General features: G+C 52.8%; 37 protein-coding genes. 27 read left to right on the top strand and 10 right to left on the bottom strand.

All coding sequences use genetic code 11. The annotated features are described in order from the left end of the window. Positions 1-442: 442 nt before the first annotated feature. Positions 443-2,494, top strand: coding sequence for a putative bifunctional diguanylate cyclase/phosphodiesterase (locus tag GO984_RS21835; protein WP_157024670.1), 2,052 nt, complete (start codon positions 443-445; stop codon positions 2,492-2,494). 443 nt (positions 2,495-2,937) lie between these two features. Then, complete coding sequence (locus tag GO984_RS21830; RefSeq protein WP_157024669.1) at positions 2,938-3,552, top strand: hypothetical protein; 615 nt, start codon at positions 2,938-2,940, stop codon at positions 3,550-3,552. A gap of 67 nt (positions 3,553-3,619) precedes the next feature. Here GO984_RS21830 and GO984_RS21825 read toward each other — a convergent pair whose 3' ends face one another. Continuing rightward, a complete protein-coding gene (locus tag GO984_RS21825; protein ID WP_157024668.1) occupies positions 3,620-4,645 on the bottom strand; it encodes a LacI family DNA-binding transcriptional regulator in 1,026 nt (341 codons plus the stop codon). A 202-nt stretch (positions 4,646-4,847) separates the two neighbouring features. On the opposite strand from GO984_RS21825, the gene GO984_RS21820 reads away from it, so the two are divergent. The 6 genes from GO984_RS21820 (at position 4,848) to GO984_RS21795 (ending at position 12,353) form a co-directional block, all read left to right on the top strand. Beyond that, the gene (locus GO984_RS21820) at positions 4,848-6,371 is read left to right on the top strand and encodes a sugar ABC transporter ATP-binding protein (RefSeq protein ID WP_157024667.1); all 1,524 of its coding nucleotides are present in this window, start codon (positions 4,848-4,850) and stop codon (positions 6,369-6,371) included. Between the two features lie 38 nt (positions 6,372-6,409). Further along, positions 6,410-7,387: an ABC transporter permease gene (locus tag GO984_RS21815; RefSeq protein WP_245227297.1), complete on the top strand. Its 978-nt coding sequence runs from the start codon at positions 6,410-6,412 to the stop codon at positions 7,385-7,387. Between the two features lie 101 nt (positions 7,388-7,488). After that, positions 7,489-8,445: a substrate-binding domain-containing protein gene (locus tag GO984_RS21810; RefSeq protein ID WP_157024666.1), complete on the top strand. Its 957-nt coding sequence runs from the start codon at positions 7,489-7,491 to the stop codon at positions 8,443-8,445. A gap of 64 nt (positions 8,446-8,509) precedes the next feature. Beyond that, positions 8,510-9,568 (top strand): sugar phosphate isomerase/epimerase family protein, encoded by a 1,059-nt coding sequence (locus tag GO984_RS21805; RefSeq protein WP_157024665.1) that lies wholly within the window; start codon positions 8,510-8,512, stop codon positions 9,566-9,568. Between the two features lies 1 nt (position 9,569). Then, a complete protein-coding gene (locus tag GO984_RS21800; protein WP_425339667.1) occupies positions 9,570-10,718 on the top strand; it encodes a Gfo/Idh/MocA family protein in 1,149 nt (382 codons plus the stop codon). A gap of 405 nt (positions 10,719-11,123) precedes the next feature. Continuing rightward, entirely contained in the window at positions 11,124-12,353 is a 1,230-nt protein-coding gene (locus GO984_RS21795) for a cation:proton antiporter (RefSeq protein WP_157024664.1), read from the top strand. A 61-nt stretch (positions 12,354-12,414) separates the two neighbouring features. On the opposite strand, the gene GO984_RS21790 is transcribed toward GO984_RS21795, so the two are convergent. Then, the gene (locus tag GO984_RS21790) at positions 12,415-13,116 is read right to left on the bottom strand and encodes a GntR family transcriptional regulator (protein WP_157024663.1); all 702 of its coding nucleotides are present in this window, start codon (positions 13,114-13,116) and stop codon (positions 12,415-12,417) included. Positions 13,117-13,515: 399 nt separating this feature from the next. Here GO984_RS21790 and GO984_RS21785 point away from each other — a divergent pair, with 399 nt between their 5' ends. The 12 genes from GO984_RS21785 (at position 13,516) to GO984_RS21730 (ending at position 29,003) form a co-directional block, all read left to right on the top strand. Beyond that, positions 13,516-14,601 carry a TRAP transporter substrate-binding protein gene (locus GO984_RS21785; RefSeq protein ID WP_157024662.1) on the top strand — a complete coding sequence of 362 codons (1,086 nt, stop codon included), beginning with the start codon at positions 13,516-13,518 and terminating at the stop codon, positions 14,599-14,601. An 82-nt stretch (positions 14,602-14,683) separates the two neighbouring features. Continuing rightward, positions 14,684-15,163: a TRAP transporter small permease subunit gene (locus tag GO984_RS21780; RefSeq protein ID WP_157024673.1), complete on the top strand. Its 480-nt coding sequence runs from the start codon at positions 14,684-14,686 to the stop codon at positions 15,161-15,163. Then, a complete protein-coding gene (locus tag GO984_RS21775) occupies positions 15,160-16,710 on the top strand; it encodes a TRAP transporter large permease (RefSeq protein ID WP_342448122.1) in 1,551 nt (516 codons plus the stop codon). The genes GO984_RS21780 and GO984_RS21775 overlap by 4 nt, the downstream gene beginning before the upstream one ends. A 448-nt stretch (positions 16,711-17,158) precedes the next feature. Continuing rightward, positions 17,159-17,386, top strand: a complete 228-nt coding sequence (locus GO984_RS21770) for a hypothetical protein (protein WP_157024661.1) — start codon at positions 17,159-17,161, stop codon at positions 17,384-17,386. 728 nt (positions 17,387-18,114) lie between these two features. Further along, positions 18,115-19,410, top strand: coding sequence for an ABC transporter substrate-binding protein (locus tag GO984_RS21765; protein ID WP_167740467.1), 1,296 nt, complete (start codon positions 18,115-18,117; stop codon positions 19,408-19,410). Continuing rightward, positions 19,407-21,413 (top strand): ATP-binding protein, encoded by a 2,007-nt coding sequence (locus tag GO984_RS21760; RefSeq protein ID WP_157024659.1) that lies wholly within the window; start codon positions 19,407-19,409, stop codon positions 21,411-21,413. Before GO984_RS21765 ends, GO984_RS21760 begins: the two co-directional genes overlap by 4 nt. Next, positions 21,410-22,669, top strand: a complete 1,260-nt coding sequence (locus GO984_RS21755) for a sigma 54-interacting transcriptional regulator (RefSeq protein WP_167740466.1) — start codon at positions 21,410-21,412, stop codon at positions 22,667-22,669. Before GO984_RS21760 ends, GO984_RS21755 begins: the two co-directional genes overlap by 4 nt. Positions 22,670-22,828: 159 nt before the next feature. Next, positions 22,829-24,160, top strand: coding sequence for an ABC transporter substrate-binding protein (locus GO984_RS21750; RefSeq protein ID WP_157024658.1), 1,332 nt, complete (start codon positions 22,829-22,831; stop codon positions 24,158-24,160). Between the two features lie 114 nt (positions 24,161-24,274). Next, positions 24,275-26,014: an ABC transporter permease gene (locus tag GO984_RS21745; RefSeq protein WP_157024657.1), complete on the top strand. Its 1,740-nt coding sequence runs from the start codon at positions 24,275-24,277 to the stop codon at positions 26,012-26,014. A gap of 46 nt (positions 26,015-26,060) precedes the next feature. Continuing rightward, a complete protein-coding gene (locus tag GO984_RS21740) occupies positions 26,061-27,128 on the top strand; it encodes an ABC transporter ATP-binding protein (protein WP_157024656.1) in 1,068 nt (355 codons plus the stop codon). A 222-nt stretch (positions 27,129-27,350) separates the two neighbouring features. Next, the gene (locus GO984_RS21735; protein WP_157024655.1) at positions 27,351-28,148 is read left to right on the top strand and encodes a TIGR03084 family metal-binding protein; all 798 of its coding nucleotides are present in this window, start codon (positions 27,351-27,353) and stop codon (positions 28,146-28,148) included. A 189-nt stretch (positions 28,149-28,337) separates the two neighbouring features. Next, on the top strand, positions 28,338-29,003 hold the full coding sequence (locus GO984_RS21730; RefSeq protein WP_167740465.1) for an OmpA family protein: 666 nt from the start codon (positions 28,338-28,340) through the stop codon (positions 29,001-29,003). A 452-nt stretch (positions 29,004-29,455) separates the two neighbouring features. Here the strand turns inward: GO984_RS21730 and GO984_RS21725 are convergent, their stop codons facing one another. The 8 genes from GO984_RS21725 to GO984_RS21690 form a co-directional block, all read right to left on the bottom strand. Then, on the bottom strand, positions 29,456-30,682 hold the full coding sequence (locus GO984_RS21725; protein WP_157024653.1) for a caspase family protein: 1,227 nt from the start codon (positions 30,680-30,682) through the stop codon (positions 29,456-29,458). A gap of 134 nt (positions 30,683-30,816) precedes the next feature. Beyond that, positions 30,817-32,466, bottom strand: coding sequence for a PAN domain-containing protein (locus GO984_RS21720; RefSeq protein WP_245231209.1), 1,650 nt, complete (start codon positions 32,464-32,466; stop codon positions 30,817-30,819). Between the two features lie 282 nt (positions 32,467-32,748). Beyond that, a complete protein-coding gene (locus GO984_RS21715) occupies positions 32,749-34,329 on the bottom strand; it encodes a hypothetical protein (protein WP_157024651.1) in 1,581 nt (526 codons plus the stop codon). Between the two features lie 212 nt (positions 34,330-34,541). Beyond that, positions 34,542-36,056 (bottom strand): caspase family protein, encoded by a 1,515-nt coding sequence (locus GO984_RS21710; RefSeq protein WP_157024650.1) that lies wholly within the window; start codon positions 36,054-36,056, stop codon positions 34,542-34,544. Positions 36,057-36,130: 74 nt separating this feature from the next. After that, positions 36,131-39,574, bottom strand: a complete 3,444-nt coding sequence (locus tag GO984_RS21705; protein WP_157024649.1) for a c-type cytochrome — start codon at positions 39,572-39,574, stop codon at positions 36,131-36,133. Beyond that, the gene (locus GO984_RS21700; protein ID WP_342448123.1) at positions 39,571-40,716 is read right to left on the bottom strand and encodes a ferredoxin reductase family protein; all 1,146 of its coding nucleotides are present in this window, start codon (positions 40,714-40,716) and stop codon (positions 39,571-39,573) included. Before GO984_RS21700 ends, GO984_RS21705 begins: the two co-directional genes overlap by 4 nt. 469 nt (positions 40,717-41,185) lie before the next feature. Continuing rightward, complete coding sequence (locus GO984_RS21695) at positions 41,186-42,631, bottom strand: COG3904 family protein (protein WP_157024647.1); 1,446 nt, start codon at positions 42,629-42,631, stop codon at positions 41,186-41,188. Between the two features lie 301 nt (positions 42,632-42,932). Next, the gene (locus GO984_RS21690) at positions 42,933-43,775 is read right to left on the bottom strand and encodes a LysR family transcriptional regulator (RefSeq protein ID WP_157024646.1); all 843 of its coding nucleotides are present in this window, start codon (positions 43,773-43,775) and stop codon (positions 42,933-42,935) included. A gap of 108 nt (positions 43,776-43,883) precedes the next feature. Here GO984_RS21690 and GO984_RS21685 point away from each other — a divergent pair, with 108 nt between their 5' ends. From GO984_RS21685 to GO984_RS21650, 7 genes are all read left to right on the top strand, one after another. After that, entirely contained in the window at positions 43,884-44,483 is a 600-nt protein-coding gene (locus tag GO984_RS21685) for an amino acid synthesis family protein (protein WP_157024645.1), read from the top strand. Continuing rightward, positions 44,455-45,234: an alpha/beta fold hydrolase gene (locus GO984_RS21680; protein ID WP_157024644.1), complete on the top strand. Its 780-nt coding sequence runs from the start codon at positions 44,455-44,457 to the stop codon at positions 45,232-45,234. Before GO984_RS21685 ends, GO984_RS21680 begins: the two co-directional genes overlap by 29 nt. Next, positions 45,231-46,154, top strand: a complete 924-nt coding sequence (locus tag GO984_RS21675) for a flavin reductase family protein (protein ID WP_157024643.1) — start codon at positions 45,231-45,233, stop codon at positions 46,152-46,154. The genes GO984_RS21680 and GO984_RS21675 overlap by 4 nt, the downstream gene beginning before the upstream one ends. A gap of 3 nt (positions 46,155-46,157) precedes the next feature. Then, positions 46,158-47,192, top strand: coding sequence for an LLM class flavin-dependent oxidoreductase (locus tag GO984_RS21670; RefSeq protein ID WP_157024642.1), 1,035 nt, complete (start codon positions 46,158-46,160; stop codon positions 47,190-47,192). Between the two features lie 8 nt (positions 47,193-47,200). Further along, positions 47,201-48,679 (top strand): aldehyde dehydrogenase, encoded by a 1,479-nt coding sequence (locus GO984_RS21665; RefSeq protein ID WP_157024641.1) that lies wholly within the window; start codon positions 47,201-47,203, stop codon positions 48,677-48,679. A 611-nt stretch (positions 48,680-49,290) separates the two neighbouring features. Next, positions 49,291-49,947: a hypothetical protein gene (locus GO984_RS21655; protein WP_157024640.1), complete on the top strand. Its 657-nt coding sequence runs from the start codon at positions 49,291-49,293 to the stop codon at positions 49,945-49,947. Then, on the top strand, positions 49,932-53,828 hold the full coding sequence (locus GO984_RS21650) for an autotransporter outer membrane beta-barrel domain-containing protein (protein WP_157024639.1): 3,897 nt from the start codon (positions 49,932-49,934) through the stop codon (positions 53,826-53,828). The genes GO984_RS21655 and GO984_RS21650 overlap by 16 nt, the downstream gene beginning before the upstream one ends. The last annotated feature ends 240 nt before the right edge of the window (positions 53,829-54,068 follow it).

Below are 54,068 nucleotides of genomic sequence, written 5' to 3'. Positions count from 1 at the left end.
CTTCAGTCCCATAGTCAGTCTCCTTTGTTGCAGTAAATGCTATCAAAGGAGCGGCATCAAACCGCGACAGGTCCAAAGGTTGTAAACATCTATACGTCGCTATGTAGGTTTTATTGTATAGATGCTTTTAGATACTCAGCTCTTGATCAAAGGTTGTTCGCGCAGACGTTTCTTGCTGGTCTAGGTTGCTCACCAGCATGGTTGGAGATGGACAGCGGGCTTAGACACTCATTTTTCGAAAATTTGAAACATAATTGCTGACTGCGTTCCGAATTTGTCTTTGGGGCAATATTTTTAACTCCAGCCAGAGAACAGCCCAATCGCGAGGGGTTCGAACGAGAACCAGCCACGTCTCCCGCGGCAGGTGGAACTGGAAATTTACGTTATTTTTATCCCCGAATGCCATCAGTGCTCACCTATCTGTGCGAGGAGCAACTTAGTCATGGTGAAGCTGAAGGTCGCAATATTTTGTTTCATTGGTTTAGCCGCTGCGGTTAGCGCAGCATATGTACTTCGCATGAGCAAAATCGCAATTTTACAAGATCAAGCTTGGCATACCGGGGCGGAATTTGCTGGTTTCATTGAGCGAGATATGCCTCAAATTGAGCAGATCCTTAGCGGCAACGCTGACGCTGAAGATGCAGAAGCCGAGCTGCATCGCCTGGCAATGATTGGGGATGTTTTCCGGTTCGAGTTCCACGGCGCGCATGGAAAACAAGTATTTGCGACCGGTTCGTTTCATGGGGCCTCTGATAGTACACCAGCGAGCCATCACGCGCATTCGCACTCGCATGAACCGCAGGCTGAGACACAATTGCAAGGCAAGCAGTTATTGCCTCTAAACACACTCATCACGGCCCTTCAACCGCAAGATCAGCATGATCATGGTTCCGCTGATGGGCATTCTTCCAGTGCTACAGCGGTAGATGAGATTCAAATATTTACAGGGGACGGGCAGTTCCGGCCAACATCTTATGCTGTGATATTTCATCCCATTACAGGTGTCGATGGGGCCGTTATGGGATCAGTTACTTTTTATCTGGATCTTACAGAACAGGATACTCTGCTTCAAAAAGTCCTGATTGTAGCAATCAGTTCAATTGTCTTGCTCATCATTTTAAGTATGTCGGGACCGTCTATTTCCTATGCTCGAGCCCTACGGGCCAAAAGGAATGCAGATGAGCGGATCCACTATCTTGCCGCTCATGACGTTCTTACAGGTCAAATGAATAGGGCAACGTTTACCAAATCAGTCGAGCACTGCTTAGCGGAAGAATCCAATATTGCTGTCCACTTTTTGGATATTGATAATTTCAAGACCTTCAATGACTCTTTCGGGCATGAGCTTGGCGACATAGTCTTAAGGACATGCGCTGAACGTATATGTGCTCTGTCAGAGGAAAACTTGTTTGTTGCGCGTCTTGGCGGCGACGAATTTGCCGTACTTCAAAAGAACGTTAGCAACGTAACGGCCGTAGAAGAGGTGTCACAAAAAATCGTCGAAGCCATGCGCGAGCCAATTTTGGCAAATGGTCACTCGGTTGTAGCGACAGTAAGTGTTGGCAGTGCTTGCGGTCCTGAGGATGGTAAAAATGTGGCCCGGCTACTCAAGAGTGCGGACATTGCAATGTACTATGCAAAGACCGAGGGACGTAACCGGGCTTGTAAATTTGTTAGTCAGATGGACGAAAAGTTGCAGCTGCGCCGTGAGATTGAGCAGAGGTTGAATTGGGCTCTAGCCAATGACGGGTTTGAGATTAACTACCAACCACTCTATTCCACATTAACGAACGAACTTCTGGGGTTTGAGGCTTTGCTCCGGCTTAAACGGGAGAATGGTACATCTGTCAGCCCTGCGGATTTCATTCCAATTGCAGAAGAAATGGGGCTGATTGAAGACATTGGCACTTGGGTATTGTATTCGGCTTGCCGGTTTGCCTCTGATTGGCCAAGGCATTTAAAGCTAGCTGTCAACTTATCTGTTGGCCAGTTTAAGAGCGGTAATCTACCTGGGATTGTTGAACATGCCATTTGGGAAGCCAAGCTCTTGTCAACGCAGCTAGAGCTGGAAATAACTGAAAGCTTCCTGCTCGATGACACAACCAACACCTTTACCCAGCTCAAAGAACTAAAAAAGCTCGGAGTTTCAATCGCTATGGATGATTTTGGTACTGGGTATTCCAGCCTTGCCTATCTGTGGCAGTTCCCTTTTGATAAGGTCAAAGTTGACCAATCGTTCTTAACTGGATTTCAGGAACAGGCACCTCTGGTTACCAAGATTATTGAGACCATCGTCGGCTTGGGTCACACGTTAGGTATGAAGGTTACTGTGGAAGGTGTCGAAACGCAGGAACAGTTCGAAATGCTACAGAACTCGAGGTGTGATCAGCTCCAAGGGTACCTGTTGGGCAGGCCGTTGGCTGAAGCCGCAGCGCTATCGTGTATCAACGATAATGAAAACCAAATTCACCCTAGATCTGCTACTGCAGTGTAAGCTGCGATGGCACCAGAAGATAATGTAACATTAAGAGTAGGTGGCATTATCGTCCTCCAAGGCGAAGGCTGACTTACCGGTTTTCGCTAGATGCGTTCTGTGATCGAGAGAGGTAAAATTCTCAAACCGACTGACGTACCTAGGGGTGTCTATCAGTACGTGTATGTCCAAATTTGCACAACTACGGTAGGTGGTTTCCTTTAACAGACCCACATCCAGCGCCTCTGGATCCCGGCAACGGCACCAGTTCCAGTTCAGGATCCACAAGTCCTCCCCGTAGGTCTCGCCCTAGGTTCCTGGCAAAAGGTCCCCAGTAATGCCCTATTTTCGAGTTCACACCAGCTAAACTGAAGAAAAGGATCATCCCGCTGGGTTTCCTACCACCCAGCCAGTACTTACTAGCATGATCTAGCAGCCCGATTACTGACCTTATGTAGCCCAGAATGCCTCCAGTAGTGTCGCTGAGACTGGATGACCTAAACAGTCAGGCTCTTCACCGCCAATCGAACATATGCGTGGAGCGGTGGGCCCTGAGCATCAGGCTTCTGCTCAAAGCAAATGCCTTTATTCCGCTGCAAAATATCGAAAAATACCCGAGTCAGGTGCACTATCTGACCTCGGAAGAGATCATTGAAACCACCTGCACCAGGTTTTCTGGTCTCGTGTATGTCAAATTGCATCCCCTTCACAAAGAACTGGAAAAGCGACGGCTCCGCGAGGTTTGCGCGCGCTATCCAAATGCAAGGCTCACGGAGGCAAGTATTCATGATTTAATCGCTGCATCTGACATTATCCTGTCACAAAATTCGGCAGTAGGCTTTGAAGCCCTGATGCAAAAGAAACCAGTTCTGACCTGTGCGAAATGCGATTACCATCATGCCTCACTTGTAAGTCGGACGACAGTTGAGCTCCAACAAAACCTTTTGTATGCACCAGAATATTTCAGAAACTTCCCCTTTGAAAAATTCTTTTACTGGTTTCTGGGTCAACAAATGTTGGAACCGCAAAAAGAAGAGTTTTCCAAGCGCGCTTGGGCACGTTTGCTGCAACGCGTTTGAAAGATATGCGCCTCGTCAGACTGAAAGGGTGGACGCATTGGCGGAACGTTAGATCTTGCTCCACGATCTAGGTCAGCTTGGGGCCGCAGCTTTCTCGCACAACTAGATCGCCATGGAGAAGTGTCTGGTTGGGAATCGTCGCTTCTCCAGACAGTCCATCCAAGAGATATCCCATCGCTATTTCCCCGATTTGTTTGCGCGGCTGACGTACTGTGGTCAACGCCGGCGTAATGTTGTTGGAAAAGGGAATGTCGTCAAAGCCAATGACGGAAAAATCTTCGGGCACGCGGTAGCCACGTATTTGTAGCGCACTAATGACCCCAATTGCGGTGTCGTCATTGTAACAGAAAAAGGCTGTCGGCAGGGTGTCCTTGATAAACAACCGTTCAATCGCAGCACGACCACCCTCACTGGAGCCATCGCCTTCGATCCTCCATTCTGTGATGGGTTCTGCGGCTTCAGCAAGCCCTTTGACATAGCCCTCTTGCCGCAGATCCGAAATAGGGTTGCTGCTGCCGGACGATACATACGCGATTTTCCGATGACCTAACGATATCAGGTATTCGGTTGCCATTTTGGATGATCCGACATCGTCAACTCCGACATAGGATACATCTTTATGGCTTACGGGGCAGGTTGCTGCGATGATCGGTGGCAAAGTGGAAATTGGGTTTTTAGGATGTCCTACCACTGGCAGGTGGCCGGTAAGCAGGATTAAGCCGTCTACCATTCCGGAAGATAAAAACCGCATGTGGTTTTCTTCAAAAGATACGGTGCCTTCAGTGTTTCCAATGAGGACGCCGTAGCCCAACTCATTAGCGGCTTTTTCTAAGCCTATTAGTATTCCGGGAAAATTTGGATCAGCAATCGATTGGGTTAACACCATAACCATACGAGAACGTTGCATTCGAAGATTTTGCGCCATGGCATTGGCGGTGTAGCCCGTACGAGCAATGGCAGCGGTTACCTTTTTGCGAGTACTTTCAGCAACTTTCCTGGGCGTTCGAATCGCACGGCTAACAGTGGCAATTGATACGCCCGCCAGCTTGGCAACGTCCTCGATTGTAGCTGGCCGGTCTGCTGATCTATTCAAAATCTTTATCCTTGGTCCGGTGATTTGTTGGGCCGGATTCCGCATTTCTTTCCAGACTCTTAGGGCGGTCTATATCGTGAAACGGATCGGTTGAGAAGACTTGGCCTTCCATATGTAAAGGTTTACATCGCCTATGAAAAGGTTTACATTGGTCAAAATGGCACAGCATTTCGAAATGTGAATTTGTGTTGGGAAGGGTAACATGCTTGACGGACAATCCAGTACGACATTGGTTCTTGAGGCGGATCGGATCAGTAAGTCATTTGGGGCTGTTCCGGTGCTGTTTAGTGTCAGTATGGGTATTCGGGCAGGTGAAGTTCATGCCTTGATCGGAGAGAATGGCGCAGGAAAATCCACGCTGATGAAGGTTCTCTCTGGTTTTCACACGCCTACGTCAGGTCGCATTCTTTTTGATGGTGAGGAAACCGTTTTGCCTCCAGACGGTGGAGCGGAGCGGCTTGGCATTGTCCTGATCCACCAGGAACTGAACTTAGCCGAACAGATGACGGTGGAAGAAAATATATACTTGGGCCGTGAACTGACCCGAAATGGCGTCCTGGACCGCGAAACAATGCGAAACAAAGTTCGCGGCTATCTGGATGAAATTGGACTGGATATTTCGACGTCTGCGCGGATAGCGGATTTGTCCATTGCAGAAAAGCAGATGGTTGAAATCGTCAAAGCAATCAGCCGAAACGCGCGGGTTCTAATCATGGACGAACCAACTGCAGTCCTGACTGAGGCTGAAACAGCGCTATTCTTCCGTCAGGTCGAAAAGCTCAAGAAAACCGGTGTTGCCGTTGTTTTTGTTTCGCACAAATTGTCCGAAGTTAAGCTGATTGCAGACAGGATCACGATTTTACGTGATGGGCAATGGATTGGCACCAAGGATGCGGATGCCTTGTCGCCGGATGCAATGGCACAAATGATGGTTGGCCGTGAATTGTCGGATCTCTATCCTCCCATGCATGAAGTCGATGTAGATGCTGAGTTAGTACTTGAAGTTCGAAATCTATACTCTAGCGGCGTTAGTGATGTGAGTTTTGACCTCCGCAAGGGTGAAATCCTGGGCTTTTCTGGCTTGATTGGTGCCGGTCGTACCGCTGTGTTTGAGGCTGTTTGTGGATTGGCTCCCATTGAGAGTGGGCAAGTATTCTTTGAGGGTCGTGAAACCCGCTTTGCATCGGTCGCAGCGGCGCGGGATGCTGGTGTCGCCTATCTTACCAAAGATCGCAAAGCCAAGGGCTTGTTGTTGGACAAGCAAATGCGCCCCAACCTGACCTTGTTTGCGTTGCCCAAGTTCGTGAGGCGTTTTGGTATCGACACCAAGGCAGAGGATAAAGCAATGGCCCGCGCGATCCGTCGGTTTGATATTCGGGCTCGTGATCCTAAGATCAATGTCGGCGATATGTCGGGCGGCAACCAGCAAAAGCTGTTGTTGGCCAAAATTATAGAAACCGACCCGCAGGTTGTCATTATCGACGAACCGACCCGTGGTATCGACGTTGGTACCAAGCAACAGGTTTATCACTTCATTGCTGCCTTGGCGGCTGAAGGGGTTTCGGTGGTCGTGATATCATCTGAAATGCCCGAGGTAATTGGGATCAGCCACCGTGTTGTGGTGATGCGCGACGGTCAGGTCATGGGCGTTCTCACAGGGGACGACATCAACGAAAACGAAATCGTGCGCTACGCCGCCGGTCTGAAACGGGAGGGCAGGGGATGACTGTCTTGGCAAACAGTAGCCTTGGAAAAGGAAAACGGATGAGTTTTGACATCAAAACGGCTGGTCCGGCAATTGCCCTGATCCTGCTTTGCATCATTGGTTTCCTACTTAACCCTGCTTTCTTGAGTGAGGGCAACCTGACAAACCTGCTAACCCGGTCTGCGTTTATCGGGATTATCGCGGTTGGAGCCACATTCGTCATCACAGCGGGGGGCATCGACCTTTCTGTTGGGTCAATGGCAGCTGCAATTGCTGGTGTTATGATTATCATCATGAACAGCGCTGTGGAAACTTTGGGCCCTGGGCTCGCCACTGTTTTGCTGGGGTGTGGGTGTTCAATTGTTTTGGGTATTGGCGCGGGGTGGATCAACGGAATGCTGACCACCAAAGGCAAGATCGAGGCCTTTATTGTGACGCTTGGCACTATGGGCATTTACCGCTCTCTGGTGACATACTTCGCTGACGGCGGCACCTTGTCGTTGGATTTCGCGATCCGTGGCACATATCGGCCTGTCTACTACGGCAGCTTCCTAGGTCTTCCGATCCCGGTTTGGGTCTTCATTGTGGTTGCGGTTCTTGGGTGGTTCCTTTTAAACCGCACCGCCTTTGGCCGCTATTGTACGGCAATTGGGTCGAACGAAGCTGTCGCGAAGTATTCAGCCATCAAAGTCGACCGGGTCAAAACAATGACCTATGTCATTCAAGGACTTTGTGTATCGCTGGCCACCATCATCTATGTGCCACGCCTAGGGTCGGCATCTTCATCGACCGGTGTGTTATGGGAGCTGGAGGCCATTGCCGCGGTGATCATCGGGGGGACTGTTCTCAAAGGGGGATATGGTCGGATTGGAGGTACGATCCTTGGTGCGCTGATCCTGACCACTATCGGCAATATTCTGAACTTTACCGATCTGATTTCCAACTATCTGAACGGAACCATGCAAGGCCTTATCATCATCATAGCTGTCTGGTTGCAGCGCGGTGACTGGGGCAAAGCAAAGGCCAAAACTAACTAAGACTACCAATTCCTAACCGGGGTCCTGTCCCCATGTTGAAAAAACGAACCGGGCGCCACCGGACAGGAAAGGTGCGTCCAAAATCTCGGGAGGAGATTACGATGAAACGCTTGAATGCAATTGGTGCGATGGCCCTGACAGGCGCGTTAGCGATTACCGCGTCACTAGCCAGCGCAGAAAACATCAAAATCGGTGTCAGCTATCCAACGCCGACCCACGCTTGGGCCGCTGGTATGAACTGGCATGCTGAACAGGCTGAAAAGCGCCTTGAAGCCTTGTACCCTGACGTGGATCTTATCCTCGTGAACTCCCCAGACCCAAGCGCACAGGCGAGTGCCCTAGAGGATCTTGTTTCGGTTCATAAGATCGATGCGCTTGTTGTTCTGCCTTTTGAATCCGAACCGCTGACCGATCCGGTGTTGAACGTCAAAAATTCCGGCGCACGGATTACAGTTGTTGATCGCGGCCTGAGCCAGCCCGGGATCGAAGACATCTATGTTGCTGGCAACAACCCGGAAATGGGCCGTGTTTCGGCAGTTTATATGAAAACCCGCCTGGAATCTGGTGACAACATCGTAATCCTGCGTGGCATCCCTACGCTGATCGATAATGAGCGCTTTGACGCCTTCATGGCTGAAATGGAAGGTTCAGGCGTCAACGTGCTGGATCACAAACATGCCAACTGGAACCGGGATGACGGGTTTGAGGTGATGCAGGATTTCCTGAGCCGTTTCCCCGATATCGATGCGGTTTGGGCGCAGGATGACGACATTGCGATTGGTGTTGTGGCAGCGCTGAAGCAAGCGGGCCGTGATGGCGATGGTATGTTTGTAGTTGGCGGCGCTGGCATGAAAGAAACCATCAAATCCATCATGGATGGTGAAACCTTGGTGCCAGTTGACGTTCTGTATCCGCCTTCGATGATCGCTACAGCTATGGATGTCACCGTTGCGTCGTTCAAATCGAATGGCCCTGTTGCTGGTCGCTACATTTTGGGTGCGACACTCATCACCCCTGAAAATGCGGCTTCGTTCTACTTCCCCGATTCTCCGTTCTGAGATCTGAACACTCAACACAGAAAGGGGCATTTGTGCCCCTTTCTCGCAACCGGAGGATAGGACGATGAAGACGCTAAAAGGCCCCGCATTATTTTTGGCGCAATTTGCAGGCGATGATGCGCCGTTTAACAGTTGGGACAGCATTACCAAATGGGCGGCAGATTGTGGCTACAAGGGGGTCCAAGTTCCCAGTTGGGATGGTCGTATTTTTGATCTTCTCAAAGCTGCAAGTTCACGCTCCTACTGTGAGGAACTGGTTGGTGTTGCCCGTGAAAACGGCGTGGAAATCACCGAGCTGTCGACGCACTTGCAGGGTCAGCTGGTGGCGGTTCATCCCGCATATGACACCGCATTTGATGGCTTTGCGGTCCCCGAAGTGCGCGGAAATCCTAAGGCGCGGCAATCCTGGGCGGTAGAGCAGGTGAAGCTGGCTATCACCGCAAGTCACAACCTGGGGATTTCGGAGCACGCAACTTTTTCTGGGGCTTTGGCATGGCCCTATATCTATCCATGGCCGCAGCGACCTGCGGGTTTAGTGGAGACCGCATTTGATGAATTGGCCCGCCGTTGGAAGCCAATACTGGACCATGCAGAAACAATGGGTGTGGATGTTTGCTATGAAATTCATCCGGGCGAGGATCTGCATGATGGTGTGACGTTTGAGATGTTTCTGGACCGTGTTGGCAACCATGCTCGCGCCAATATGCTGTACGACCCGTCCCATTATGTTCTGCAGTGTCTCGACTATCTGGACAATATCGACATCTACAAGGACCGGATCAAAATGTTCCACGTCAAGGATGCCGAATTCAATCCCACCGGACGCCAGGGTGTCTACTCTGGCTATCAAAGCTGGACCAACCGCGCCGGACGTTTTCGTTCGCTGGGCGACGGACAAGTGGATTTCGGCGCCGTATTTTCCAAGATGGCTGCCAACAATTTCAACGGGTGGGCTGTAGTGGAATGGGAATGCTGTCTGAAACATCCTGAGGACGGTGCACGAGAAGGTGCGCAGTTCGTCAAAGATCACATCATTCGTGTTACTGAGAAAGCTTTTGATGATTTTGCCGATGGCGGAACAGACGAAGCAGCAAACCGGCGTATGCTGGGGTTGGGTGATTGAAATGATGAGCAAAAAACCAATTCGTCTGGGGATGGTTGGCGGGGGCAATGATGCCTTTATCGGTGCTGTTCATCGGGTTGCGGCGCGTGTCGATGGCGAATATGAGCTCATCGCTGGGGCCCTGTCATCCACACCTGAAAAAGCACGGGCCTCGGGTGCCGCGCTTGGGTTGGCAGCAGACCGAACCTATGATGACTTCAAATCCATGGCAATCCGCGAAGCAAAGCTGAAAGAGGGGATTGAGGCGGTTGCCATCGTCACCCCAAACCATATGCACGCGCCGGTCGCACGAGAGTTTTTACGTCGCGGTATTCATGTGATCTGTGATAAGCCACTGACCTCAACTCTTGCAGATGCGCGTAAGCTGGTGAAGGTTGCCGAAGCATCGGACGCACTGTTTGTTCTGACCCACAATTACACGGGTTACCCAATGATACGGCAAGCGCGTGACATGATCGCCTCTGCTACGTTGGGTGACATCCGCGTGGTTCAGGCAGAGTATCCACAGGATTGGCTGACCGAGGCGGAGGAAGTCAACGCCAACAAGCAGGCCGAATGGCGCACTGATCCGGCGCGATCTGGCGCTGGCGGGTGTATTGGCGATATAGGTACCCATGCGTTCAATTTATTGAGCTTTGTCACTGGGCTGGATGCAGAAAGCCTGTCGGCAGATCTGCAAAGCTTTGTTTCGGGTCGTCAACTCGATGACAATGCCCATGTAATGCTGCGGTTTAAGGGCGGCGCGCGCGGCATGCTATGGTCCAGTCAGGTTGCGCCAGGCAACGAAAATGCCTTGAAAATTCGTGTCTATGGATCGAAGGGCGGTCTTGAGTGGGCACAAGAGGATCCAAACTATCTGTGGTACACCCCATTTGGTGAACCAAAGCGCCTGTTGACCAGAGGTGGCACCGGGGCGACTCCTTCGGCTAACCGAATGACGCGAACGCCGGGCGGACATCCAGAGGGGTACCTGGAGGCATTTGCCAATATTTACACCGAAGCCGCTGCAGCTATCCGTTCTTACGTTGCAGGAGAACCAATTCCGTCAGGTGTTCAGTTTCCAACTATCCACGATGGCCTTAGAGGGGTTCAGTTCATTGATGCCTGTGTGAAGTCATCTGAGAGAAATGCCGCTTGGGTTGTTGTCTGACACGATATCGCGGAACGCATATCGGCATTGATTTTGGCTTTTTGGCGTTAAGGCACTCCTGATGGGAGCAGAGCAATGGTGCTGGGGGAAGTCAGCGCTGGGTTACAAATATCGCTCCTACATGACGTTGGGGCCTAAAGGACCCGGCTGACTAGGTTGCGGACCTGTCTGAAGCTGCAGGTCTCGGTTGGTTCGGTGCCGACTGGACAGTGTGGAGTATTTAGTTGTTGTCCGCCACAGATCTGATAGTGATACCCATATCAGAGAACGGGCCTGGCTTTCTTGTTGTGCGCTTCACGCGAGATCTGGATACTTTGGTGCGAAGGCGCCAAGCTTCCTTCTCAGAGCCATGGTTTAGCGGGAAGGGGAACCAGCCGTAATCGGCTAACTCAAGATGGAAAGCCGATGGACCTGCTACAGATCGCATCAATACTGATCGTCCTCGCGGCACTATTTGGGGTTCTCAATTATCATTTTTTGAAACTCCCTCAGGCCATCGGGATCCTTGTTGTTGCTCTCTTGGCTTCGCTTGGCATCCTGGGGTTCGACACATTGTTTCCTGCGCTGCAAATTGGCGATGAAGTGCGCAAAATTGTGGGCGAGTTTGAATTTTCCGAAGCACTCCTTGAAGGCATGCTGGGGTTATTACTTTTCGCCGGAGCGCTTCATGTGTCTATCAGCGAGCTGCGCAGCCAGGCAGGCGTTGTTTTTCTTATGGCAACTCTCGGCGTCGCTCTCTCTACCGCTATTGTTGGATTTGGGTTTTCATGGATCACTGGCATGCCCCTGTTGGTTGCAATGGTCTTTGGCGCCTTGATTTCGCCCACCGATCCGGTTGCGGTGTTGGGTGTTCTGCGCGAGGCGAACCTGCGTAAATCACTTGAAACAAAAATTGCTGGCGAAAGCCTCTTCAACGACGGTGTTGCCTACGTGATCTACCTGGTTTTGGTCGCGATGGCATTCCCGGTTGTTGGCAGCCATGTCACGGAAGTTTCTGATGGTGCCATTCTGTTTGTTCAGGAAGCTCTCGGTGGTGCTGCAATGGGGGCTGCCCTTGGTTGGGGCACCTTCCAGATCATGAAGCGCATTGACGACTACGCTCTGGAAGTGCTGATCACTTTGGCGCTGGCCTTTGGTGGATACATCTTGTCGATATACCTGCATATCTCAGCCCCGATCATGGCGGTCGTGGCTGGCCTGTTCATTGGCCATGTTGGCATGCGCGACGGAATGAGCGAGGAAACGCGCGGTTACGTAGATGCATTTTGGAAGTTGGTCGACGAAATTCTCAACGCAATCCTTTTTGTAATGATTGGTTTCGAGATCTTTGTGATTACCGATGACTATTTGCTGCAGGGTATCTATGCGATCGCACTGGCGCTGTTCGGGCGCCTGGCGGCGGTCGCTGTTCCCAGCGTCATGATGAGTGGCCCAGGCGTCATCAAAGGCGATATCATCCCGTTGATGACCTGGGGTGGGCTCAAGGGCGGTATCTCGATCGCGCTGGCACTGGCGCTGCCCGACAGCGAATGGAAGCCAATGATCTTGAGCGTCACCTATATGGTGGTGATCTTCTCGATTCTTATCCAAGGTCTTACAATTGCGCCAATGGCGCGCAAGATGGCGCGCGGTTAACTGTGGTCTACAGCATCGACGGCTTCCGGAGGGGGAGTGTTTTGATCGTGCCTGTTGGTGGTCAGATTTGCGTAAGTAACTGATAACCCGGCGTTGTTATTGCGCGCACGGTCGTAATTGGGGAAAGATTGATCCAGGTCGTCCGCTCCATCACAAAAAGCGCTGACCCTAAGGGCGCGTCAAGCTGTCGGGCCGTGTACTCATCAGCCTGCACTGCGTAGAACCTTAGATCGCAATGGCTGTAAGGCTTGTTGTGAACCAGCCATTCATTGGCGCTCTGTTCGACTAAGTCTACGTTCATGACTTCCGGCACTGTTTCGGTGCAGATCCAACGATCTTCGAGAATATAGGGCCGCTGGTCAGCGAGATGTAGCGCCTCGACATGCAACATCTGTTTGGATTGACGCAAAGAAAACTTCGACATCACGGCCAGTGGAATCTCATCAATAACCCGGGTCAATAGCTGATACCCATATACGCTGCCGCGTTGTTCTACTTCGTTGCGGGTAACTGGTATGTCGAGTGTGGCGCGCGTGACCGGGTGGGCACGAACCTGTGTTCCGCCTTTGCGCTTGCGTTCGACAATGCCTGCGTCGGACAAATCACGCATCGCCCGTTGCACAGTGCTGCGTGCACATCCAAGTTCATTTGCTATATCTTCGTCTCTGGGTAGCTTGTCGCCGGGCCTGTAGGTTCTGTCCAGAATCCGCGCGTGAACCCAATTTCTGATATCTACCCAGGAGTGTCGAACTTCAGCGCTCAAAACCCAGCTCCAGTTTCTCAATGTTTAATTGGAATATGCCGACTATACGATCTCGAACAAAATGACGACCATCATTTGTGACTGAAGTTTTCATTCCTGTCTTCCTTCCCAAAACTACGGCTACATGAATGGCATTGCTTATCTGTCGCACACAACTCCGTTGACATTATTATGTAGGCGCTTATTCATAATAAGCACGAACTTTTAAATGGAGCAACCCATGTCGAAGGTGGTGAACTTGCCAAAGTCTCGACACCTGCTGTTCAGTCGGGGCAGATTGGAAATATCATCTCTGCAAGATGCAGTGAAAGAGCCCGACAGGGTCAGGCGAAGTTAATTGACGTGGGTCGAACGCGACCGGAACAGTTGGAATACAAGATCAACATGGAGGAAAGACCAATGGAAAGACGCAAGTTTTTGAAAGCTGGCGCATTGGGCGTCGCAACCACGGCTCTGGCCAGCCCGGCCGTTGCACAGGGCAAACGCCAGTGGAAAATGGTAACAGCATGGCCAAAGAACCTGCCTGGTCCGGGTGTAGCTGCTCAGAATCTGGCTGATCGGATCGGTACGCTGTCCGGCGGTCGCATCGAGGTGAAACTGTATGCGGCTGGTGAGATTGTACCGGGGCGCGGTGTGTTTGATGCGGTCAGTGAAGGCACAGCAGAGATGTACCATGCGGTGCCTGCTTATTGGGGGTCAAAATCCAAGGGTATTTTACTGTTCGGTTCGCAGCCTTTTGGCCTGCGTGCGGATGAACAGTTTGGATGGCTGTACCATGGTGGCGGTCAGGCGCTGTATGACGAGATGTATGGCCGGTTTGGCATCAAGCCGTTCTTGTGTGGCAACTCGGGCCCGCAGTGGGGCGGTTGGTTCCGCAACGACATCAACTCGGCCGAAGATCTGAAAGGTCTGAAGTTCCGGACCACCGGGCTTGCCTCGGAGATGGCGACTAAGCTCGGAATGGCAGCTGAAGCGATGAGCGGCCCGGCAATGTTCCAGGCACTGCAAACCGGTGCATTGGATGCGGGTGAATTTATCGGTCCGTGGACTGACAGCGCACTCGGGTATTATCAGGTCGCCAAGAACTACTATTGGCCAGGTGTGGGCGAGCCATCGTCGGCTGAAGAATGTGGTGTAAACGGCGATGTTTACAACGAACTGCCAGATGACCTGAAGCAGGCGGTCAGCTTTGCTTGTGAAAGCCTCTACAACCCGGTCTGGACCGAATACACAACCAAACACGCACTTTCGTTGAAGAAGCTGGTCGAAGAGCATGGTGTGATGGTCAAGATGTTCCCCGAGGATGTCATCAAGGCGATGGGTAAAGCCGCTGGTGAAGTGATTGACGAACTGCGTCAGGATGATGACGAGTTGGTCAAGCGGATCACCGAGAGCTTTGTCGCTTATCGTGACTCGGTTGGTGGGTATATGACCTATGCTGACAACGGTCAGATGAATGCCCGCGCGGGCATTATGGGATACTAACCTTTATCTATCGGGCGCGCGCGGTACCGCGCGCGCCCATCAGTTCCAAGCCGGGGAGAAGTCATTGGAACGCATTGCGATTATGATCGACAGGATCAACACAACCACCGCAAATCTAGTGCGCTGGCTGGCGTTGTTCATGGTGCTGATCCAGTTTGCCATCGTGATGGGGCGCTACGTGTTTGGCGTGAACTCGATCGCTGCTCAGGAAAGCGTGCTCTATCTGCATGCAACTCTGTTCATGCTGGGGGCGGGGTACACGCTGTTGGTCGATAAACACGTTCGCGTTGATGTGTTTTATGCCAAGGCAAGTCCGGCTACCCGACGCCGCATCGATATTTTTGGCCACCTCTTCCTGTTGCTGCCGTCAATGGCCGCGCTGCTCTACTGGTCATGGCCCTCGGTGCGCAATTCCTGGAAAATTCTTGAAGGCCCGCTGTCCGTCGGCGGGATCGAGGCTGTCTTTCTGATGAAAACACTCATCCCCGCATTCTGTATCCTTGTTATGCTGCAATCGGTCTCGGTGCTGATCCGGCTCTTGTCCCAAAGGGCACCCTCGTGACCGAATATCTTGATCTAATTATGTTTGCAGCCCTGATGGTTGCGATCCTCAGTGGCTTTCCTGTGTCGTTCAGCATCGCTGGTGTTGGCATCCTGTTTGCCTATCTTGGCTGGATGCTTGGCGTGATGGATATCACGCTACTTGGCGCCATGGGACAAAGGGTCTTTGGGCTGCTCAGCAACCAGGTGCTGATTGCCATTCCGCTTTTTGTGCTCATGGGCGCCGTGCTAGAGAAAAGCCGCATCGCAGAGGACTTGCTCGACACCATGGGGCGGTTGTTTGGTCAACTGCGCGGTGGACTTGGAATCTCTGTGGTTCTGGTTGGCGCACTTTTGGCGGCGTCCACAGGGATTGTTGGGGCCACAGTTGTTGCCATGGGTATGATCGCTCTGCCAACCATGCTGCGCTCGGGCTATGATCCAAGGGTCGCCAGTGGCATTGTTTGTACGGCCGGCACACTGGGCCAGATCATTCCACCCTCAACCCTGCTGATCATTCTGGCTGATGTGATGTCCAATTCCTATCAGCAGGCGCAGTACGAACAGGGCAAATTCTCGGTTGAGGCTTTGTCAGTCGGCCAGTTCTTTGCGGCTGCAATTATCCCCGGATTGTTGCTCGTTGGTCTGTATCTGATCTACATTCTGGTACTTGGGGTCATCCGCCCGCACTATATGCCACCAGCGCCCTCAGATTTGGCAAAACCAGGCCGCGGCGAAGTGATCCGTGCGATTGTACCGCCAGTTCTACTGATCTTCGCCGTACTTGGCGCAATTCTTGGCGGTATCGCCACCCCAACTGAGGCCGCATCTGTTGGGGCCATCGGAGCCATTTTGATGGCTGGAATTAGGCTGGGCATTAACCCACGCTTGATCCTGATCGGAACCGCAGCCTTGGTGGCCGTCGGAATTCTTGCAGGTCTGTTTCCGGTTCGTCTGCAACGCAATGATCTGGGGTTTGGATCCTATGTAGGCGGCGCGGCTTATGCGGTAATGACTTTGGTGGGCATTATCTCGATCGCATATGCGTTGAACGCCGCCCTGCGCCAAAAGGTTCTGCATGAAGCGGTGAATTCAACTCTGACGATGACCTCCATGATCTTTGCCACCATTCTAGCGGCAGGGATCTTTTCGCTGGTCTTCATCGGTCTTGGCGGTGAGGAACGGGTGGCAGAGCTATTGTCGAACATGCCGGGCGGTGCCAATGGTGCGCTGCTGTTCTGCATGATATTCATCTTCTTTTTGGGGTTCTTTCTCGATTTCGTTGAAATCTCAGTCATTGTCCTGCCTTTGGTAACTCCGACACTTATCCTAATGGGGCACGACCCGATTTGGCTGGGTGTTCTGATTGCCATCAACCTGCAAACCAGCTTCCTTACGCCTCCGTTTGGGTTCTCACTGTTCTATCTGCGTGGCGCGGCCCCCAAGGAAGTGACTACGGGCCATATCTACGCGGGTGTTGCGCCCTTCATTGGCCTGCAGGCCATTGGCGTACTGCTGGTCTGGGCCTTGCCCTCGCTCGCAACCTGGCTTCCCGCGGCAATTTTCTGAGCACAATGAAACTGGATTTGCCCGACCATATTGCATGCGTATTCGCGCAAATGTCGCAAAAAATATGAGATCACAGACGGCGTTCTGATGATCCGCCCCCTTGGCATGGTTTTGCCAAGGGGGCGAATTTTACAGGCGCGGATCTGCGTTTTTCTGAGCGAAAATTTTGGAGCGCTTCAACAGACGATGCTCCGATGCATAGATGGCCCTCGAACCTGGTTAGGGAGGCGCGGAGACATACTGGTAGCCCACTCCGAGAGGAAGCTTTCCGTCGCTGCGGGTTCTCACTGACCGCGTCTTGATTTTATCTATCGGTAAAAGAGGACGTTCTTAAGGGATCGTTATTTTTGACCCGCGATACTGGCGCTGAAACGCGGCGTGGATCCTTGACCCCGCTGCACTAGACATAATCGAACCACATATCGAAACAGTAAGGACCGAGAGTGACATGGCGCAGAGCAAATTTAATCGCCCCCTAGGCTTCGAAGGTGTGCAGACCGATCCAGAGGAAAGCTATCGTGCTGGTTATCAGCACGGAACACGAGAAATGTTGCGCTTCTTAGAAGCCAGCAACACGCCAGGATTGGATCGTGTGAAGTCCTGGATTAACAACGATTTGGCCGCTTGGCGTCATGACGTTCAGGCCGAACCGATTCCTCCAAAACTATCAAGCTAAGAGCGGCTTATCCTAGGGGCACAAAAAGGCATACGCGATCATTGTGAACCGTAACGAGGTAAACGCAAAGAATTGGTTTCGGTCACACGCATGGTAGACTTGTACTTGGTTCGGCGTCTTCGGAGAGACGAATCTTGTTTGAACTGGCTGCTTGGAAACGCAGAGCTGCCGGTTCAATCAAGCGGGGGGCTGGGGGCAGGTCCAAGGGACCAATGACATCACTGATTGGTGCGGCATTCGCATATAGATTTATGCATTTTGAAGCAGTTTCTCGCCTGCACACAGAATGCTTCTGAAATCACCTTATCCGTGCAGCTCTGCCAAGGTCAGAGTTGACGAAAACTGCGTTACAGCTTGTCAATTCAAAGAGCAACGACCTTAAACTCGGGATGTTGAAGTGAGCCGATTGCGGTCTCGGTTCATCGGCTCAAGACCTGAGTGTCTCATTGGGCCGACGTGCAACTCTTGCTGCGCAGCCAGTCGAGATCACCGCTATGAACCTTTGGCTAGGTTCTGTTTTGCCCGGCTAGGAGCAGGGCAGTCCAATATCTCAAGCTTTGTGAAGCGTGGTATATTGTGCTGCATACCCATCACCGATGGTATCTGCATCCAACAGGCGAGTTCTGTACCGGAATACGGATCTTACGGGAAGATACCTTTTGCCAGCCACTTTTGCTATTAGTGCCAAGAATTGTGAGACACCCGTGGGGAAATTCAGGCGTATGTTAATGGCAGAGCTCCGACGTTGTATTATAATCCAGGCTTGCTACCTGTTTGCATTAATCATTGCAGCGGTAAGCCCGGCAGACGCTCGTGAGCTGCGGGTTTTGACGTCCATGCCCTCCAGCCTGTTCAAGCCATTTGCTGAGTTGTTTGAACACCGCAACCCCGGCGTTGCGGTGAATGTGTTGAACAAAAATACAAATGCGGGTGTCGAAGAAATTGTGCGTGGTAATCCGCGCAACTTCGACCTCTTTTGGGTGTCATCGGCGGAGGCATTTGCAGTGTTGAATGCCCATGGTGCGTTTCGCCCCGATGCAGAAGCAATGACCGATTGGCAGGCGAACCAAACGGGCAATGCTGCATTCTATCCGTTTGCGTTTTCCTCCATTGGTTGGGCGCAAAACCGCAACTCATCTCTGCCGCGGCCCAACGAATGGGATGATATGTTGCGCCCCGAATATGTTGGGGAAATTGCGATGACGCGCCCGTCGCGATCCGGCACAGCGCATATGTTCGTTGAGCGATTTCTTCAGGTTCGCGGTTGGGACGGAGGGTGGGCCTATTTACTGGCTTTGTCAGGTAATCTCTCAACGCTCACGTCGCGCAGCTTCGGGGTCATCGATGGTATTGAGAAACAACGTTTCGAGATAGGTATCAGCATCGATTTTCTCACTCTATCAAGGTCAGAAAATGGACTGATGTTTCGGTATGGGCGACCAGTTATGGTGATGCCAGCGCAGATCGGAATTCTTCGAGGTGGACAATCGCCGGATTTGGCAACCGAATTTGTTGACATGCTTTTGTCAGTTGAGGGACAGGAGCTATTATTGCGTCCCGATATTAGACGAGTACCGATAAACGCTGAAATACGCGCCCGAGCCGGACTTGCAGCCCAGGAAATTGAGGCCGCTCTTCGGGTCAACTGGTTGCCTTATGATGCACTTTTAGCCCGCGACAGGTATTGGGCCGTGAATACCTTGTTTGACGAATTTGTGACGTTCCAACTTTCGGAGCGACAAGAGGCTTGGCGACGAATGCGCCGTTTGGAGCAGGTTACGGATGCGGAAATTTTAGCGCAATTGCCCGAAGTGGAAAGACTGTTGGTTCAGATGCCAGTGACAGAAGCAGAGGCGATGACCCAGGATGTTAACGCTGTGCCAACTCGCTTAACTGCCTTCTCAGCACCGACGACTTTGCAGCAAGATGTGCTTGAGCACTGGCGTAGGCGTGCGACGACGACAATTGGCAGTGCATTGTCTCTATTGGACGAACTGGAACGGTTGGCGGGCTCTCCAGAATGATCCTGAATTTTGCCAACCGCTGGATGCCAAGTATTTGGGCCAGACTGATGGTCGTGGTGCTAGCCGTAGTTACAATTGTTTGGGCAGTGCTGGCAGTCGCGATCTGGTTCTTCAATCAAGTCAACGAAGATTATGCGACGCTGGCCGGCGAGCATATTCCCCGAATCGCGTTGGCCAGTGAACTGGCGGAAAACTCTGCCAAGCTGGCATACATCACTGCCGCGATTGTCGGGCGGCAAGATGGTGAACAGGCTATGCAGTTTCAGGCGTCTCTTGAGGAGGTCGTGCTTGCAATCTCGGCTCAGGTTGATCGTGCGGGCCCGGCACGCGGTAAACCTCTCGGAGGCGGTTTGCGGGCTATGCTGGAACAAGTTCTGGAAGTGCTGGATGAACGCCACAATCTGGCGCGTCGCATCACAGCGCGAGTCGGCGATCTGCGCTGGTTGAACGTCGACATACAGGACGAAGTGGATCCCCTATTAAGTGACTTCACCTTTAATATTGCGGTGGCGACCGACAGCCTGGCTAAGAGTGCTGATCGGGCTTTTCGCACAGGTCTTGCAGAACGGATAACCGCTGAACGGGACGCCCGCGATCTGGTTCAGGAGCTCGGCGGTGAGGCAGCCACGTTGGTTACGCTGATTGTGCAAAGTTCAGTAGCAACAGAACCTACGCAGCTTATCCAGTTTCGCAACCTAGCCGAGGATTCCATGACTAGGCTCAGCATTATGGCGGCGGCTCTGCCAAATGCATCTGAATACCTGACATTGCGTCAGTCGGTTCAAGCGCTCGGACCTTTAGCGCAAGGGAGCAATGGAATGTTTGCGTTGCGTGGCAGGTGGTTCGACAGTCAGCTGCAACTTTTGGACCTGCTGAACTCCGTGCAAACACGTTTGGCGGGGCTTCAGTCAGAACTCGCCGGAATTGGAGCCATACAACGAGTTCAGGTCCTGGCAGTGACCCAGGCCTCGGCTGCTAGATCGCAGTTGGCCATACGTGTTCTCATCGGGTTAACGATATTGGCTGGACTGATTGGGGTGTTGGCGCTGTTTGGTTACGTTCGGCAAGGTATCATCCGGCCCTTAGGTGAAATGTCGACTGCAATGATGGCTATCGCCCGTGGCGAGCCACCGGAGAAACTGCCGCCGATTGGTGATGACGAGATTGGGCAGATGGCGCATGCCGTTGGCGTGTTTCAGCAGTCGGTACAAGCGCGTGACGAGGCCAACAGTCGTCTGATGACCGAAGTGGCTGAACGGCGCCGCGCTGTGGAAACACTAAAGCGCACCCAGGAAGACTTGGTCCAAGCCGGTAAGTTGGCTGCGCTGGGCCAAATGTCATCTGGAATCAGCCATGAACTGAACCAACCGCTGGCGGCGATGAAGCATCGCATTCATCTGTTGAAGGAAGGCCACGACAAAGGGGCGGAAGAGATGGTCCAACGTCAGATTGAGCGGATGGATGGGCTCACAAACCGGATGGAAGCGACCATCACTCATCTGAAACGCTTCGCCCGCCGATCCACATATCGTTCAGACGTTTTGTCGCTTGGCCCACTGATCCGCGAGAGCGCGTTGCTGCTGAAGGGGCGGATTGACGCGCCGGGCATTGAACTTGAGGTTTGCCAGGATCTTGAACAGGCCCAAGTCCAGGGTGATCAGATCCTGATTGAGCAGGTACTGGTCAACCTGTTGTCCAACGCATTGGATGCGATCAATTCGACTGGTAGAGGGACTGGAAAGATAGGCCTGAGCGGAATTTCTGAGGATGGTCAGTTTTCTCTAGTCGTGGCTGATGACGGAATTGGGCTTGGTGATCTGTCGCCGGAATCAGTTTTTGATCCTTTTGTTACGACAAAGGAAGTGGGGAAGGGTCTCGGGCTGGGTTTGTCAATTTCCTACAACATTGTTAAGGGAATGGGAGGGGATCTGAAGTTGGTCGATAATGCGCCTCACGGTACCTGTGCTGTTCTGATCCTTCCCGCTGGAGATCCTAACTCGTGACCGAACCGCTAGTCTATATCGTCGACGATGATGATGACCTTCGTGAAGCGGTTCTCGATACATTGGAAGATGCAGGCCTTCCTGCAACAGGTTTTTGTTCCGCCAACCTGGCTCTGCCCCAGCTCAACCCTGAATGGCCCGGCGTGGTGGTTTCAGATATTCGTATGCCCGGCATGGGTGGGATGGAGTTTCTTCGTGCCGCACAAGATCAATACCCTGAAGTGCCATTTGTCATGATCACCGGCCATGGCGATGTGCAAACTGCAATTAGTGCGATGAAGGCGGGTGCGTTTGATTTTCTGGAGAAGCCGACTAGACCAGAATATTTGGTCGATGTTGTGCGCCGGGCGCTGGAGATGCGCCGCCTTCAGATAGAAAACTCTAACCTCAAAAATATTGTTGCCGGTGGCGGGGCATTGAAAACTCGGCTCATCGGTCGGTCAAAAGTCATGCGGGCCTTACGCAAAGAAATTCTTGCTGTGGCTCCTCTCAAGGTCGATATACTGCTGTTGGGTGAAACCGGCACTGGAAAAGAATTGGCGGCCCAGTGCATTCATGATCTGTCGCCGGGCGCAGAAACGCAGTTTCAAACCCTAAATTGTGGAACGCTGACAGAAGACAAGTGGCTAACCGAAATAGAGGCTCGGCTCGGTGGCGCAGATGGCGGTGTCTTGTTTCTTGATGAACTGGAAGCTTTGCCTGAACCTCTACAGCTTCGTCTTCTGGCATTGATTGAAGTACGAGGTATAGATGGTCCGCGTATCATTGCTTCGCTACAAACCGATCCATCGCAATTGATTGCGGATGGTCGTCTGCGCGCCGATCTTTTCTACCGCATTAATGTTGCTCAGATTTCTCTTCCACCACTAACCGAACGCGAGAATGATCTTTTTGTCTTGCTAGAGTTTTTTATTCGCGATGCAGTGGCACGTCACCGGCTAAAACTGCCAGAAATAACGCAGGAAATGCTAAAGCCATTGAGGGCTCACACTTGGCCGGGGAATGTCCGGGAGTTGCGTAATGTCGCTGAAAAAATGGTGATTGGTCTACCACTGTCTTTGTCCGCTGGAACATCGGATGCAAAGGCCCCGTTTGGAACCGAAGATAGCTACGACGATGCCATGGCCCGGTTCGAAAAGGCCATGCTACGGTATGCTCTCATGCAGGCTGGTGGACGCAAGGGTATTGCCGCCGAGTCGTTGGGCATCCCAAGAAAACGACTGTACCTCAGACTGAAGGCACTTGGGCTTGACTGAAATGGGTGAACATCGACCCAATTCATGGGCCAAAAGTGACCCATTTTTTTAAAAAAATTCAATTATATCAATAATTTGACACAACGCCTCTGGTCGTCATGATTTCCTCCACCCGGCTGATGTTCTTTGCCTGCCGGGTTTCATTCTGGGAGGAATACAATGAAATCTTATGTACGTGGCACGCTTGCTGCCGCACTTCTTGCAACCACATCATCCATGGCCATGGCTGCGGACAAAGTGGTGGTTATCACTTCGTTCCCGAACTCCATGACTGGCCCGATTGAAGCTGCGTTTGAAGCAGCCAACCCTGGCGTGGACCTCGAGATCCTGAACAAGAAAACATCGGCTGGTGTGAAATACATCCAGGAACTTGCAGGCGCCAATACCGCAGACATTTTCTGGGCGTCTGCTCCTGACGCATTCGAAGTTCTGAAGGGCGACGGCCTGCTGGCAACCGCCAACGTCACCTCGGCTGGGATCCCTGACACCATCGGTTCTTATCCGATCAACGATCCCGACGGTAACTACATCGGTTTTGCAGCTGCTGGTTACGGCATCATGTGGAACGAGCGTTACCTGAAGGGCAACGATCTTGAGCCAGCCAAAGAATGGTCGGACCTGAAAAACGCCGAATACCACGGCCACGTTGGCATGTCTGCGCCATCGCGTTCGGGCACCACGCACCTGACTGTTGAAACCCTGCTGCAGGGCGAAGGCTGGGACAAAGGCTGGGCTGAATGGAAATGGATCGCTGGTAACTTTGCCACCGTCACCGAGCGCAGCTTTGGTGTGCCTGATGGCGTCAACACGGGTAACTTTGGCCTCGGCATCGTGATCGACTTCTTTGGTTTCTCATCCAAAGCCTCCGGCTTCCCTGTTGATTTTGCATATCCAACAGTCACCGCTCTGGTTCCGGCCAACATCGCTGTAGTCAACGAAGCACCTAACGGTGACGGCGCACACGCGTTCATCGAATACCTGCTGACCCCAGCGGGCCAAGAGGTTCTGCTGGATCCTGCCATCATGCGTCTGCCTGTGAACCCGGCGACCTATGAAGCTGCTCCAGAAGGCTTCCCGAATCCGTTTGCCGAAGGCTCGACCATTGGTGCAGCCGTTGCATTTGACGTGTTCAAATCCAAGGCGCGTTACAACCTCGTGAACTCGATGTTCGACGTGATGATCACCTATCGTCTGGACGACCTGCGTTCTGCCGTACGTGCGGTTCAGCTGGCCGAAGCCAAGCACGCGACAGGTGACAACGCCGAAGCCAAGGCCTTGATCGCCGAAGCCCGTGCATTGATCGAAGCCAACCCAATCGACGAAGCCCAGAGCTTGGACGCTGATTTCGCAGCTACCTTTACCAAGAAGCGCAAGAAAGCGACTGACACTGTAGGTGAACGTCAGGCTCAGGTTGAGCAGGGCTGGGATGCCATGGTTGTAGAAAACTACCGCCGTGCCCAGGAACTCGCTGAGAAAGCCGCCGCAATGTAAGGCGCACCTGGCGCGGGCCCCTGTGGCCCGTGCCAACACCAATCCCTGCAAGCGGCCTCTCCCCCAGCTTGCAGGGACCACGTATTCGTCAGTTTTGACAACGGAAGAACCCCAATGTCCGACACTTCTCGCCCCGGCTCTATAGCCGACAAATTACCCTCGGCCTTATTTCCGCGCCTCAGCGGATTGGGCATGGTCGCTGCGTTGATCGCCATGCTCCTGATCGGCCTGCTCATCATCCCAGTTCTGCTGGTTATCTATGTCGCGTTTCTGGACCCAAATACCGGGGCACTCACGCTCAACAACTTCCAGGATTTCTTTGGCTCCTCACTGTTCCGAGAAAGCTTCTGGAACTCCTTCTACGTCTCGGCCATGTCTGTTGTCGTGGCCACAATCATCGCCTTGCCGCTGGCCTATATCACCACCCGATTTAACTTTGCCGGGTCGATGATCATCCAGTCTCTGGGCTTCATCCCGCTGATCATGCCGCCCTTTGTCGGCGCGGTTGCCATGCAGCTAATCTTTGGCCGCAACGGCACCATCAACTTGCTTTTAAAGGAAAAGTTCGGCGTCTCGATCCCCTTCATGGACGGATTGAACGGTGTAATCCTGGTGCAAAGTATCCACTACTTCCCGTTCATCCTGATCAACCTGTCGACCTCGCTGCGCAACATTGACCGCTCAATGGAAGAAGCCGCGCAGAACCTCGGTTCCTACGGCATGCGGCTGTTCCGCCGGGTTGTGTTCCCGCTGGCCATGCCTGGCTATATCGCTGGTGCGGCGCTGGTCTTCATCAAGGTGTTTGACGATCTGGGCACCCCGCTGCTGTTGAACGTCAACAACATGCTGGCACCCCAGGCTTTCTTGCGGATCTCTTCGATCGGCATCAGTGACCCAATGGGCTATGTGATCTCCTTCATCCTTGTGGCGTTCTCGATCTTCTCGCTCTGGGCTTCGTTCTTGTTCATGCGTGGCAAGGATTACTCCACCGTTCAAAAAGGTGGCGGCGGTCTGAGCAAACGTGACCTGCGCACCCATGAAAAGATTATGGCCTACGGCGTTGTTGCGCTGATCCTACTGGCTGTGCTGTCACCCCACATAGGTCTGACCCTGCTGTCCTTTGCCACCATCTGGTCCTATGCGCCATTGCCTGACGGCTACACGATGCAGAACTTTGTCACCATGTGGAACTCATCGGGCGAGTACATCACCAATACCGTGATCTACGCTGGTCTGGCCGCCGTGGCCGATATCATCATCGGTACAGCCATTGCCTATATCGTAATGCGCACCAACATCTTTGGCCGAAAGGCGCTGGACTATCTGGCAACCGCCGCACTGGCTGTTCCGGGTGTTGTGTTGGGAATTGGCTATCTGCGTCTGTTCCACGGCATGGAGGTGCCATTCAGCGGCGAGCCTATGGCAAGCTGGTGGATAATCATTGCTTTGGCCCTGATGATCCGTCGTCTGCCATATGCCCTGCGTGCCTGTACCGCTGCCCTGCAGCAGGTCAGCGTCTCGCTTGAGGAAGCGGCTGAAAACCTCGGAGCAAGCAAGGCCCGAACCGTCAAGAAGATCGTGATCCCACTGATGACCGGCGGCATTCTGGCTGGCTTTGTCACCAGCTTTGCCACCGCCGCGGTGGAACTGTCGGCAACCATCATGTTGGTGTCCTCGGACAGTGACGCGCCACTTGCCTATGGCATCTACCTCTTCATGCAGACGCCTTCGGGTCGTGGTGCAGGGGCAGCCTTGGGTCTGGTTGCAGTGCTGATCGTTGGCCTGGGAACCTTCCTTTCGCAAATGGTCGTCGAGCGCGACAAGAAATACCGCATGAGCGGACAAGAACAGTGATGTTCACATCATTCAAAAAGACCCCCATGCGGGCAGGAGATCGAACATGAAACAGCAAATGGTCGGTATTGAAATTGAGAACGTCCACCTCTCCTTTGGCGACACAGAGGTTCTGACAGGGGTAAACCTGACAATCGAACCGGGTGAGTTCTTTGCGTTCCTCGGCCCTTCGGGGTCTGGCAAATCCACCCTGCTGCGGGCGATTGCGGGCTTTGGCCCACGCCCCAGTGGTGCCATCAAGATCGGCGGCAAGGATATCGTTGATCTGCCACCGTGGAAGCGCAACGTCGGCATGGTGTTCCAAAGCTACGCCCTGTGGCCTCACCTGAGCGTGCGTGACAACGTGGCCTTTGGTCTGCGCGAGCGGAAAATGCCGCGCAACGAGATCGGTCCACGGGTGGATGCGGCACTGGATCTGGTTGGCCTGAGCCATCTGGCAGACCGGATGCCTAACCAGCTGTCCGGTGGCCAACAGCAGCGGATCGCCCTGGCGCGTACGGTCGTTGTTGAACCGCAGGTTCTGCTGCTAGATGAGCCGCTGTCCAACCTGGATGCCAACCTGCGGGTCCAGATGCGGCGTGAACTGTTGTCCCTACAGCGCAAGCTGGGCTTGACCACCATCTTTGTGACCCACGATCAGGAAGAGGCCAACACCACATCCGATCGCATGGCGGTGCTGGATGGCGGCGTAATCCAGCAGGTTGGCTCACCTCAGGTGCTGTATGACAACCCGCAGAACCTGTTTGTGGCCAATTTCCTTGGCACCGCTAACGTGCTGAACGGCAAGGTTGAAAAATTCGGTGACCAGATGCGTTTCGTGACCAGCACCGGTGACGCACTGCCAATTGGATCAACCGACGTCACCTCTGGCTCGATTGTACTGCGCCCGCAGAACATCACCATCTCGGCAAGCGGCAACGGAGACACGATCAAAGGCAAGGTTTTGCACCGCGAGTTCCTAGGCAGTCAAATCCGCTACATAGTCGAGGCCGCAGGGTCTGAAATCATCGTCGATCAAAGCCACGCCGTAGGTGCAGACTGGCAGGAAATCGGTGGGAATGTGGCCCTGCAGATAAATGCTCAGACCGCAGTCGTAATCGCTGATCCCCATTGATGCCAGCTTTAATGTTTGGCGGTTCCGAAAGTAACTTAGCATTCTAAGTCCTTTCGGGGCTGCCTTTGGATCTCACTGACTTCTGGTCGCGAACGAGGCGATCTCCTGAACTGCCCAGTCACACGATTTGAAAAACTGCGCTTGGTGCAAGGGCGCGAGCCTGTACCTTTGCCTTCTGGCACTCTATTTAGGGAGTGTCAGACTAATGCAAAAGGTACGCAAATGCAGCAGGCAGGGGATTTTCGAGCAGAGAGCGTGGCTCTGGCTGGTATTCTAGAGAGCCTGCCCGAAGCTGAGTTCTTCCGGCCCACTTTGTTTAAAAGCTGGACCATCGATCACATTCTGGGTCATTTGCACTTGTTCAACATGGCTGCTGAAGCGTCGCTGAAAGGAGACGAGGCTTTTGCGGAGTTTATAGATCCCGTAGTTACAGACATGAAAATGGGGAAATCCATTTTGGAATGTCAATTTCCCTGGCTAAAGGGGATGTCAGGGAGACCGCTGTTTGAGGCCTGGCGTGAAGGTGCGGAAAACTGCGCTGACTCTTTCGCTCAGGTTGATCCGAAACTACGCGTGAAGTGGATTGGGCCGGATATGAGTGCGCTTAGCTCAATCACTGCCCGTCAAATGGAGACTTGGGCGCACGGACAAGCGGTGTTCGACCTGCTGGGTTTGGAGCGAAAAGAACAAGACAGCATCCGCAACATTGCCCATCTCGGCGTTGCGACATTTGGCTGGACGTTCCGCAATCGGAAAGAAGAGATACCAAATCCAGCACCCTATGTGGAGTTGACGGGGCCGTCCGGTGCGGTTTGGCAATGGAATGAGCCGCAAAAGGACAATGCGGTCCACGGCCAAGCTACCGAATTTGCACAGGTGGTCACCCAGACCCGAAGTCTTGCCGATACGTCATTGCAAGTAACCGGCAGTATCGCGTGCAACTGGATGGAGCAGGCCCAGTGCTTTGCAGGCCCACCCGAAACGCCCCCTACCATCGGACAACGCTACAAGATGGAATGACCCGCCGCCCCTACGGTAAAGCCGACGAAATGGTTCCCTTTCAATGGGGCGCAAAAAAATGAAGGTTTTCGCCAGTTTCAACCTTGGCGAATGAAGCAGAGCCAGTCATGCGGTTACAAATTATGTTGTTACTTTGACTTGTCGCAGTCTAAGCTAACCCAACTCCGCAGCAGCCATGTGATTATTGCTATGAAAACGAATCTTCTCTCGATTGTGATTTCTCTTTTTGCCTCGCAGGCATTTGCCCAATCAACGATTACGTTGGAAAGTTTTTCTCTGGAACCGCAAACACCGGCCACTGAGGCACAGCCAGTGGCGAACGTAGGTGCTGTAGCCTCAGAGTTGGAAACCTGCCTAACTGACCCTACCAACTGCAGCAGTGCAGACTATCAATCGGGTTCTACTTTCTCGTTGGAAGATGTTGTCAACCTCGCGATTGTCGATCACGAGGAGGTTGCGCAACAAGTATCTTCTGCCGGTGCTCGGGCTGGGATCTCCACAACAGAGCCGCTGCCGTCTGTGGATATGGAAATCCTGTTCGACTACAATTCAGATCGCGTACGCGACGACCAGCTGCCGCAATTGGTGGACCTTGCAAAATTGTTGCAGTCTGAACGTTTCAACGACTACCGTTTTTTGTTCCTTGGACACACTGATGCCAAAGGGTCTGCATCCTACAATGAAAACCTTTCAGCCCGCCGGGCCGAAAGCGTTGCATCATTGGTGCGCAATATGGGGGGGTTACCCGTTGACCGTACATTGGCCTCTGGCATGGGGTTCACACGGTTGAAGACACCGAGTGATCCGCTAAACGGACAGAACCGCCGGGTGCAACTGGTGCTGGTTCCTCGCTAATGTGCGGCTAACGTAGTTGCTCCAGTAAGGCTGTGGTTTGTGTAGGCTGCATCAGCAAGTATTTGTTCCGTAATCCCTCATGGACATCATGAGGGATACAAATCTTGGCTAGGTTGGAATTCGAATTGCTGCAAGTGATGGTACCTCGCCCGGTCGATAGATATCCAAGCATAGAACCGGCCGCACGAAGCGGAATTCACACATAAAGTGTGTGACGGTTTCGGCTCGGCCTTTTCGATTTTGCCCTGCAATGGATATCTGTTGCCCATTGCATTGGGGCCCAACCGTTCAAGTGCTGGAAGCAGAAGTTGGGTATACTAATAAGGGCCATGGCCTGAGTTGCGGTGGCTCAAAAGTTGCAGACCCTGCGGCGTAAATGGTACCCAGACGTCTTGAAATGTGACATCCCTGTTGCGCCCTTTTGTATTTTGATCTGGGTTTGCTGAGAAGCGCTATCTAACGGTGAAACTTTCGAAGCTGTATTCGATCGGGTCGTGGCTCCCGGCGCTTACAAATCCAGTAAGCTCCCCGGCGTTCACGCGTTCAGCAACTGCTGCGATTACAGTTCGTACAGCGTTTTGATCGTTTCCAACGCCCGCGGGTTCGCACAAAAGGCCCAATTTATGGGTGCCGTGAGGGTCCTCTTCCTGAATGGCTAATCCAAAACGTGACCCGGGCGAGATTTCGTATCGGATCTGCCCATTTGAAAGCGGAATTGAATTGAAAAATTTCAGTGGGATTGGAGTCAATTTCCCGTCAGGGGCGAAGTTGGTAAAGAAGGGCGTGCAGGACGGTGGTACATCAGCAACGACAGAGACCTCTTCCCCGGCGGTGACTTGCTGCGGGTAGACCGCAAGTAAAGTGCGCAAAGGGTCGATCGTGACATCCGGGCTAGGTGTGCGTTTGAAATAGAATTCGGTCTGCATCTGCGAAATCTGCTGCGGGCGTTGAACGCCATTTGTTTCTGCGACCACATCGCCGGTTACGCGCTTCATCAACACAGATATTTCTGTGTCGGGCGTGCGTATGTGGTGGGCCAGAGCGGCGGCGAAAGGGGAGTTATTGCCCATCCCATCGCTGGCCGTTGTATTGGGCAGCGTAGCATATGTAATCAGCATATCACCTTCGGCCCGCATAACGGCCAGACCCCGGCTTTGGGCGACACTTTTTGTTGCTGAAGTTCCGCCCTGCAAATTTGCGGCAAAGGGATTGTCGCGGCAGGCATCAAGAAAGATCATGCTGATAGGAAAAGGCTTTAAGACCTCGATCAAGCTGTCCATTGATATGGTCTCACGCTCAATAGAAGCAGCACTTGTGATGCGGGCATCTACCGGCACCATAAAGTTACGCCCGTCTTTTTGCAGCCCATGCCCTGAGTAATATACCGCCACTGTATCAGCGGTTCCGTACCGCTCCGATAGTCGGTCAATAGCATCGCCAAGGGTATCTTGCGTAGCGTCGATCAACACTTCCACTTCAAACCCCATAGCGCCAAAACTTTGCGCCAAGAGAGCTGTGTCGTTGCCCGGATTGCTCAGGACGCCTGCGGTCTCATATGTCTGGTTGCCGATAAGGAGAGCAAAACGCCCGCCAGCTTGAGCTTGCAAGGGCAGGGCGGCCGAACATAAAATGGCAGCTACCCAGCACAGGCTTTTCCGCAAGAAGTCAGTGTTTAACATCCGTGATCCCTTCTTATTGATTGAACTGAGCGCCCACTGAGGGGAGATCAAGTACGTCCTTGTGGCGAACCTATTTGTATCAGGTGAAATATCGTACAAACATGGTTGCAGGTATGTCTTGAAACAGAATGATGTTACTCTGCTAGTTGTTGATGTTTAAGCCCAATTTCTGTGCCTGTCCGATCATTGTAGACCTCTGGGTGATCAAACATTTCGCAGAGGTTGTCAGCAAAGTTCACTCCCATGCATTTTTCATCGTCCTGACAGAACGACGCACACTGGCTATATGAGCTGGATCCAAAGTCTCTATAAGGACTGCCAGGAAAGCCCTTGTTAGTGCGTTTCTTCATTGTGACATTGGTTCTCGCAGAGCGGATGCGCGCTGCAAGTGATGGGGTCACATAGCTGTCGGCTTTTGGTTGGATGTAGATTTGGCTGGAAGTAGCCGCTGCGGACTTAAGAAAACAAAGATTGTTCCATCTGTCGTACGTGTAAGCGGTACATGCTTCAGCTGTGTCGCAGGATTTTTTGCAAGTTTCCAAATTGGCGTTTCGGACCAAGCCGATGTCTCCACCTGGTAGGTCAAACCCGGGAAAGACGACAAAGTCGTCGGCCTTTGGGGCGGTAATCAAAGGTTCTTTGCCTGAGTGTTGGACATATTGACGGCGGGCGGAGTGGTATGCAGCCGATTTTGGGAGATCGCTCAGCGGGGTTCCAAAATCAAACAGATACCAAGGAGCTACGTGGTTGACTTCGACAGTTTCACCTTCAGCAAGCCAGCCTTCGTAGGAAAACGTATCGTTGTCTCTAAGGGCGTAATACTGCGAGATTGAAACCGTTATTTCCCCATAATCCGGGTCATAGTCCTCTTCGTTAAAATTTCTGATGCTTTCTGGGAAGTTGACAAAACAACCAATGCGTTCGCTTCGATGACTAATTGGATACGGCCCTGCGAAGCCATAGATATATCCATTTTCTCGGCGTGTTTCGACAGTGAACTCACTTGCCTCGTAGTCCAGAAGGGCCGTGTTTAGGGCGGCGGTTGAAGTGAAGTCTTTGTGGATGGTTTCGGTTTTTCCTCTCACCAGTGGAAATCCACCTTTGAGGTACCTGTTGTTGCAAATGTTCCGGACGGCATTATTGGTTATAGCATTTCTGTAATCTACCCCGTTCAAGCCGATTTCTGACAAGATGACATCTCCAACGGTATCAACAAAATACATGTCATCTGGGCTGGTGCTCAAAAACCGGTGCACCAAATGGTCAGTAAGAGCACCATTCTCGCGATCTTGGAGGCGGTTTAGTTCATATACCTGAGCTGCAATCTTCAAAGCGCCATCAAATGCCTTGCTCACTTGGTCGCCGGGAAACTTGATTTTCGGCGGGAAAATTATCCGGGGTCCATGAAAGCCAAGACGCCCGTCAGGCCAAATTTCGCGTCGCATTTCTCGGGTCAATCCTGTGCCCATCAAGTAGGAGCCGCCCAAAAACGCCAAAGCACAAGCGGATTCGCACTGGGCGCCAGGCAAGACGTGCGTTTTAATATTCATGCCCCAGATCTCTTCAAACAGCCTGAGCCCCTCACTCAGGCTTCCGCCGGGGCTATCGAGGCAAAGCTTGATACTCCCATCGACATAAACCTGTTCGGTATCTCGGCGATGCCGGAGTTCTTTCGCATCGCCTGCCTTGATTTTACCGGTCAGAGTTAAATCGCAAAGTTCAGATACGGTTGTTGTAATGTCAGCGGCCTGCGCACTTGGGGACAGCCCAATACAAAGGCTCATTGCCAAAAGTAACTGTTTCAAACATCAGGCCTTTCAAAAATGCATCAATCACAACACTAGTCGATTTTCACTTTGATCCAACAAGTTCATTTGTTCCGCACTGAAGCCGGTGGTTTATGCAACTAAATCTGGTTAGCTCCACACCTAAAGACTGAGTGGTTCAAAATGCAGTTCGGTCACAGTCATACCATTGTACCGCCAGTTTCAAACTGGGGCATCTCTGATCAGCAGTTTTGACACATCTCATTGCAGAGACAATTCCGCTTGGGTGGGTGAAATCGTTCAGGGACACAGTTGAAATCTCGCAAAGCTTTCTGCAGAGGCACCAAGTGCTGCGAGGAATTCGACATCTACCTTTTCACTGTCTTCCCCCAAAGCCGTCTTGTTGAAGGCACGAATACCGCGACGTGTGTTTGGCCCGGCCGCGCCATCTGGGCGTCCCACGTTCAAACCGTTTTGGTTCAATAGATCCTGAACATTTAAAACCAACCCCGGGTCAAACCCATCGATTTCCCCGCAATAGGCCTGTGGCATTGTTGTTTGCAAAGCCGCTGCGGGCATTTCACGTAGGGTTCGAAAGTTGTTTGAATCTGCATAAGCACGCACGTATTTTAGCAACACGCTGCGATGCCTGAATTCGCGAAACCCAGCCCCAGGTCCAAGCACGTCAACTGCGACGGCAACGTCCCAAACCGGACTGTTATCAGGGATGTCGGTATATGACATTTCCACTTGCCCAAACTGCGCGAGGCCGGATGATATTCCGCAGTCGCCTTCAACGCAGATATGTGAATACCAGGTATTGTTGGCGACACTTTTTGCCCCTGCGCAGATGAAGTTATTGCCGGGAATAAACGTAATAAAGGAACTGCCATCGGTTTGGAGGTTGGCCAGCAAAATCGGGTTCATCTTTGAATATTCGCTCAGGTAGATTGTAGCGCAATGCGCGAAGATCTGACGACGGGTTAGATTTGAGATGCCCTGATCGCGTCCCAACACAAAAATGCGCTGAGTTGAAAGCTCTAAAGGTGACAGCCTATACATCTGTTCTGGGGGGGTATTGTACATGCGTTGCAGGAAGTTTGCGCCAACCCCGACCTTCAAAAGGAAGGTTGTTGCTGCAGTTACGGTTTCATTTACAACGCCTACAATTTGTTTGACCACGTCGTCGGAATAGCTGCCGTCTTGAAGTTCAAAGTAGGGGCGATGAACGCCAAATTTGGCTGTCTCATGAACATATCGGCGCGGAAAGAAGAAGCCCTCGTAATTAGTGAACCCTCCCAAAAACGTGAGCGAACAGGCCGACTCACAAATCGCATCTTTTTCTATCAACGTCGAAAAATTCTGTTCCGAAATGTAGACGCCCATTTTGATTGCTTCGGCCAGGTGACCACCTGGGCTGTTCAGTGAAATGGTGTTGTTTGACGGACATTGGTTTTCACGAGAGCAAACAGAAAACCCTGTGGCCTGTACAAGCGCTTTTAACCGTTCGGTGTCTCCGGGATTGATCGATCCAGAAATTTTGATCACCCTAGAACTTTGAAGAGTTGGCCAGGCCATTTGAAGGTGCATCATCTCATAAGACCCGCCCCCTTCGCCAAGGTACATCCCGTCTTCTTCGTTCCAGCCTTCGCCGGATGGGCGTTGGTAAGCAGATTCTATTGCCGGGGTTTGCCTAGCGAATTTGAACTCGTAACTCCCTGCCCAAGCGGGATTTACGGCGTTGTTGTCGCCAAGGTCCAACAGCGTGTAGTCTGGACCGAAGACAGGATTAACGGCCAACAGCTCTATGTCTGCGGCAACTGCACCTAAACTCCAACCTAAGGACAGTGCTGCCGCATAAAGGATCCGTTTGAAACACATGAGGACGGGAAATTTTTTCAATTTTTGTGGTCCTTTAATCCAGAGATGTATCAAAAAATCACTGTGTTGATCTATGATTAAGCCTGTTGGCTCTAAAAACTAAAATGAGGCTGGCAAACTTGTTCTGTCAATCCTTCACCCATCCAGCTTACTTTTTCGATCATATTTTAGTGCCTATTTGTCAGGTTTGTGCGGGAAAGAGCGTTTGGAACTCACCTCAACCGTATTTCTGAAATCGCTGTGTCAGCCCATTTTGCGCCGGGGTATACAGACTGTATTTCGAGCATGATCCAATTGACCGGATCGCGTCCATCGAGCGGAACACTTTGCCATTCGCTCGTATCTTGGAGGAAAACCCTTTGCCATCCTTGACTGCTGTCACTTAGCTGCATGGATTCTACACGGCCGTTATTCTTGAAGGTGCTGTGAGACTTCGCATATCCGTTGATGAACTCAATACTGGAAACTTGGGTTGGTTTTTCAAATTCCAGAAGCAGACGAAGGCCAGTTCCGTGTCCTTTTACGCCTTCGACCCAGGCAGTCCGATCCGAACGGTCGGTCATGTTGTGTGGCCAGTAGCTGTTCCCTGATTGAGACGGTAAAACTGATTCAACACATATCCGTGCATATTTGACCGTACTGCCACCAGATACGCATTGCGCCCAGTTGACATTTGGCTGTGGCAGATGTGTGGGCCGACTGGGTGCATCGCTTTCTACAACAACAGTTGCTGAGGAACTTGTCAGTGTTGCGGCTTTTGCCTTAGCCAGCCCGGCATATACTTTGCACTCCGCATAGACTTCGGCGAAATGATTTAAGACATCGACATCATTGACAGCTTTAACATCGGCCCAGACGGCTTGTGCCTCGCTGCAGTCAGCCGTGACAATTGGACGTGCTATGGGTTGGGTGATGGCTACCGCGGGCGCATCGCTTTCGCAGGATTGGGACAGGCAAAGCTTACCGTTTATTTGATCGTAGTAGGCAGGATTCTGTTGGTGGCTATTGTAGCTGAGCGCCGCCTGCGCAGTTTCCAGTTGCGCCGCGTTGATGGCATCTTCCAGGTACATGCCTGCCCTCAGGCGGGGCAGGAAATGTCGTGTAAAGACAGAAAGTGTCTGGCTGGCATCATCCGTACTCAGTCGATCAAGAGATTCCTCGCCAGAACCGGCAGAGAATATTAGAAACGCGCCCTGCGGTGCCCGCTCGACCGACAATCCGCGGGTCATACCTATGCTTTTGGTGCCATCGCTGCCGAAGATGTTGTTGCGGCAAGCATCAATGATCGCAACTTGTACCGAAGCGCCTGCCTGCCGGATTTGATCAACGATGCCATCCAGCCCATTTTGCAGGGGGATCGACATCAACCGCATACGTCGTTCTGATCCCTGCATTGTAACATCGGTTGGCAACAGGAAATTCGTCTTTCCGTCCGACCATCCATGACCAGAATAGACGAATACAGCGGTGTCCCCTGGTCTGATCTGGTCGAGAAAATCGACCAAAGCAAATTCCATGTCGCTACGGTTCAGGTCTTTCAAAGACGTCACATCAAAGCCGAGTTCGGCAAATACACGGGCATAAGCTTCGGCGTCCGCAATCGTGTTTTGTAGCGGCGCTAATGTGCTGTAAGCAGCGTTGCCGACAATCAAGGCGTATCGGTTCCCGGCCAGCACCGGAGCGGACAGCAACATTACAAAGAGGGCTGCCCACTGCGTGGTTCTCAAGCAAGCGGTTGCAAAATCGCGTTTCGACACTGTTCTTCCGTCTCCTTTACGAGGTCCCGTCTACGCTAGTGTGATCATGGGGTGACATTGAAAGTCACAGCATTGAGCGCGCTGGTGCCTGCACTTTTTTCAACTTGGCTGACAACTTCTATCGAAAGCCCTTTAGTCAGTGGTTGATAACGATCCTGCGCTCTGCGTATTGCGTCGGCTGCATTGATACGCTGCTCCCCAAGCCCATCTTCACGACAGAAAGCCAGCATAGTTTCGCCTTTACCAGGTGAAGTAAAACGCAGCACCAGTCCCGAAGTTGGGTCAGGAATGCGCCGTACTTCGCCCGCTTCTAGAAAACGTGCTCCAAGGATCTCCTGCGGCAAATCTTCGACAGTGTTACCTTCTTCCACATAAAGGATTTGTAGTTCGCACCGGCGGTTAGAAGAAACATCAAAGACCAGCAGGTCGCCAACTTGCGTATTTACCTTGGGTACCGATAGCGACAACGTCAAAGCTTGTCCCGCTGTTGGTTCTGGTACGGTAAGCGGGCGGAATGAGTTGTCTGCGGGAACAAATGCCTGTTGGTCGGAGTATGTGGCTTGGGACAACGCACTGACTAAGGTTTCGGCGCTGCCACTATAGTTTGCCGAAATAGGTGCTTCCTGGCTATCCAGCGCAGACATACGGGTTACTCGAGGCAGCATGTTGGCCCAATGCTCTGCTATTTCAGCACGGGTTACAAAGAGTCCAGCATCCAACCGTTGCTTCCAAGTATCGGCTACTTGACGGAGCTCGGGATCGGCGATGCCCTTAATGCGCTTGGAAAAAGTTTCGGGATCCATGAAAAACTCGCGCGCGACCTGTTCTTCTCCCAAGTTTTCAAAGTAGAGATCAGCCAAGTAAGTGACAATTTCCCCTCCGCCTGCTGAGACAGGTGCGCGTAGCGATACGGGGCGACCGTCGGGGCTAGGTTCTGTTGCGCCTAGCTCATGCAAGGACGCAATAAAACGACCCGCATCGGTGCTAAAGGCAGCATCAACTTCTTCTTGGGGGCGATACATGTTCAGAAGGGCGTCACGCTGCTGCAAACTGAAAGAGCTATTGGTCTCGATGAACTGGCGCAATTGGTCACGCTTGGCGATGATGCCGTTGCTATGACAATCAAAACAAGATCGGGCATTGACGATTTCAACACCTTTGCCGATTGGCTTGGTGCGGAACGAGACAATTGAGGTCGGTCCAACGGTTAATCGGCGTCCTTCGTGAGTGGAGAGATAATATCCCTGCATGCCATTGGCGAGCGAGAAAATCATTTCGCCACCGTCATGCTCAAACCCCTGAGTTCCCGAAGACAACCCTGGCACCAGTGCCGGACCGTCTGGGTGCTGGATCAAAGAGTGCCTGCCAGCGTCTCCACCAAAGTCATAAGACTTCCAGTAGTAGCCGTCACGCGCGAGACTGTGCCGTTCGAGCATTCGGTTGAAATCAGATACCCCAGAGGCGCCGCTAACAAAGCCGGTACGCAAGACGCTCCCGCGCTGAATAGCGCCGTCTACATTCACTCCCATGCGAGTCTCGAGATCCCGAATGTCTCCGGGAAGCCGCAGTAACAGGTCGTAATAGGGTGATTGGGATGCGTGGCGTACAAACCATTCCGCCCGCAAAATGGGCACCGTAGACCCAGTCATCCCAGAGACTGTATTCAGGATTGCTTGGCTGTTGGGAGCCACTGCAAAAGGATAGGCTTCGGCCAGATCGGCCCAAGCTTCGGGGGTGAAACCAGCTTCAGCCGATCCTGTGGTGTAGGCAGCGGTGGTTAATGCCTGCCAGTCTTTGGTTGTCCAGCCATAGTCACGTATGTCGACCCGCACAAGCGCGCCGTCGGTGTCATTTACCGGCTGTATCTGCATCAAGCTGTTTTCGCGTGAGACCGAGTTAATGAACTTGTTGAGCCCCGCGTGTAAATAGGTCATCGGATTGCGCAGTGCGCCTTCCAGATTGCAATCCACTTCTGGCAGCGGGATGTTGGCAAAGCTCATGTAGCGGATAAAGGGCCGATCTAGCTCGTTGATACCCAGAAGATCCTGTGAAGCAGCAAAAACCTGCTCTTCTAACGTGCCGCCTGCAAACCGTGGCAGGATTGGCGTTTCTGTCTCGGCCGTCTGAACCGTCGTGGGCAGAGCGGGAGTGGGAACATTGGCCAAAGCTTCGATCCAATCCGCCACTTTTTGCAGTTCGGACGGGGTCAGTTTTGAGCGGATCGGCATTCGGTTTGACGCAACCGATTCATAAAGCGGCGATGCCTTAGGATTGCCGGGGAGAACCACGGCAGGATCTCGCGCAATATCGCGAAGGTCGCCGGTGAAAAAGGCGCTTTGAAACGTTTGTCCCGGGCCATGGCAGTTGCGGCAGTGAGTCTCGACCAGACCGTCTACCTCTGCCTGCAACGCCGGGCTCACACCTGCGTTTGAAGCGGGAACCGGTGCGTTGGCTAGGTCTGAAGAAATTTCATCTTTGGCTTCACAATAAGCATTGACCCGGCCCATCAGGGCGTCGGCACCGGTCATATCCTCGACTTGTACTGGTTCGATGGCTTCCTCTACACTGGTGTCGTTAGGCTCGGGCGGTAGGGTCGAAATATCCAGTGGTGCGCCGGTCAAATAAGCATAGATAGCAGCGCGATCTTTGATCGGTAGCCCACTCATCTGGGCCGAAATGCGACGCATTCGGGGGTCGGTCATTGGGTCGCCGTTGAGTTTTAGGCCCTGTCTTAGGGCGCCGGTGACAAAGGCCTCGGGGGGGTAAGTACTCAGTCGTCTGCCTGTGATATTCGGTGCATAGCCCCCCAGTAAACCGCTTTCGCCTTCAAAGGCGTGGTCCTGATCTCGGTCGTTTTTAAAACCAATGCCATTCAGCCGAGGGGTGTGGCATTCAGCGCAATACCCCAAGGCTTCAACCAGATATTGGCCGCGCGCCAGTTGCGGGTCGTTTTGCATGTCGAGCGGAACCGGGGTTGTGGTCCATCCATCCAGCACCCAGGCGTTGGCAAAATTAACTTCATGTGGTTTTGAGGCTGCGTCTGACGTACTCAGGCTTGCCATATAGCCGCGCATATCCAGCGCATCTTCGGGGCGCATGTAGGCGTAGGAGGCAAAGGGGAAAACCGCTCCATAATACATACCACCATCAGGCTTTTGACCTAACATGACGGCGTTCAGGAACTGGTCGTTGCTCCAGTTTCCGATGCCATGGTCTGTGTCAGTGGTAATGTTAGGGCTGTAAAGCGTGCCGAATTTGGTTTCGATTTTCTGACCACCGGCCAGAATCGACGGGTCGCCATCGACACCATGGCAACTGGCGCAATTGGCGGCCAGAAAGACGGCTTCACCATTTTCAAGGTTAGGTTCATAGCTGGCGAAGTCACCGTTAGCAAAGCTATCGCTGGCAGCGTTCAGAGTTTGGGCACTTAATGTCTGTGGCAGCAGGACGGCCAGTGTGGCGGTAAGGCCGATGGCAAATGTCTTCATCGGAATTCGAACCTTTCAAAGTGAATGGATTTCGGCGCTTTGCCAAGCGTGGCGAGCCCCTTTAGCAGTGCCCGGCGCAGCGATGCAGGCCCGCAGAACCAAAAGCTCGCGCCTTTGGGGTCAGCGGTGGCGGCAAGGGTTTCAGCATTCAACCGCCCATGTTCCGTTGAAATGTGTAGATGCACGCGGAACCGTGGCACCCTTTGGGAGACGGCCTGCAATCTGTCAAACCCTACGGCTTCGTCACGGGTGCGCACGCAGTAAAAAAGGTCGATCTCGTCCCCATCATCTTCTGTCAGTGCATCAGCCAGCGCCAGGAACGGGGTGATGCCAATACCGCCCGCCAGCCAGATCTGATTGTGGCCGGGTTTTCTGGCTCCAGTAAAACGGCCGTAGCCACCCAGCAGCCAGGCTCGGTCACCGGGCTGCAGCGTTTCACGCAGGCGCTGAGTGAAATCTCCCGATGGCTTGATCGAGAATTCGATGTCATTGTCCTCGGCATCCGAAGAAATGGTGAAAGGATGTGGCTCTCGCAGGCCTTTGCGGCCAAAGGATAGTAAGGCAAATTGCCCAGGTTTGTGGCGCAACGACCGTCCCTCGGGGGTCAGCCGGACAATAGTGGCAGAAGGTGCGCTCGTGACGGTGGTCACCCGGTAACGCCGTCGTTTCAGTAAAGGTGCAGCCTGACTGAAGAGGAAACAAACCAGCGCTATCAGCCCCATCCAGGTTAGGTAAGTTGAGATAAGGGCGGAGTTGTTAAATGGCAGTCTAACAAAAAACTGGTGAAACACAGCGACTGCAAAAATCCCGCCCATCAAACGGTGGCTCCACCGCCATAGGGAATAGGGCAGCTCAAATTTGACATAGGGAATCCGCTTTACCACGCTGATCAATCCCAATGCCAGCAGCAGTGGATAGACCAATTCCCCAGCCTCAGCCGCCAATTTCGACAGCCCACTGGTGGCACCGCGCCCTTTCACTTCGATTCCGATGGCTTCGTGAATAAACACAAAGACCAATGCCAGAACCCCAGTCCATTTATGCAGCCAGTAAAGCTTATCTAGGCCGCCTAGATGGCGTTCAAACACTGCAGGCCGTGCTGCAAGTATCAAGTTTAGGCTCATGAGACTGTAGGCGCACACTCCGGCGGACAACGCCAAAAAATTTGATCCGCTCAGGTGGCCAGCCGCATCAAACAATAAAACGATCGGAGCCAACAGAAAAATTGAGATTATTAAGGTTAGTATCACATGAACCCCAGCTAGAATTTTGCAGGCCCCAACGAAGAGAAATACGCCTTTTCTCCCTGCGTGAATACCACCGTCGTCTTTCGTTTCAGGTCGCCCGGAGACAAACAATACCGATGGCGAACAGACGAAGCCAAGCGAACTTCTATTATCGGTACATCAAGACCATTTCGTTTTCAAATAATATGATGATTTGTTGCATCTTTTGGGGGCTAGCTAGTTCATTAAAGTAGTCAACCGGATGTTCTTGAGAGCTTGTGCCCTTGTTTGGAGGGAACCTGCAAACCATTGGCAAGCAGCTAGAAACTAGCGGCATTGACGAATTTGTAGAGTGGGCCCGAGGTATAAACTCGCTCGACCCATTTCAATATAGCTGAGTTTTGTACCATTCGTCTCTTAGGCTTGTGTCTACCAGTATTGACGGATCATTAGAAAAGCAGAACAGGTTGCCAGACTTAGAGTTTCTCCAGCAGTCTATGTAACTGGTCATATCTTGCTTACCCGGGAAGAATTTCTGGGCAATCCAATCTTGTACAGCCTGAGCATCGTAACGAACAATTTGATGCCCATTGATCTCGCGATTGTTCTTGATCACGGTTTTAGCGCCAGAAGGCCATGCAAAGACCTCTAGTCGCGTTGGCTCAAGATCCATATCGACAGACAGTTTGCGCTCCATCTTGCAGTCCTCATCATCTGCAAGCGCGCCCCGACCGTCGCTTAGCTTTATGACAAAACACCGGCCATCAAATGTAAGACTGACTTGCTCAACCCGGTTCGGTCTGAACTCTACATCCATGTCATTTGTGCGCGCCAAGGACCGAATGGGGGTTTCTGCGTGGTGAAAAACAAATGGTGGGAAGTCTTCATAAGCGTCACCCATTGAGACCCCAACAGCCTGGCGTAGTAACGGATCCTCCCAGTCAGGCATGTGCCTACGGAAAAACACCTCACACCCGGTGGCGTTTACTTCCCGAAACCCCGAGTCCATCTGGCCGGTGTACTCAAACACTTCGCCGTCCGACTCCAAGCTCTCCTGGATCTCAAACTTAACGAACGAAAATGTCGCTTGTGGATTGATCAGTTCGTCAAAGAAACGCAGATGACCGTTCAAGCAAGCTTGTAACATCGACAGCTTGGACAGTTCTTCATGTGAAATCGTCGGGTAGACATCAATATTCCAACGGGCGGCTTTGCCCACCGTATCCACATAGAGCATTTGATGAGAAGGCGTCGCGAGCATCTCGATTAAAAGGGAGCGGGGAAACTCTTGCGCAGGCATGAGTTGTAGGATTTCGGAATGACCTTTGGTTGCAAGATTGTAAGCCTTGGTGACAGTGTTTCCATCGTACTGCCCCTGAGGCACGGTCAAAGCTGTGGTATGAAACCCAAGCTGTCCAAGCGGATGCAGTTTACGGTCGGAATGGTCACCACGGTCATCTTCATCATTCCGGCGCCCGCCCATAAAGGCCAGTGCGCAAGCGGACTCACACCGTGCCCTTTTCGCAATAGCCGTCCCGGTGGTTTTTTCAATCAGTAGCCGGGCCAGGTTTACGCCTTCGAGCAATGACCCTCCGGGGCTGTCCAAGCAAAGCCGCTTACCATAAATGGTACTCTGAGTTTCTAGAATGGTTCGGACTTTGTCTGCATCACCATTTTCAAGAGTTCCACGAAGCGTGCCAAAGCAGTGCATTTCGGGCACCTCTGCCAGTTCGATCTCAGCAGAGTTCGCCAGTCCGGGCGTGAACAACCCACAAAATGCCAAGGGCGCAATAAAGGCGCCAAGAGAAGAAAGTGAAGATATCCGTGCCATAAATCTAACTCTCACATTCAGTGCCAACCGCCTCAAAGGCCTTTTAGCCTAACAGCTCTTCAGATAATTGCATGGTTTGTCAATCTAGGTGTGAGTGAGCTGGCTGGGTCTTGCTTTTGGCCCGTCATATCGATTGCGGAAGCATAGGTTGCGGCCGGTTCCGCAGGGGAAACCCAAGGGCTGGTGTGATTGAGGTGGAGTTGAAATTTTCAAAAGAGTGCGTCGGCGCTTGGCTATTGAGCGAGCCAAAAAGGTGGCTTTGCGATCGTTAGGTGTAGCGGTCACTAGTCAGACGTTGACTTCAAATCGAAAGCCGTTCCAACAACCAATCACGAAACAGCACCGCAGGCCGCGAGCTTTCGTCAGCCGACAGATAATAACCTTCGTTGCCCGGGATTGAGGCTGAATGCGCGCGGATAAGTTGGTTCTTTTGAAGTGCATGATCTGCCAAAAGTTCACTGACTAGGGCAACGCCATTGCCTTGCACAGCTAGGTTCAGTGCCATGCCATATGAATCTACAAAAAACTCTGGATGAACCCCACCGCCATGTGTTTCGGCCCAAGCCTTCCATCCACTGGACGTACCGACAGCTTCGATCAACGGAAGGTTTTCAATGTTTCCATGTAGCGTAGGTGATTTTAAAGCGATCAATCTGCTTGGCGTCAGGAGTTCGGCGTTCTTGCCGACATGTTTCTGCGATCCGAAGCGAATTTCTACATCTGCCTGCGCCGAATGAAAATCGTCCGGCCAGGTGGCGCTGAGAATCCGCAGATGAATGTCCGGGTGACGCTTGGTGAAATGCGGTAGGTATGGCGCAATGACCCATTGGGCTACGCTGACCGATGTTGCAACGGTCAGGAAGTTTTCTGGTGTGCCTACATCAAATGGGTCAGTTGCGGCGGCAAGAGCGTCCAACGCGGCCGCGACTTGCGGCAACAACCTGCGCCCATCATCTGTCAGCGACAATCCCCGCGCCTGGCGGATAAACAATGCAACGCGAAGACGGACTTCTAGTGATTTCACCTGTTGGCTAACGGCCGATTGCGTCAACCCAATCTCTTCAGCGGCTGCTGTAAAGCTCAAGTTGCGCGCTGCGGCTTCAAAGGCACGAAACCACGTGAGCGGTGGAAGAGATTTTGCCATTGGTCAAGCTGCCCATTAGTATTGCTAATGCCTTTGCACATAAATCATTCGTTTGTCTCAAAAACAAGCTGATCCGATAGTCGCGTTGCAGCGAACAGGAGAATGATCATGCATCCCGACATCCGAAAAATCGTGACCTATGACGAAGAGGTTTTGGTTGAAGGTTTTCGTAAAGCCGACACACCGTGGCGCATGTTTGCGGTTGCAGCTGTGGTTCGAAACCCTTGGGCGGGGCGATATGTTGAAGATCTGAAGCCTGAAATTCAGGCCTATGGACCGGTTCTGGGCGAGATGATGACCGACCGGATGATCCGCTTGGCAGGGAGTGGCGATGCTATCGAGGCCTATGGAAAAGCAGCGGTTGTTGGGTTGAATGGCGAGGTTGAGCATGCCTCGGGGCTCATCCACACACTGCGGTTCGGAAATCACTATCGCGAGGCGGTGGGGGCGAAATCCTATCTGGCTTTTACAAATACCCGTGGCCCAGCAAATGCACCGATCATGGTACCCTTGATGGACAAAAACGATGCGGGTCGACGCTCGCATTACCTGACGATCCAGTTTTCGATCCCGGATGCTCCACGCGACGACGAAATCATCGTTGTACTTGGCGCCGCGACAGGAGGCCGCCCGCATCACCGTATTGGTGACCGGTATCAAGATCTGAAGGATTTGGGACATGACATCGACAACCCAGCATCGGTTTGATCTGGGTGATCTGTCCTATGTCACCTCGGGTAACGGCCCACTGGTTGTGCTCATCCATGGGGTCGGCTTACGGGCCGATGCCTGGCGTGGACAGATAGATACCCTCTCAACCGAATTCACAGTGATGGCCACCGATATGCCCGGGCATGGCGCCAGCGCGGCGCCCGTTGCCGACATGACATTGGCCGACTATAGCAATGCCATCACCTCAACCCTGCCTGAACCGGCATTGGTTGTTGGCCATTCGATGGGGGCCATGATCGCGCTTGATATGGCTATCCGTTTTCCGGATCGGGTACGTGGTGTCGCGGCGTTGAATGCGATTTACAAGCGCTCAACTGCTGCGCGGGATGCGGTAATGGAACGGGCGGCAAGCCTTGATGGACGTGCAATGGTCGATCCCAACGTAACTCTTGAACGCTGGTTTGGGGCTGCGCTGACACCAGAACGGGAAGCCTGCGGTAGCTGGCTGCAAGATGTCGACCCTGCTGGGTACGCAATGGCCTATCGGGTGTTCGCAAGAGAGGACGGCCCAAGCGACCAGCAACTCAGGTCTCTGCCTTGCCCGGCTCTTTTTGTCACTGGCAGTGAAGAACCAAACTCAACCCCGAATATGTCGCGCAGTATGGCGGAACTTGCCCCGCAGGGTCGAGCTATCGTGGTCGACGGCGCGGCCCACATGATGCCGATGACCCACGCAAGACAGGTGAACACAGCCCTTCAGGAGTTTGCACGGGAGGTTTTACAATGAGTACAATAGATACACGCGCCCTGCGTGCCGCCTTTGGCAGCTTCATGACCGGGGTCACAGTTGTGACCGCGCGCAGCGCAGACGGAGCACCCGTTGGGTTTGCCGCCAATTCTTTTGCCTCAGTCTCACTGGACCCACCGTTGCTGCTGGTCTGCCCGGGCAAGTTTCTGTCGAGCTATGACAGCTTTGCCAATTGCACTCATTTTGCAGTGAACGTTCTGGCAGAAGGACAAGAAGAGGTCTCGAACACGTTTTCCAGCTTCAAGGGGGACCGTTTTGCGCAGGTTGCACACCATTTTGATCCAAATGGCGTCCCGCTGATTGATGGTGCGATTGCGCAATTTTCCTGCACCACCTACCAAAGCCTGCCCGCTGGGGATCACTGCATTCTGATTGGACAGGTTCAGGACTATACCCACATGGGCGCGCCCGGGCTCGGCTACGTGGGGGGGCAATATTTCAGCCTTGGGGTGGAACGCGCGGCGCTGGACGACACGCTGGAAACAGCAGTCTGTGGCGCGATAATCAAAGACGCTGGCCACGTGTTGCTGGAACAAACATCGCATGGGTTCCGCCCTCCGCAAATTACCAGCACGGATCGCGGCCAGATGCGTCGACATCTATGCGAAAACCTCGAAGCGCGCGGCGTAAATCTCCGGCTGGAACAGGCCTATTCAGTGTTTGACGACCGCAAATCGGGAACACATTTTGCCTATTTCCTTGCAACCAGTACCTCTGTCCCGTCGGGCGATACACTAAAGGCAGTACCCATTCAGGACTTGGCTGGGCTGTCCTACAGCTCACCCGCCATAGCGCAGATGATGGCACGCTTCGCCTTGGAAGCGCGCACCGGAGGCTTCGCTCTGTATCTCGGTGACGCCCAGCGAGGCGATGTTCATCCCTCATCAAAAAGGATCTGACCAATGGAGTTTTCACTCTTTGCCCATATGGAACGTCTCACCCCGGATCAGCCCCATGATGTGCTGCACAATGAATTCATCAGCCTGTGCAAAATGGCCGACGACGGTGGGATGCGGGCGGTTTGGACCGGTGAACACCACGGAATGGAATTTACCATAGCCCCAAACCCATTGTTGACGCTCGTTGATTTGGCGCATCACACCAAAAACATACGGCTTGGTACGGGAACGGTAATTGCGCCGTTCTGGCATCCGATCAAGCTGGCCGGCGAAACGGCTGCCGCAGATGTAATGACAGGTGGGCGGATCGAACTGGGGATCGCACGCGGTGCATATTCCTATGAATACGAACGCATGATGCCAGGCATGGATGCCTGGGAAGCAGGGCAGCGCATGCGTGAATCCACGCCTTTACTACAACAGCTGTGGGCCGGTGACTGCGCCCACGACGGAGAGTTCTACAGTTTTCCCTCAACCACCTCGGCCCCCAAACCGCTGCAAGAAAACGGGCCGCCCATTTGGCTTGCCGCACGAGACCCCAACAGCCACGAATTTGGTGTGCAAAACGGATTTAACATCCAGGTTACGCCGATGTGGCAAGGCATGGCCGAGGTTGAAACTCTGATGCAGCGGTTCAACGCGGCCTGCGAGACGCACAATGGCAAGCGCCCGAAAATCATGTTGCTGCAACACACCTTTGTCGGCGCAGACGACGCGGATGTGGCAAAGGCTGCCCAGGAATTTTCGCGCTTCTATTCGTATTTTGGGGCCTGGTTCCAGAATAAGCGTCCTGTGCAGCAGGGATTGATCGAACCTCTGTCGGACGACGAAGTCGCTGCCAACACCATGATGGCACCGGAAAATATGCGCCGTGATCTGAACATGGGTACCTCAGGTGAAGTTATAGATCGGCTCAAGCGGTATGAAGACCTTGGCTATGATGAGTTTTCGTTCTGGATAGACAGCGGCATGAGCTTTGAGCGCAAACGGGATTCGCTGGCGCGCTTCATCAATGATGTCATGCCTGCGTTTAAGTGAGGGACAAAATGGGACAAAATCCGCATTACCAACTTTTCATCGACGGCGCGCGGTCCGAGGGCAGCACCGGCCAGGTCATGACCACCGATAACCCGGCAACCGGGGACGAATGGGCAACTTTCGCCTGCGCCGCACCTGCGGATGTCGAACGTGCGATTTCTGCGGCTCGGCGGGTTCTGGATGAACCCAAATGGCGGGATATGACCCAAACACAACGCGGTAAACTGTTGTATCGATTGGCGGACCTCATCGAAGAGAATGCCGACCATATAGGACGGGTGGAAACCACCGACAGTGGCAAGCTGCTGGCTGAAACTGTTGGACAAACACGCTATGTCGCGGACTACTATCGCTATTACGCTGGGCTTGCGGATAAGGTTGAAGGTGCCGTTCTGCCCATCGACAAGCCGGACATGCATGTTTTCACCAAACGCGAACCCATCGGCGTCGTCGTTGCGATCGTTCCGTGGAACGCTCAGATGTTCCTGACGGCAACCAAGTTGGGACCGGCACTTGCGGCTGGCTGTTCGGTGGTTCTAAAAGCATCAGAAATCGCACCTGCACCGATGTTTGAGTTTGCCTGCCTTTGTGAAAGGGCCGGATTTCCACCCGGCGTTGTATCGGTCATCACCGGAGATGCCGAAAACTGTGCGATCCCGCTAACTCGTCACCCGGATGTTGACCGAATTGCCTTTACCGGCGGGCCGGACACTGCGCGCCACGTGGTCCGCAATTCGGCAGAAAACTTTGCTGTCACAACACTGGAATTGGGTGGAAAATCGCCAATCCTGGTGTTTGAGGATGCCGATTTGGATGGCGCCGCAAATGGCTTGATTGCCGGAAATTTTGGTGCCTCGGGTCAAAGCTGCGTGGCCGGATCACGCGGCTTGATCCACCGCCCAGTTTTTGAAGAACTGGTTCAAAAGATCGCTGACAAAGCAGCCCAGATCAGGGTCGGTGACCCGTTGGTCGCAGACACCCATGTCGGGCCGTTATGCACCACCGCACAGATCACCCGGATTGAAGAAACTTTGGCAACCGCAGTTGCTCAGGGCGCACGTATTCGGTTTGGCGGTGCCCCGCTTGACCAACCAGGAAACTATATGGCCCCGACCCTTGTGGAATGTAGCGATCTTGAGACCGAAACGCTCAAGGTTGAGATGTTTGGCCCAGTGATGTCACTGATCCCCTTTGATACCGAAGAAGAGGCTATCGCAATTGCAAATGGCACGCCCTTTGGTCTCGGATCGGGTGTGTTCACCCAGAACCTTGCCCGCGCCCACCGCGTGTCGTCGCGCATCAAAGCTGGTATTTGTTGGATTAACACGTATCGGGCGGTCTCTCCGATCGCCCCGTTTGGCGGCGTCAACCAATCGGGATATGGGCGCGAAGCTGGGATTGAGGCGGTCCAAGACTACACTAGGACCAAAACAATCTGGATCAGCACGTCCGACGAGCCGATGGCCAACCCGTTTGTGATGCGCTGACATGAAAGATAGAGTTTGTTGATCCACAATCCTTGAGGGAGCGCTTGGGGCCGCCGTCGACATTTAATTGCATGTGAAGGAACCAGTGACCACATCTTGCAAAGTTAGGATCTCGAGACGTCCGGGTAGGGCGCAAGCTGCAGTTCTCAATTCCTGCCACCAATTTCAGGCCAAGAGGTGTGAGTAAAGTAATCGTAGCGATGGTCTTGTTCGATTGAACTGAAACTGCCAGGACACGTTGCCCACTTCCGCTTTGAAATTGTTCCTGGATCATCTTGCAACGCTGAGTGGGCAGTTGATCGTTTGCAACTACTTTGCTCTGACATTTGACGATCCAACACTCTAGATGGAGTGAGCCAGCTGGATTATTGAAGCTTTTTGTCCCAGGATGTTGAGCGCTGAGGCACTGCGGTCCCAGCTATGCTGGCCAACCCGCATTTCAAAACGCCGTGCAGGCGTTGTTTGACCCATAAATATACGTGAGAAAACCGCGCGTCCATCAAGTCTCATAACGTCATCGTAAAAAATGTTCGCCTTCTTGGGATAGTTTGAATAGTTAACAAAATGTTAATATTTCAAAATCTGATTTTTTAAGGCAACAAATGAAGAGCATGACTGAAAAACCAGCATTTCGGCAGCATTTCAATCTGTCCAGTGTTGAGGCAGCGGTTTTTTCAGTTTCAAGCCCTCTGGAGGTAGACCAAAGTCGGCACTGTCTTAGATCGCTACTTAGTACAACGGCACTTTTGGCGGTGATGGCTATTGGGGGCTCTGGTGCTCAAGCCCAGCAGTATTGGGATGGCGCTGATACAACGTCGGGAAATGGAGCTCCCTCAGGCGGGACCGCAACTTGGGATGCAGGTTCAACTAATTGGACGAATGATTCATCTGGGACAACCAATCAGGCTTGGGCAAGTGGAGGCGCCGTTTTTGGCGGCGCAGCAGGAACCGTAACTGTATCCGGCACCCAGACTGTGACTGGAATGACGTTTGACACAGGTGGCTATACAGTTACCGGCGGCACATTGGCGGTTGGAGGCTCAACTATTGACGGTGGGGCTGGAACAACAACGATTTCGTCAACGCTGACCGGCGCTACTGTGACCAAGGTTGGCACCGGCAATCTGACCATTTCCGGGACAAGTAACCTCACCGGTACGTTTATGGTTGCCGAAGGCGGCGTGATTTTAGGTGCAGGTGCCTTGGGGGGGGGCTGGCAAATCTGGATGTTCAGGACAATGTTGGACCCTCTATGGGTTCCCAGGTAACCCTTGATCTGGGTGGCAACGCAGTCACTACAACCAATTTCATTGTAAATGGTGTCGGTAGCACAGAACTCAGCAATGGGACTGTATCCTTGTCCGGTACTGGTCAGATTGGTGTAGGTACAATCAGTGCAAACATTACGGGTACAGGCAACCTGCTTAAAACGGGATCGGGAACGGGGTATCTGTCCGGGACCAATACCTATTCCGGTAATACAACGGTCGAGAAGAATACCCTGTCTTTACTGGCTGGGTCTTCGATCACATCGACAACTGTGAACATTGGGTCTGGAACATCAAACTCCACTCCAACCCTGATTGCAGCGGCAAGTACGCTTGCATCTGGTACGAACATGACCATCGACTCGAGTGGCGGGGTCGGAGGTGAATTCCGCAATGAAGGCAGCAATACCATAGCAACACTGAATGATGATGCTGGTTCGACAACCAGACTCAACAGTGGAACGCTGACAATCACCGGTGGCGGAACCGTTGCGGGCGTAGTTGCAGGATCTGCAAACCTAACCAACAATGGCGGCACTCTAACGCTCAGCAATACGGCCAACACGGCAACCGGGACACTGACAAACACTGCTGGCACCGTGAACCTTGCTGACTGGTCGGGGTCGATCAGTAACAGTGCATCAACCAATCTGACCGGCAGTATGACCCTGGGGGGAACGGTCACCAACAACAGCGGTGCCACCCTAGCCAATACATCAGGCGGCGCAATTGTCGTTGGTGGGGTAACAACATTCACCAGCGCTGGAACTGTTACAGGCGCCACAGGCCTGACGATCAATGCTACAAATGTCACCTATCAGGACGGCCATTCTGAAGCGGGCACCGTTGACATCAATGTGGCGACGGGCGGTTCACTGACAGAAGAGCGTACTGGAAACCAAAACTTCAATGGCAGTGTTGATTACAATGTAGCCACCGGAGGGGCCGCAAATTTCACCGCAACGTCAGGGTTGACCACGACTGGCACGCTGACCCATGGCAGTTCCGGCACCTTCACTGTGGCAAACAATCAAACTGTATCGGCTGCCACCATCAACCTGAATTCTGGCACAGCCACCATTGGAGATGGCGCAACTCTGCAGGGGACTGGCAATACGATGAACATCGCTGTCGCCACGGCTGTCGGGGCTGGTGCTACGTTGACTGACGCTAATGATATCAACATTTTGGCCGCGGGAAGCGCAACCTTTGCTGGTGCAGGAACGCTATCTGCCAATACTGACGGGGCTGGCGCCGAAGGAATTACCATTGATGGTACACTGAACGTGACTGGAGGGGGAACTGTCACTGCGACAGTTGGGGGCGCAGGCTCCATTGTTACCCAGGGTACCGGCATCATTAATGTCTCCAACGCTGGGTCTCATCTGGATGCCTCTGGGGAAGCCATTGCAAACAACAGCACTGCAGCAACCGGTGTCAATGTAGGCGCGGGGGTGCAATTAACGGCTGCCAGCATCACAAATGGTACTGGCGCCACATTGTTAAATGCAGGAACTGTCACCGCAAATGTATCCAACACAACAGCAACCAGCACACTGACCACTACCGGTACCATCACCGGAGATGTGACTAACACTCTTGGCACCGTAAATGCTGGAGGCGTGATATCTGGAACGGTCACTCAGAACAGCGGAATCTTCTCGCTGACCTCTGGCCTATCAGCAGGAGCCCTGAGAGGAGCCGGAGATATTGGCAACGGAGGATCGCTACTGACACTTGCGGGCGATGCAGATGCAACAGGTGAGACGGCAACCTATAGCGGGGCGATATCCGGTGCTGGCGGCCTGACATTAAATGTTGGTGAGGATACCCAAGTTCTGTCGGGCACAAACTCCTATACCGGGACTACAACAATCACAAGCGGGACGCTGGAGCTGTCCGGCGGATTTGCGATTGCAGACACCGGTGAGATTGCCAATGCAGGTACATTGCTGGTGTCCACAGCGGAAACTATCGGGGCACTGAACGGTGCAGGTGCTGTGACGTTGAACGCAACGCTGACCACCGGAGACGCCGGAGGCGACACTGTCTCTGGAAACATCACCGGTGCTGGAGGTCTAACTAAGACGGGAGCTGGGACACTCACACTGTCGGGGACAAATGATTACACCGGCACAACAACCGTCAGTGCGGGTATACTGGAACTTTCCGGTGGCGCTGCGTTTGCAGATACGGGTGAGATCGCCAACGCAGGTACATTGCTGGTGTCCACAGCGGAAACCATCGGGGCTCTGAATGGTGCTGGTGCGGTGACGCTGAACGCAATGTTGACCACCGGTGACGCCGGAGATGACGCAATCTCGGGAATTATTTCTGGCAGTGGCGGGTTAACCAAGCAAGGAGCAGGTAACTTGGTTTTGTCCGGTGTGAATATTTACACCGGCACGACAACAGTTTCTTCTGGCCATTTGCAAATTGATCAGTCGCTGACTGGTGGCGCCGTCGTAGATGCCGGGGCATTTTTGACCAACAATGGCACGATTTCAGGCAGTGTTACCAACAACGGGACGGTTACTTCGACCAGCGCAATTTTCGGTGGATTTACAAACACCTCCACGTTTAACGCATCCGGGTCGACGGTGGTGAATGGCGCATTTTCCAACTCGGGAACCACCTCGATGCTAAATGGTGCAACCGGAGATACCATTACGGTCAATGGAAATATGTCTGGGGGAGGGCAGCTAGATTTAGATGTCAATTATGCGACGAATACCGGTGATACCCTGCTGGTAAATGGTTCCACCTCAGGGACGACAACTGTATCTTTGAATAGTCTGACCACAGACAACCCCGCCGTTGGCAGTGAGCTTACGCTCGTAACTGTCACCGGCTCTGGGACAGCCGATAATTTTGTTCTGGCGGGTGGCCCTCTGGTGTCTGGGATCTATTCATATGACTTGGCTTATTCGAGTGGCGCATGGGCGCTAAGCGGTCAGCTCAACTCTATGGGTGAGGCGTATGAGACTGCGCCTATTGCAGTCGGAGAGCTCTTATACCTGCCCACATTTGAACAACGGCGTGGCCAAGCAAGAAACCTGGCAGCGTCAGCTGCAGGAAAAAGTCTAGTTGGTGGTTCATGGGGACGCGTGTTTGCCAACAAATTTGAAGCAGACCTGGGAACAAGCACCAGTGGGACTGCGGTCGCGGCAAACATCGGTGGTTTCCAAGCAGGCTATGATCACGTCGTGCCCAGCGGTCAAAATGGAACTTGGATATTAGGCCTCACAGGGCAAGCCGGAACGGTTGGTAGCACGACTTCCAATTCCAGCAGAGATGCAAAGAGCCTGGCACTGGGTGCGACTGCGACTTGGTTTGGGAATGACGGGTGGTACGCCGACGGGCAATTGCAATTCAGCTTCCTAGAGAGCAATTTCTCGGCTCAGGGCACTGAACTGGCGCAAAACGAAAAAGGATATGGGGTTGGACTCAGCGCCGAAGTTGGGAAAAGAATTTCTCTGTCGTCATCCAGTGCTATTGTTCCTCATGCTCAGATCAGCTGGACGCACCTCGATGGAGGCACTTTTACCGACACTAGAGGCAATTCAGTTTCAATGGAGAACATCCGTTCAAAGAGAGGCCGGTTGGGGTTAGCTTACGAATATTTTGATCCGTCCAAAAACACCAAACTTTATGCCGTGGGAAGTATTCTTCGTGATTTTTCAAGTAATAAGTCTGTTGTGATCAACGGTGTTTCTCTAAAAGTTGGTGAATTGGGAACATGGGCGGAATTTGGTATCGGTGTATCAAAATACTGGAGCCCAAACAAAAAATTCTTCACTGAAATTTCGTCTCGCCATTCACTGAGCGGCGAGAGTGGGTCCAACTTCGGTATTACTGCCGGAATCGAATTTAGAATGTAAGCGGCCCCCCCCAGTTTTGTTCTGGGCAACAGAACGTGTCTAACCCGTGTTCAAAATTCGGATAGCTCAGTACGCTAGATTCCGGCGCCCATCTTGTTGGGCGCCGTTCGAACTTTGGTGAGGGCGCCGAAAGAAGGCGGTCCAACAATCGCTTGTCTCTCTATTTGGACCTGTCGCGGTTTGATGCCGCTCCTTTGATAGCATTTACTGCAACAAAGGAGACTGACTATGGGACTGAAG

It is taken from the genome of Parasedimentitalea huanghaiensis (assembly GCF_009753675.1).
GTDB classification, from domain to species: Bacteria; Pseudomonadota; Alphaproteobacteria; order Rhodobacterales; family Rhodobacteraceae; genus Parasedimentitalea; species Parasedimentitalea huanghaiensis.
Note: the sequence above shows the minus strand (reverse complement) of the source record. Positions and strands in the feature narration are given on the sequence as shown.

What these genes read in the sequence shown, in the direction of transcription:
- GO984_RS21670 (WP_157024642.1), top strand. Translation starts at nt 46,158, where the DNA reads ATGGAGTTTTCACTCTTTGCCCATATGGAACGTCTCACCCCGGATCAG.
- GO984_RS21835 (WP_157024670.1), top strand. Translation starts at nt 443, where the DNA reads ATGGTGAAGCTGAAGGTCGCAATATTTTGTTTCATTGGTTTAGCCGCT.
- GO984_RS21795 (WP_157024664.1), top strand. Translation starts at nt 11,124, where the DNA reads ATGGACCTGCTACAGATCGCATCAATACTGATCGTCCTCGCGGCACTA.
- GO984_RS21685 (WP_157024645.1), top strand. Translation starts at nt 43,884, where the DNA reads ATGCATCCCGACATCCGAAAAATCGTGACCTATGACGAAGAGGTTTTG.
- GO984_RS21740 (WP_157024656.1), top strand. Translation starts at nt 26,061, where the DNA reads ATGAAACAGCAAATGGTCGGTATTGAAATTGAGAACGTCCACCTCTCC.
- GO984_RS21690 (WP_157024646.1), bottom strand. Translation starts at nt 43,775, where the DNA reads ATGGCAAAATCTCTTCCACCGCTCACGTGGTTTCGTGCCTTTGAAGCC.
- GO984_RS21680 (WP_157024644.1), top strand. Translation starts at nt 44,455, where the DNA reads ATGACATCGACAACCCAGCATCGGTTTGATCTGGGTGATCTGTCCTAT.
- GO984_RS21780 (WP_157024673.1), top strand. Translation starts at nt 14,684, where the DNA reads ATGATCGACAGGATCAACACAACCACCGCAAATCTAGTGCGCTGGCTG.
- GO984_RS21805 (WP_157024665.1), top strand. Translation starts at nt 8,510, where the DNA reads ATGAAGACGCTAAAAGGCCCCGCATTATTTTTGGCGCAATTTGCAGGC.
- GO984_RS21735 (WP_157024655.1), top strand. Translation starts at nt 27,351, where the DNA reads ATGCAGCAGGCAGGGGATTTTCGAGCAGAGAGCGTGGCTCTGGCTGGT.
- GO984_RS21695 (WP_157024647.1), bottom strand. Translation starts at nt 42,631, where the DNA reads ATGGCACGGATATCTTCACTTTCTTCTCTTGGCGCCTTTATTGCGCCC.
- GO984_RS21770 (WP_157024661.1), top strand. Translation starts at nt 17,159, where the DNA reads ATGGCGCAGAGCAAATTTAATCGCCCCCTAGGCTTCGAAGGTGTGCAG.
- GO984_RS21725 (WP_157024653.1), bottom strand. Translation starts at nt 30,682, where the DNA reads ATGTTAAACACTGACTTCTTGCGGAAAAGCCTGTGCTGGGTAGCTGCC.
- GO984_RS21785 (WP_157024662.1), top strand. Translation starts at nt 13,516, where the DNA reads ATGGAAAGACGCAAGTTTTTGAAAGCTGGCGCATTGGGCGTCGCAACC.
- GO984_RS21655 (WP_157024640.1), top strand. Translation starts at nt 49,291, where the DNA reads ATGACTGAAAAACCAGCATTTCGGCAGCATTTCAATCTGTCCAGTGTT.
- GO984_RS21715 (WP_157024651.1), bottom strand. Translation starts at nt 34,329, where the DNA reads ATGTGTTTCAAACGGATCCTTTATGCGGCAGCACTGTCCTTAGGTTGG.
- GO984_RS21815 (WP_245227297.1), top strand. Translation starts at nt 6,410, where the DNA reads ATGAGTTTTGACATCAAAACGGCTGGTCCGGCAATTGCCCTGATCCTG.
- GO984_RS21745 (WP_157024657.1), top strand. Translation starts at nt 24,275, where the DNA reads ATGTCCGACACTTCTCGCCCCGGCTCTATAGCCGACAAATTACCCTCG.
- GO984_RS21720 (WP_245231209.1), bottom strand. Translation starts at nt 32,466, where the DNA reads ATGAGCCTTTGTATTGGGCTGTCCCCAAGTGCGCAGGCCGCTGACATT.
- GO984_RS21810 (WP_157024666.1), top strand. Translation starts at nt 7,489, where the DNA reads ATGAAACGCTTGAATGCAATTGGTGCGATGGCCCTGACAGGCGCGTTA.
- GO984_RS21765 (WP_167740467.1), top strand. Translation starts at nt 18,115, where the DNA reads ATGGCAGAGCTCCGACGTTGTATTATAATCCAGGCTTGCTACCTGTTT.
- GO984_RS21750 (WP_157024658.1), top strand. Translation starts at nt 22,829, where the DNA reads ATGAAATCTTATGTACGTGGCACGCTTGCTGCCGCACTTCTTGCAACC.
- GO984_RS21705 (WP_157024649.1), bottom strand. Translation starts at nt 39,574, where the DNA reads ATGAAGACATTTGCCATCGGCCTTACCGCCACACTGGCCGTCCTGCTG.
- GO984_RS21665 (WP_157024641.1), top strand. Translation starts at nt 47,201, where the DNA reads ATGGGACAAAATCCGCATTACCAACTTTTCATCGACGGCGCGCGGTCC.
- GO984_RS21800 (WP_425339667.1), top strand. Translation starts at nt 9,570, where the DNA reads ATGATGAGCAAAAAACCAATTCGTCTGGGGATGGTTGGCGGGGGCAAT.
- GO984_RS21820 (WP_157024667.1), top strand. Translation starts at nt 4,848, where the DNA reads ATGCTTGACGGACAATCCAGTACGACATTGGTTCTTGAGGCGGATCGG.
- GO984_RS21650 (WP_157024639.1), top strand. Translation starts at nt 49,932, where the DNA reads ATGGGTTCCCAGGTAACCCTTGATCTGGGTGGCAACGCAGTCACTACA.
- GO984_RS21830 (WP_157024669.1), top strand. Translation starts at nt 2,938, where the DNA reads ATGCCTCCAGTAGTGTCGCTGAGACTGGATGACCTAAACAGTCAGGCT.
- GO984_RS21760 (WP_157024659.1), top strand. Translation starts at nt 19,407, where the DNA reads ATGATCCTGAATTTTGCCAACCGCTGGATGCCAAGTATTTGGGCCAGA.
- GO984_RS21730 (WP_167740465.1), top strand. Translation starts at nt 28,338, where the DNA reads ATGAAAACGAATCTTCTCTCGATTGTGATTTCTCTTTTTGCCTCGCAG.
- GO984_RS21675 (WP_157024643.1), top strand. Translation starts at nt 45,231, where the DNA reads ATGAGTACAATAGATACACGCGCCCTGCGTGCCGCCTTTGGCAGCTTC.